Here is a 57,671-nt window from a genome sequence, read left to right as displayed (position 1 = left end):
AGAAATTCATCTTTACGACGATTGGCTCTTTTGAGCTCTTCTTGCACCATCTCTATTTCATGGATATCAGTATTGGTGCCGAGCCATTGCAATATATTACCGGCATCGTCTCGTAGCGGGGTGGCGCGGGTAAAGAAACTTCGATACTCACCCGTAGCTGAGCGCAACGGGAACGTCATCTCAAATGGCTCGCCAGACTGAAGAGAGCGCTTATAGTTTGACAGCACCATTGGCAAATGTTTAGGGTCGTGAAGTTCTTGCCATTTCCACCCACTGACTTGCTCTAACTCGGTACCCGTATATTCATACCAACGATCGTTAAACCAGGTAATCTGCCCATCGGGTTTCGCGAGCCAGGCAAGATGGGGAATAGTGTTGGCTAATTGCCGAAGGTGTTTTTCGCTTTCGCGCAAAGCTTGCGTAGCCTTAACTGCTTCGGTTACGTCACTGCCTTCAATAAATATACCCGATACCTCGCCATTTGTATCGCGTATTGGCTGGTAAACAAAGTCAACATAAAACTGTTCCAGTGTGTCGCTATCTGGCTGACGCAGTTTTACCGAAATTCCACGGCCGACATAGGGTTCCCCTGATTGATAAACCGAATCAAGCAACTCCAGGAAACCTTGCCCTTCGACTTCGGGCAACGCTTCTCGTACTGTCTTTCCCACTAACTCCCGATTACCTACCAGCTTCTGGTAAGCCTCGTTAGCTAATTCAAAAACGTGTTCTTTATCGCGTAGCACCGCCATGATACCTGGTGCTTGCTGAAACAATTGGAGAAGATGTTCATTTTCGTTTTTGCGCCGACGCGTGGCCAACACTTCTTGGGTGGTTTCGGTGCACGCGCAATACATACCACCGACGTTACCGATCTCATCATAGATTGGAGAATAGGAAAACGTAAACCATGTCGACTCTTCGTAGCCCTTGCGTGTCATCGTTAACGGCATATCTTTATGATAGGTAGACTGCCCTGCCATAGCCTGTTCGACAATGGGAGTAATATCCTCCCATATATCTGCCCAAACCTCGTGAAACGGACGGCCCAATGACGCAGGGTGCTTATTGGCCAAAAGGTTTACATAAGCGTCATTGTACAATAGCGCCAACTGCGGTCCCCACGCTAAAAACATCGGAAACTTTGAATTTAGTATTAGACTGGTTACAGTGCGTAAAACTTGTGGCCAAGTGTCCGGATGCCCTAATGGCGAAGTACTCCAGTCGTGAGTACGCATTAAAGCATCAACAGCATTATCGTTAAATTTGTCGGTAACTAAAAAGGGTGAGGTCGACATGTATTCTTACCATTAAGAATGTGTGAAACTGATGCAAGCATATTCGTTAGAAGGTTAAGCTTATCGTCTATAACTTGCGACTAAACGCTATATTTTAATGGCCGTCAATAGGGTGGGCGCACTAGACTAAAGTAGTAAAATAACACAAATAGGATCTACTTTGATATATAAACTGTTCAATATAAAAAGAACGATGGATCCGGTTTGTAACCTGTCCATTCCGAAACAAACCTATTTAGCCGGAAATACCTCTGGTACTACCGGGTGGCTATATGGCACGAAGTGCGCAGGGTGATATGAAGATGCTAAGGCATTGGCGACGGATTATCTAAAGTCATTCACGAGTGTCCCACACGTTAGTGGAAGTTCCCCATCCATAGTGGAGAGGGGGGAAAGATGAGCATAATTTTATTTAGCAGCATTTTGCAGTTCCAGTGTGTATGGTATGCGTTATCAAAGGGCTGCCATCACGTCATTGCTTAACTGACCAAAGACGTTAAGGTCTCGTTAGTTTACGTATAGATTCGCAATAGCCTTTGTCGCTGACTAAATGCCAAGAGACAAAGCAATTTAAAATTTACGTCCCTATTCTGAGTAGCGGCATTTACCCTCGTCTTTTGGAGTCAATCTGAACAATAACGAATACATTACAGGTACCACACCCAAAGTGAGTAGTGTTCCTATCGCTAATCCAAACGCTATGGCTGCCGCCATTCCATAAAACAGTACGTCACCGCTTAGCATGAGGGGGACAAGCCCTAATATTGTTGTGAAGGCCGACATAAGAATGGGTCGTAACCGTCTAACGCTCGCCGATACGATGGATTCCGACTCGGGAATTTTCTTATTTTCGGCCAAGAGAAATTCGTTTCTTTCCGTATCAATCCGTTCGATCAACACAATACCATTGTTAACGATAATTCCAGCCAGCGCGTATAAGCCTAAAATCACCATAAAACCTAAGTCGGCTTGCATCACCAGTAACCCAAGTGCCGCGCCAATAATAATGAGTGGAATGGTGAGTACAATGATCAAGGTTTTTCTATATGAACGAAATTGGGCGATTAACAACAAAACGATAAGCCCTAAACAAAGCGGCAAATATTTATTGAGTGATTCCTGGGAATTAATCGATTCTTCAATTACGCCGTCATATTCAATTTCATAGCCATACGGCAAACTGGCACGTAATTCATTGATTTGGTCAGACAAAATTGGTTTTAGCTCTTCGGCATTATGGACATGACTTTTTGCTTCCACCGTGATGGTGCGAAATAAATTCTCCCGCGCTATACGTGCAAAACCTGTTTCAAAGCGAATATCGGCTACCTGCGTTAGCGGTACACTCACTTTGCGTGACTGTGAGTAAACATTGACACTCTTTATCCGCGACAAATTATAGCGTTCATCATCAGCGGCCTGTACCACAATGGGCAATATGTCATCCCCTTCCAGATATTGCGTTATCATCCTCCCTGAGAAATAGGTGTTTAATGTTTGCGCTATATCACTTGAGCTGACGCCCGCCCGTCTGGCTTTTTGTTGGTTAATATCCAACTTGATTTGGGTAACCCGGTTTTCCCAGTCGTTTTTGATGTCATAAGACCCTGGCTGGCTTGCGAGCATCGCCTCAATTTTTTGAGCGGTTGCAAATAACAAATCTTTATCAGGACCTTTAACTTGGATATCGATTTTGCTGGAATCTGATGGGCCTAAAAACATTTTCGATACGCGAGCAAATATTCTCGGAAAATCATCCGCAAACATTCTGCGTAATTCATCAATGGTAGGGTCTGTATGTTCTCGATCCCCTACATCAATCATTAAAAAACCTTTCGATGGTTCAGGATCAACAGGGGTTAGCGACAACACAAAACGCGGCCCTCCGAAGCCTCCATAGCCAACATGCTTTTTTATGTGAGGAAACTGGTCTTTATCATCAAGCCGTTTAAAAATCCTTTGCATCGCGGCTTCAGTGTCGCGTATTGAACTGCCAGCAGGCATGTCCAGATAAATAAGAATTTGCGAGCGGTCAGAATCAGGAAAAAATTTCGTTGGAACCTGTGTCATTGCAAACACACCTAACGCGAAAAGGCCCATCATCCCAAACATAAATACGCCACGAATATGTAATACCTTGCGTAAAAACGATTCGTAAAAAGGGTTCAAGCGATTAAACATGCGGCTAAAATTAAATCGTTCTGTTTGTTCATCGTTTTTCACCGTGTCAGGGATAAAGTGGTAACAAAGAAACGGCGTGATTGTTTGGGAAAGTATCCATGAAATTATTAACGAGATAAGGATGATCAGTGAAACCGAGCGGGTGTATTCTCCTGATGGACTTTGTGCCAGCATAAGTGGCAAGAAAACCAAAATCGTTGTCAGCGAAGAGGTGAGAAGAGGGAACGCCAGTTCACGACTACAATCGTGCATGGCTTGATCACGGGTTTCACCCAATTCTAAACGACGTTTGAAGTCTTCCGCCACAACAATACCATTATCAACCAAAATACCCAGCGAAATAATCAGGGTTGCCAGTGACATTCTTTCTAATGCCATACCGGTAAGCGCCATTACCGCAATGGTGAGTAAAATCACGCCAGGTACTATCGCCCCCACAATTAGTCCAGCACGCACGCCTAAAAACAAAATAACGACAGTACAGACAATAGCCAGGGTTTCCAGTACGTTAATACTTACTCCGTTTACGGCTTGCTCAACCACATCTGCCTGTCGTGTCACCGTTTCAAGGGCAATGCCGGCGGGCAAGGTATCGTTAAGTTCTGCCATAGTTTGTTCCATGGCGGGCGTAAACTTAAGCACATCGGTATTATCGTTTTTCGCTATCGCAAAAATGATCGCACGTTCGCCTTTGTAGAATGCGGTACGACTGGGAGGGTCAACTAATTTTCGACTAATAGTGGCAATATCTTTTAGCGGGACGGTTTCTTCCTGACCTGGCACCGCTACCAGCGCGTCGGCTACAGCATCTACCGACTCAAAATATCCAGAAGGCTGAATGGTAAAATTCGTGCCATTGGCATCTACCGTGCCTCCTGGCTGGATGATATTTTGCTGTTGTAGGTTATCGACTATTTGTGCTGGCGATAACCCCATTTGCGCCAGCTTGCCACCATTGAATTCGATGGTGATCTGTTCGGGAATGACGCCGAGTAAATCGATGCGTTTAACGCCTTCTACCTTAAATAAGGTGTCACGAATATGTTGAGCGATGTCAAACCGTTCACCAAGTGGATAACTTTGGTCTGCCATCAGCGCTACGGTTAATACGGCAACGTCGCCAAAATTATCATTCACCAGCGGCGTGGAGGTTCCTTCAGGAAGTTGATTTCTAACTTGTTCTAATTCGTCCCTTAAGTCATCCCAAATTTGTTCCAACTCAAAAAACCTGTCCTGAATCTGTACATGCAATATAGATTGCCCGGTCATGGAAACGGACCTTATTTCTTTCACTTCCGGTAATTTTCGAGCCGCTTCCTCTAGGGTTTTGGTGATCAATAGTTCGACTTTATCGGCTGGCAAACCTGGATATTGCGTCGTTACCACGGCTTCGCGGATAGTGACACTGGGGTCTTCCTGGGCGGGTAAATTAAAGTAACTGAATAAGCCGAAAAACATCATGGATACAACCACTGCCAGCATTAATCGATTGTGAGTCAGGCTAAGCTCTGATAATGATTTCATCGCTTAGTTCCTTATTCGTTAAATAAACGTGGTTTGCCAGAGTCGACGTTAACCCTTTGGTTTTCTTTTAAAAATTCCACTCCTGCTCTTACCACTTCAAGGCCCGCTCGAAGGTCACCCTGGACAAGCGCTGTCGACTTGTTTAACTCAAGTAAGGTGACGTGCTTACGCTTTACAATTTGCTGATCATTACTGTTTTGAACGGTCCAAACAAAGTGGGTATCTTTATCTCCCGCACCTAAAGCTGTTAAGGGAATAAGGAAAGCGTTTTCAGGCGTGGTGTCATCACCGTAAGAAAAAGTAACTTCGGCGCTCATACCGGGTTGTAACGCATCATTCTGGCTATTTAACCTGACCGTCACAGGGAATGCATTTGCGCTTTGTGCCTGACTACCTATCTCAAATATGGTGCCGGTGATATCACTCTCTGTCGCCGCGAAAACTTTAACGCGGGTGGTGTCGCCAGTATGTAATTGATTCACCAGGTTTTCGGGTACCAAAACAGACACTTCTATACCCTCCGCCCCCTGTATCGTGAAAATAGGTTGGGATGGAGTAACCCGTTGAGACGGCTCGATATGGCGTTCGGCAATTTTTCCCGCGTAAGGGGCGATTAATTGCGTGTCGGCTAAATCTTCTTGAGCCAGCTCCAGTTGTGCCTTGGCAATTTCCACCTGATCCTTTAACGAGTTAACCTGAGTTTTTGCCACATCTAACGTGGCTTGCGAGACCGAACCAGACGATTTTAATTGTGTCTTTCGGCTAAGATCCGTCTGTGCCTCTTTTAAGCGCGCCTGTACTTCGGATAACTGACCCTTGCGTTGTTTCACGGCAAGCTGAAATACTTTAGGTTCAATCGTGGCTAAGACATCTCCTTTTTGGAAGCGGTCTCCTAAATTTACTTTAACGCTGTCAATTACTCCCGGAATTTCGAAACTCAATTGACTGGTTTCTGCTGCTTGCGTAACGCCAGATAAGACGTGCTGATAGGTTCCATCAAAGGGCTCTACCGGCGCGGTAACTACGGTTCTGATTAATTCAGGCTTTTGTACCTGCTTTTGGCAACCGAAGGTAAGAAGAAAAAAACAGCAAACAAGGCTGACAGCGCCGTAATTAGGCATACGTTTATTCATCCTGAAAAAAAGTGGTTTCAGTGCTGTTACGACTGTTGACCCTGTTTGGTTTGTTGAAAAGTGTTACTTATAGGACCGAGTAAAGTCACAAATTCGTCTTTCTTAGTCAATGGTAACGTAAGGGCTAAGGACACCGTATCGGAATATTCCACTTTGCTGATCAGACCTTTATTTTGCGTAAGCCAGTGGCGAATATATTGTTCATTCGCAAAATCGGTTGTTACGGTGAATTCACACATAGGAACTTCACGCTTAATTTCAAGCTCGTCTATTCCTGTTTGTGCAGCAGCAGAATAGGCTCTGACTAAGCCGCCAGCGCCTAGCTTAATACCGCCGAAATAGCGTATCACTATCAACATAATATTACCGATTTGCTTGTGTTGCAGTACATTCAATATTGGTTTTCCCGCCGTACCACTGGGTTCACCGTCATCTGACATAGCCGCGGTTTTTGGTGAATCTGGCGCACCGATCACGTAAGCCCAACAATGATGGCGTGCATCCGGATAATCCACTTTGGCCTGCTGTAGCATAGCCATCGCTGCTGTTCGAGAAGACACGAATCCAACTCGAGTAATAAATCTGCTTTTCTTTATTTCGATTTCGGTTTGAACAGAATTGGCTGGTATAGAAAACGTCATAATAACAAATGAAGGTTCGAACATTTATCCATGGTAACAGGCATAAATTTATTTCCCAAAGGATTGCACTTACGACTACGCCGTTTAAAAGTCAGTCAATAGAGGTGAATTTACCTGACATAAATAGTGACTTGCTGGTGGCGCGAACCTAACCAAAATAGGTTCTGACGGTAGATTTCGGTGGATTTAATTCTCTTACGTACTATAAAAGTACTACACGTTTCGGTAAACATTAAGCAGAAAACCGTCAAAGGTTTTGGTTCGTATTTTTATCTGTATGTATGCTAGTTTCGTTGCCCGCACACCAAACTAATCAGCATTTAGCCCATCACTTTAGGCAGTGAATAGTCAAAAAATAGTGCATAACAGCTACGGGGCTGAGACTTTATCGCGCACTCTGTCTACAACATAGCGGCGTGTTAGCTTATGGAAAAAGATAAGTAAGAATAAGTTAAAGAGTAATATAGTTTAACTATATGAGGTTGGTGGTGTAACGGGATACTTGACGCGAATCTAATGGAACATACAACTGAATTAACCCAAAGGTAGCGCAGAATAGGTCTGCGTAAGATGTATCAGGGGTAGGGAATGAAAACAAAAGAATGCTCAGCCTATTTGAAGGCCAATAAAGAAGCCATTTTTTCCGAATGGGAGAAAATTGCGAATGAGAAGGTGCATGCCGCATCACAAACGCCGGATCTGGTCGTAAGAAATTATTTGCCCTACTTTATGGATAATCTCATTAATACCCTGCATAACTATGAGGGACCGCAATCCGAGCAAGAATTTGTCGGTATGAATTTCAATGCAAAATATAGTCATGAACATGGCCGTTCCAGAGCATCAGTTAATCGCTATGACTTACGTCAAGTTATTCACGAATATTCATTACTTCGACAGGTACTACGTAATAGACTGCTGGAAAATAATATCTTGTGCTTTACCTCATTAGAAATCATTGACCGGTTCGTAGAAGCAAGCAGTAAGGAGGCAGGTCAGCACTTTATGGACTCTATCCAAGAGGTCCAAGATAAACTCACAGGCATAATCGCACATGATCTGCGTAATCCTATTTCCGTTTCGTTATCTTACATAGAAGTTGGTGAATTAGGCCTTCTCCCACCCGAAAGCGTCTACTCTGCGCTTAAGCGCAGCTTAAATCGCAGCCTATTTCTTATTCAGGACTTACTCGACACTGCGCAAGTCAAAGCAGGAAGTGGCATGACCTTCCGCTTTGAATGCACCGATATTATCAAACAAGTGCGTACGGCCGTGCGAGACGCTGGAGAGATTTATGAAAACCCTATTTCATTTAATGGCCGAATAAAAAATGCGGAAGGTATCTACGACCATACTGCTGTGCAGCGTGCAGTAGAAAATTTAATTTCTAATGCAATCAAATACGGAAAAGTAAAGGGGCCTATTACAGTAGGCATGAGAGGAAACAAAGAACGTGTCGTATTAAGTGTTCACAACGAAGGTTCGTTTGTAGAGAAGGAACAGCAGGAGTTAATTTTTAACTATCTAGCCCGTGACGCAGATAAAGCCAACAGACAAAAAGTCGGCTGGGGACTGGGTTTATATCTAGTTAAAATGGTAGCGAAAGCCCATAAGGGAAAAGCTTGGGTCGAGAGTGATAAAGAAAAGGGGACTACGTTTTTTATTGAGCTGAGCAGGTTTTCTCAGGATGAAAACACCTCATTTTCACAAATGATGTGGTAGCTGCGTTAGTGGCGTAAAATTGGCTAATTGCGCACATAAAAAATCATGTCGATTTTTATAGCAAGCGCTATTTTAACAGCCACTCGGTCAGGCAAAACGCGGTTACAATAAAAGTCATATTCACTACTGCCCAAGTCCCCCATGGTTTATTCGCGTAGTTAATTTGTAGAATTTCTGTCAGCACAACAAACGAGCCAATTACCATAAACCACGGTGTGAAAAAGAATAGTTATGTTTGTTGATATGCCGAGACAGCCAAGTCGCGCAATGCGCCGCTGACGGCAAATGTGGCCACAATAGCTAATCCAGCCGGTAACAACCTATTGGCAGGACGCATTACAAAACGCGCTAGCTAGTACCCCCTGATGGGATTCCAATAGCGCCAAAACTCAGCAAAAGTGTTAGCTCCTAGGGCGCGCGTGAGCATATTGCGCATGGAATGACTGGCGCCCAAAGGGACACCGTTTCTACTATAAACGTATTGTCTTAGTGCGACTTTCATTTTGAGTTATTTTTTTAGCATCAGTAACAGAGTACCTTTTTAACAGAAGCATTGTAACTGCCGGATTGTATTGAGCCAAATGGCACGGGGGTCAGCTATCAACTTTTCTAGCGAGTCTTTAAAATAATCATATTCGTACACCCATGTACAGGTAGCCGTGCCGCAGAGGCGCGCGGCTTAAAGAAATGTAGATATTGGTTATGCATATCAGGTATCTCTCAATAAACCTATAAATAAAAGAGAGTTTTTGGATGTCGGCGGCCCGACCGCAGAGATGATTATCCCCTTCTTATCTAGTGAAGGCCTGAATTCGAAGGTAATTAACATGGGGGATATGTCAGCCGTCGATTTTAACGTATATCAACATGCAAAACAGCTGCTGTTTAGTGTTGGATAGAATACCCCTAAGCCGTACAAACCTGAAAGAGACAGCACATGCACCACTATAGCCATTAATTACAAAAGACCTTATAAATTCGCACATTAATTTTATTGCTATTTAAATTAAATCGTATCGCTAGATTTGCGTTTTAAACGCAATATTCTATATTTTGGTGAAAAGTCATTGGACTTATATCTAAATGACTCCAGCCAAAAAAAGAGTTTCTTCAATAATTACACTAACCACACTCGTGTTGGTTTCGGCGGGGGTATTTTTTGCTTTTTACTATTTCCACGTAAACGAAAATAAAGATTATCAAAATAGACTCCATTTTAGAGAGTTAAACCGTGTATCTAATTCAATAAAAAATACTTTTGATCAAGTTACCGCGCTGTATAAAAACCCCATTCAAAATACCTATTCTTTAACAAAAGATCGTATGTCACAAGAATCTAAAATGTGTACTGACTTTTTGAGCCGCGCTAAAAAAACAGAACGCTTTAGCAAATTAAGTTTCATAGACACCTCGCGTGTTAATAAATCTGATAATCCACAAAGTAAAGAGGCGGAGAAAAGCGCTGATACCAAAGAAGATCCATTGAAATTCAGGTTCAATATAAATGGGTTTACCCAATTTAATTACCCTGAATGTAAAGAAAGATTTCAATTTCCAACGGCGGATATTTTACCCCAAAAACTCAATTTATTTCCGCTAATCTTTTTTACCAAAAAAAGTGGCGAAATATTAGCGAGAAAAAATTATACCAATAGCGAGGTTGATTTAACTGATATATCGGTAAGCTCGTTGGATTTTTTATTGTGCAAAGCAAAGCTAGCGCATAAAAAGGGTATCGTGGAAGAAGAGTTGGCTAACTGTTTGAAAGAAGACAACAAAGGGCCAGGAATTAGCTCAATGCTGACTACTGATATCAGAGGAAGCCTGTTTCAAGTTTATATCCAACCAATAAAAATCCTGACAGATAATGCTAACGAGGGGAAGTATGTTATTGGCATTATTCCGGCTGTAGAAGCCAATATGGATCGCTTAGCAGTTTCGCCGTCTTCGATCCGAATTCTGGTGATTATGTTTGTCATTCTCATTGCTCTGATTCCGCTTTTAAAAATAAGGTTTGTTAACAATCGTTACGGGTTTAGAACGCGCGATATCAGCCAAGTGGGTTTTGGGCTCTTGATTGCCGTAGGTATGATTACTATCGGTATTTATGATCAGTTGTTTTATAGCTATTTTTTGCAGGATAAGGCGAAACAGGCGAAGGCCATTCATACAGAAATTAAACAAGACTTTAATAGTGAAGTGGGTCAGCTTTTAAACACGGCCAAACGTTTTCAGCGCGCTATAATAGCGACGCCCGAGGAACAAAGCGAGCTTGAAGCGTTAATAGAGTGCCTAGATGGTAAAGATAAAAGAACCTTTAAATCGCTACACGAGGAAGCTGAGTTAATAGAAGAGGGCAGTAAAGCATCGGAACACGTTATTCCGTGTTTAATGAATCGCGACGCGTTATATCCTGCCACTAATAAACCTAAGCCAGCCTATATTGAAAGCTTTTCAGTATTAAATGAAAAGGGCCTTATTTCTACCCAATACCCATTAGTCTTTTTAACCAGCAGCAGCATCTACAACAAGCGTTTTGATTTGTCTCATCGAGAGTACTTTAAAGCGGCTATCGCTTGCCAGGTTTGGCACATGAAGAATGGCGATTGCTCCAGTGGGTTTTATATCCAAAGTATTCGAAATGTCGAAGATGGTATGAAGTCAACTCAGTTTTCGCTACCGTTGTTTAAGGATAAACATGGGTCGTTCACCCCTCCTTCATCTAAGGACAGGTCTACTGGAAAAAACATCCTTATATTCAATACATTGATGACCTCGCTGACCCATCAGATACTGCCTCGTAATTTCGGCTATGCGGTGATAAACCGAAACGGTGACGTACTTTATCACAGTAATAGCGATAAAAGTTTGGCGGAAAACTTTTTCGTCGAAACCGACGGGGTGAAAGACATTTTGCTACAAACCGAGTTTTCAGATATTAACCGAAAGCCGATTAAAATGCGCAGCAAATATGAGGGCACTAAATACACCATGCTTATAGGGCCAATCGGAGGAGAAACCTACCAAAATATACCCTGGAATTTGGTTGTGTTTTATGATGAACATGAAGCCGATATAAACAATATGCTGCTTATTTTCGTGGCGTCAATCATCTTTATCTTTTTTGTTGCACCGCTTTATCTCTTTGGTCGGTACGTTGTAAAACAGCGTTTTTGGGCTGAAATTTTATACTATGACGAGCAAAAACGGCACATGTATCCCTACTTAGCAGGGATAATGATTGTCACCTGTTTCTTGTCTTTGTTCAGTATCAACTTTCTGGAATACCTGTCTTTTCGGTTTGCTTTCTGGTTAGCTATTATGGCGTTTGTTTGTAGGTTAATACAGCGCTGTTTTGAAGTAGATACTTCCATGTATGCTAAATACAAAACGCCAGCCTATGCATGCATTGTATTTTCGGGTGTATCTTTACTTGTTGCTATTTTATCGCCTGATAAGTTTCAAATGCCTTTCTACCTTAACTACTTGTCATTTTCCGTTTTCCTGATGGCTTTCTTTATTATGGCAATAGTAACGCTTCGTAAAGTTCACATGCCACCGACTTTCGTGACGTTACCAGCAAAAGAATGTGACCATAAGCGATATCCATTCTCCTATGTACTTTACAGTTTTGGCACCCTGTGTGTGGTCGCCATTGGGTTGGCAGCGTTTGTTACCAATAGTGCTAACAGCTACTTACTTCAGCGGCATGCCGAGCTTGAATCTTATGCCTGGAATGATTCTCTACAAAGCATGAGAACGCAACAAGGTGCTTATCTTGCTAATGTGGGAGTGAATCCGCAGCAACAGCATTACAACCTTGATGTAAAAAAACTTATTGAGGAGCGCTTTCCGTCGGCAGAACTCTCCGGCAGGCCTCAGCAATGTGGTGACAATATATTTAAGTTTCTTATTGCGACTAAAGTTGAAAATACATCCCAAATTGGCGGAGCAACGCGTTTCACTGACGAAGTATTCGACCACATTTTTAGCGCGCTAAAATTAGACGAACCGTTTAGCGCGCGGCTTGGTTTTCTGGCAAGAATGGAACTAGAGAAAGAAGAGGATGATAATGTTTTAAACAAAGTTCAAACTCCTTCTAATAATGGAATATTTGATTTTCATTATCGGCCCGATAAATTCCTTTTTTCAGCAATAAAAAGCTTCTTTTGGGAGGTGGTTTTTGTACTGACTATTGCGGTCTTTCTGTTTTTACTCGCTTTCGAGCGGCTAGTTATTCAACGTCTATTGGGTGAACATATCATCGAACAATTTATGGGCTCTAAGATGGGGCAGCACCCCAGAGTAGAGACTGTCATGGCACCGTCAGATACTGCATTGGGGCGGCGAAAATTACTGATGAACTTTTCCCGAGAAGACATTAAGCAACACATTACGCAAAGTGAGCGCTGGTTTGCCAACCGCATTATTCACGTTCAAGAATGTATTGAAGAACGCGGAGACAAATTTTTACTTCCTATGTCGCTGTTGGAAGAGGAAAAAACCAGGGTTACAGCCATCGTTATTGAAGGGTTCGACGAAGTTTCAATGAACAAACTTCAGCGAGTAAAGGTCCTCAACGCAGTGCGACAATTGTGTAGCTTCAATTGGTTAGATATTTATATTTTGAGTGACACTGCACCGGTTTATCGCTTGATCAAGATGAATGAATATTCGCTTTCTTCCGAAGAACACATTGATACCGATGAACAAATTGGCTGGTCAAAATTATTTGCTCAATTCGAAAAGGTGTACGGTTGGAATAATGTCCAAAAAGAAGGGGTTCTCAACGCACGTGACATTGGTGAAGTAGTCAATTTTGAAGGCAGTGGATGGCGTGAATTGGAGAAAGTGAAAGCGCAATTTTACCGCTTTAATAACATCGATCCGAGTTCGTCTGAAGATAAATCACGTTTGGCCGCGGAATGGGAACCAGAACAGGTAGTAGAATTTTTCCTGGCGCAAGCGGGGGCGTTCTATCGTAAACAATGGGAGCTATGCACATTAGGAGAAAAGCTGGCGTTGTATCAATTAGCTGATGGCGCAAAAATCAATCCTGAACGAGATGATTTGATAGAACATCTTGAACGCCGTGGATATATTTATCGTGACAAAGGCTGGCACCTCGTCAATGATAGTTTTAAAAAATTCATTCTCCATGCCGAATCAGAAAAAGTATTTTCAGAGTGGACTCGCCAAGTCCAGTCCAGTGTATGGCAATACTTGCGAGTACCTCTGTTCACTGTGCTGTTTGTTCTTGGCGGTATTGTGATTTATTCGAGCGGACAAGCCATTGACTCGGTACTTGCAATTCTGACGGCGACGCTTAGCCTTATTCCCTTGTTATTGAAGAATCTTCATCTTTTCAAATCGGGTTACTCTGGCGGTACAGAATAACACTCATCCATAATAATATGTGGTCAGCTTAACGCTAAGACGCAACTCGCTAATTAGGAAATATTAGCAAAGAAGCAACATGGTTTAGCAGATGAATGCCACGTTACCTCGCTGTCATCTTCTTTCTGTCGTTCGGCGGGGCTTTGTAACTTTTCAGCAGCTTGAAAGTTGTAGGGTTTTGCCTACGTAGCCTTCGAGAAACCAGTCAATCTACACGCGGAATACTTACACAATGAGGGTTCACATTATAGCGAGCAGATGTGAACCCTGAGATATATCAATCAGTGACTAATGGTGAATAATCGCATTATTCATGGATGCATCAGTAACCGATTTGTTATTATCTGATGTATGTACTTCTGGTGGTAGCAACGTACTAAACTCATAGGCTCTACGTTCTTCCTCAGTAGGTAAACGTAAGACATGAATCGTTGATGTCTGGAAATCATCATTAATCAAGCCTAGGTCAGCGAAACGGGAAAGCACATCACGGCAAGGGTAGTGCCCCCACTTTTGATGGAATAGCTCCGCATTGCGGACAAAATCGACTAAGTGGTTAATCGGGCATTGGTAGTGTTCTCGGTTAGGAATAAATGTGATGGTATCCACTTTTTCCATAACTAAACCCGCTTTCAAACAGGTTTGGTAAAAATCCTCATCGTTGATCCCAAACCCGCTGTAGTTTTCGTCAAAGCCACCTATTGAATCGACGTCGCGTTTGGCAATAAAGAACATCGAAGGGTTGTTATTCACGCTAAACGTTTTGTGTTCACCGATACAGCCTACACGGTGGTAATTCGCCTCAATTTCTGCAAACGGAGAATCCAATAGCGTTTTTTCCACACAAAAAACTTTGGTTGTTAGCACACAACGCTCTGTCCAGGTTTTCGCGAATTGTTCAAGTAATAACGGGGAGATAACGCTTTCAACATTCAAATAGAGACAATGTGAACTGGTAGCAGCGGAAAGCCCTTTATTTCGTGCACGGGCTATTTCAAGCCCACCCGTAGACTCAAATTTATGCACAATGGGAAAATGCTCGCTCTTTAGCAATGAAAAATCGGAGGGAGAACTCATCCACACTACCACCAATTCATTGGGGGGGAGTGAACTCTCTTCAAATTGCTTAATTAACCTTACAAGCTGTTGCGTTCTGGTTTTAACTATCACCACTACACTGATAGATAGCTCGTTTTTCATCTACTCACTCCGGTACGCATATATTATCCTGATCACGAAATTGAAGAGCAAGAATAGATCCAATTTGATTGAACACTGAAATTCATTTTTTCACAAGATAATCAGCAGCTTAAATAACTCCCAATAATGTTGCGGATAGGTCGATGAGTAGGTTCTACACAACGAAGATAGAAAATACATTTAGCAATATTGAGGGGGAAGTTGCCATACGTTGAGGAACGCCCCCAAATAACATCTCAGTATTATTTACACTTTCCTCAGCGGAGTATCTTTAATTTTGAATAAGGCTTTGAATATATTGAAAAAAACAATTGATCAATAGTTGCCTGAGGCGTTAACAACAACATGCTCTTAAATAATCATCTTGGTACATAAATATTGAAAAATAAAGTAGCCCTCTTATTTATTGTCGCTATGACATTCTTTTCCGTGTCCTCCCATTCCGCGGTAATTAAGTGGTACTTAAATGCTGAGTTCAACGATGGTTCCTCTATATCAGGTTCCTATCAATATAATGCTGATTTAAATACATTTAGCAATATTGATGTGATGTCTTCTAATGGAAGTGCTTATACTCAGGTAAATCCAGATAGCTCTGGGAATGAAAGTTTTTTGGGATTTATTGGCGATATATTTGCAGTGAATGAGCCTTCTTTTACTGCACGGCTTGTTGAAAATGTGACCAATTCCGGCGGGGCGATTGATATCATGCCGGGGTATATTTTTTCAGGAGGTTCTGGATGTAGCTTCGAAGGGTTTTGCTACCGTGATGGAGGCCGCGATTGTGGAATGATTAGCGTTTATAGGGATATAACGAGAGGATACGTTACATCACAAGTTAATGAACCAAGCCTGCTGGCTATACTATTACTGGCTGGCATAGGGTTGGCATTATCGCGGAAGCAGCCCGCTACCACTCAAATAGTTTAAGTCCCTATAGAGAAAGGGGGTGAAGGCAAAGAAAATGGTAAAGTGGTGGTGTAATTTCATCTCAGGCTCACCACTATACCAGTGTCACGAATCTACATTCGTCATATAAATAACATTGATGGTTCAACGATATCCCAAGAACGCCGATTTGCTTTAATTGGATTTGTAGAAAGTGAGCTATGGTTGATTCTCTGCTAAAGTAGAAAAGTGCGTTTGCATTATCATATCAGCCAAAATAGAAGCCCCATGAACTGACGGGTGGTTATCATCTAAGTAAAGAGATTTGCCAGCGTCAACTGCATAGCAGTCTTCGCGGCTACAAAAAGCATCACGAGAATTAATAAACGCGACGTTGGCTGGATAATTCGCTTGCTCAAAATGCGCTAAAATCACTTTGTTTCGGCGCTGATAGTAATCGGTATCCGTGCCCTTGACCTGGGTAATTTCGGCGTTAGTGGCGTGAGCCTGGGTTATCAATGTGCGCAATTCCCTACGAATTTCTGGTACGGGCAGCATGACATAAACATTCTGCTTGTTCTTGGCAAGTTGGATAATAGCGGCGTCCAGTGAGTCGAGAATGCGCTGAACCCGCTCCATATTCTCTTGCGGCGGCACATCGGGGTAGGACTCGGCATGGTCGCCAAATAATGTCCATGAAAATCGATGACTAATAACGACGTGTTTAATCTTGTCATCCTGCTGGATATCTTCAAATGCTTCCTGATACCAGCGCGTACATTTACTCATGCCTATTTCCTGTAACAACGATGGCGGGCAACCTGAAAAACTATATTGACGTAAACCCTCATTTCGTTCCTTCAAGCGTCTGGCCAGCGCATAGGACAATTCCACCGAATGACTATCACCTAACACCGCCCACTTTGCGTTTTTATCCACATAATCACACGCTGAATTGGCGGGAGGTTTGTATTCATGTAAATGACATTGGTCTCTGAACGGGCTATGTTTCGCCGTTTTGAGGGTGTTAACCGTTGTCTCGTCAAAACGGTTCATTAGCCCATTTTGTGTCAACACTATTAGCCCCACCGCACACAGAGAGGCGGCAATCCATAGCGGTTTTGCTTTCCAGGCGTTTTTTAATTGACTGATGGAGGGCCAGTTAAATTGTTCTACATATCGATAGCTAAGCCAGCCCAAAATAATGGATAAAGGTATGCCTATCGCCCACCAATAGGCTATTTCGTATTGGTATCCTAAGACAGCAATCGGCCAGTGCCACAAGTAGATTGAGTAAGACCACCTACCTAACGCTTGAAACACACTATTATTGGTCACCATGTTAGACTGCACATTAGCCAGTATCACCATCAACGTCCCCCCCACTGGTAGCAACGCTGCATACCCGGGCCAGGGTGTTTTGTTATCGATGATGACATACGCAAGGGCAATGAACGCTAAACCGGTGAAATTGATTAATCGGGCAAAAGACTTTGACAAAGACATACTATAAAGGGCGGCCACTCCCCCGATAGTCAGTTCCCATGCCCTTGCCGAAAGTAAAAAATAGGAGGCATTAGGCCAATGGATAGACGAATAGACACTGAATGCAAAGAAGGCCGCGGTAAGCAGAATGATAACTTGTTTTAGCTGTGCAAAAGATGCAAGTGGCTTTAACCCTAATAAAATAAGCGGGTAAAGGATATAGAATTGCCATTCCACCGCCAAAGACCAAGTATGCAACAACCACTTTGAATGAGAAGCGCTATCGAAGTAGCCCGATTCAAGCCAATACATGAAATTCGATATAAAGGTCACGCTGCCAGCAGCGTGTTTACCTAATGCAGTGTAGGCAGTTGGCAACAAATAGAACCAACCAAAAATCATTACAACACCACACAGTAATGCCAGTGCAGGGATAATCCGGTTTGCTCTGGCAATGTAGAATTTGGTCAAGCTGAATGTATCTTTTTCCATTCCGCGAAAAATGATACTGGTCATTAAAAAGCCTGATATTACAAAGAACACATCGACGCCAGCAAAACCGCCGGGTAATAAAGACGGGGCGAAATGGAAGATTACTACGGCAATTACAGCGATGGCGCGTAAGCCGTTTATGTCATACCTGAAATTCACTGCATTCACTTTGCTCATTGAATCGCAATGATATAAGCAATAAGCGCACCCTTTGTAGTGAGGTTTACATTAATATTGATTCGCAACCAAGGGTGGCCAGCGTCTAGAAAAAGGAATGTCACTCAATTAGGTGCGTTGAGAAATGCATGTGGTGGCGGTAAAGAATGAAATGTGGGATGCACCTGAATAAGTAACATCCCAACCGTGGTAGTTAAAGCGCAGGGGAAGAAACAAACGGTGTTACACCAATTGCCTGGTAAATTTCTTCAGGCTTAAATACTTGTTCACCTTTGATAACCAAGGTAGCGTTACGCAAGGTACGGATATCGTCAAGCGGGTTTCCTTCGACCAAAACCAGATCAGCCACCTTACCTTCTTCAATTGAACCCGTTTTATGCGCCACGCCCATAAGCTTTGCACTATCAATTGAGGCCATGTTCAGAACATCTGCTGCAGGAATACCCGCATCGACGTAAAGTGCTAACTCTCTTATTAACGTAAAGCCAGCAATATTATCTGTTCCCGGAACAATCGGAACGCCAGCATCATATAATTTCTTGAGCATTTTCTGCATGGCTTCGCCTGATTTTTGATAGCTGGTTTTAAAGTTTTCTTCCACATGCATCTGAGCGCCTTTTAACCCCCGAGTAAAGTTAACCGGCATATTAGGTGCGATATCTTCAAATTCACGATCAACTTTTTGATTTTCTGCCATCAACAAGCTTCTAAATGTAGAAATTGTTGGGTCAACTACAATATTCTCATCGGCAAGAAGTTTGATGAATTCGTTCATTTCTGGACTGTCCATCGGCAAGGCTGCTGCTTGCTCACCCATTAATGAAAAACGCTGTTTAGTGCGGGTATCAACTTCTTCTCCGGCTAAGAAATTAAGAAAGAGCATGTTGATATGTTGGATTTCATCGTATCCATTTTTTACTGCTTGCTCAGCAGTCATGAAGGCTGGAACGTGACCACTTAAGCGCAACCCGCGACTGTGCGCACGTTCTGCAATCGGCTTTACCCATTTCGGATCGATAGAGGAGTAAAGCTTTACTTGGACATAGCCATTGTCGGCAAAAAAGTCCACCGTTTTTAAAGCTTCTTCCAGCGATTTGACACTTAAGCCCGCGGAGTTTTCACTGTATTGGTCCATAAAACCAGCTCGATAAACGCGCGTTCCCAGCACTTTGTTGGTATCATACAGCGTCTCAATTTCTAGAATATTCTCATGTTTATTGCCCATGTCGCGAACACTGGTTACCCCATTAGCGATATTTAAAATGCCATTGTTCTTGGACAGATGGCCGTGCATATCCCAGAGGCCAGGGATAAGCGTTTTATTTTTCCCATCGACTATTTTATGGCTGACTTTATTGTCAATTTGTTTGGCAACCTCGACAATTTTGCCATTCTTGATTAACACGTCATGATTTTCGAGCAACTTCTTGTTTTTACTGTCAAAAACGGCCACGTTTTGTATAAGGAGTGACTCGGGGGTATGTGTTAGCTTTTTCGCCAGGTTTTCCAGAAACGCTTGCTCAGCGTCTTCCTGTATCTTTTTAAGTTCGTCAAATTGCGCTTTGCTGAAACCATCTCTAATAACGTACATAGGGCCAAAGCTTTTGGCAAAAAAGTTACCTTTGTCATCATACCACGCAAAGTTGGGGGTTAATCCTAACCCGCTGGCTGCAACCAAATGAACAGTTTGATCGTTCAGTTGTCGCGTTGCCAACTTCTCAATTAACATTTTACCTTGCGGATAAACGTCGAGCTCGTATTGGTTATTTTCAAACGCATAACGCATGGTAGCGTTATCCATGGCCAGGTTGATGGAAGACGGAGAATAGAAATCGACAGTGTCATCCGCCTTTTTACCAGACTCGTTTAGGCTTTCCCACTTTGCCACACCATTATTGTATTTAAACATTTCGTCAATCGGTGCGCCAAAAGGGGAGGTTCCTTTAAGCGTCAGCTTTACAGGCACCCCATCGGCATTTAACGTAAGGTTTTCGTCAATTAAAACGCGCCGGTTGTTCCAACCAAACTCTATTTTGGCCGTGAAATTTTGCTCATCAACTTTTTCTTGTACGAGCGTACCAGCTAGTCCCTTTTCAGAATAAACGTTATTGGTAATTGTTTGAGCCCATAGGGTATAGGATTGTAAGCCGAACGCGCCCAATACCAGCGCCGACTTAATTACATTTTGCATTTTCATTATATAGTCTTCCATTTGTGCAAATTCAGTTTTGATATTACAGCAATTTACTTGTTTACGAAGTAACAGCCCTTGCTTTACAGGAATAACTTTGTTTCAAAGTGTGTGCTTTAAGATAATGTACGTATTAGACAAAAGTATAAGAAAAATATTCAGCCGCAGAAATAAGCAAGGTATACTAGACATTCTATTCATATGCGAAGTAACTATCAGTGAAGCTCGTAACGTTTTCAGTCATCTTGATTAGTCTGGTAACTGCACCCGCAGGAGCCGATGAATGCACAGCTATACTGGATATCTACATTGAAGAGCTGAAAGCAAGTCTTGATGAACGCGTTGATTATTCGCAGCCTCAAATTGTTTCGAATACTGTAATAGAGTTAGAGTTTATTCAGAGGAACCGCAACATCGTCCCCGATTGCGAATTGAGGGAGAGCATCCTTATCATTGATCCTTCCGATATTGACGACGAGAACTAAGCAAATCACTGACGTGGTGTACGAAACATTTCCTTTTTACTTTTTACTTTTTACTTTTCACTTTTCACTTCTCCTACTTACTCATCCATAGTTAACATATTCCGTACAAAAGGCTATGACTTTCCTTGTATTAATGGAGCTACGGAATGAATAGCAGAGGCGTCAGGCGTAATCGCACTGAGTACGATCAGGTAATCCAAGATATTGCAGACTATGTCGTCAATTACGAAGTAACCTCGCCAGAAGCGCTTGATACAGCGCGAAACTGCCTGATGGATACGATAGGTTGCGGTCTACTTGCACTTCGATTCCCCGAATGTACTAAACACCTCGGCCCGCTGGTAGCAGGAACAATAGTTCCGCACGGAGCACGAGTTCCAGGTACGCAATTTTGTCTCGATCCGGTTAAAGCTGCATGGGATATTGGCTGTATCATTCGCTGGTTAGATTTTAACGATACCTGGTTAGCGGCAGAGTGGGGCCATCCTTCTGATAACCTGGGTGGAATTCTAGCTGTGGCTGATCATCTTTCTCAATTGCGATTGTCAAAAACCGAACTTCCTTTGACCATGCATGATGTATTAGTGGCGATGGTTAAAGCGCATGAAATCCAAGGCGTAATTGCATTAGAAAATAGCTTTAACCGCGTAGGGTTATGCCACGTCTTACTTGTACGTATTGCATCCGCTGCGGTGGTAACACATATGATGGGGGGAAATCGTGAACAGATCATGGTGGCACTGTCCCATGCGTGGCTAGATGGCTCAGCGCTGAGAACCTATAGACATGCACCCAATACCGGTTCGCGTAAATCGTGGGCAGCGGGTGATGCGACTTCTCGGGCGGTGCGCTTAGCAGACATAGCAATGCGAGGCGAAATGGGCATTCCCAGTGTACTGACTACACCGCAATGGGGGTTTTACGACGTTGCGTTTAGCCATTCCAATAAGGACCTTACCGTTAAACCTGAAACCCAGCGTAAATTTTCGTTTAAGCAGGATTACGGCACCTATGTGATGGAAAATATCCTATTCAAATTAAGCTTTCCTGCAGAATTTCACGCTCAAACAGCCTGCGAAGCGGCAGTGAAACTGCATCCTCAGGTAAAAAATCGTATTGATGACATTGAGCGAATTGAAATTACTACACATGAGTCAGCGATTCGAATTATTTCTAAACAGGGTGAACTGGTGAATCCCGCGGACCGCGATCATTGCTTGCAATATATGATTGCTGTCCCTTTGTTGTTAGGTAAACTTGAAGCAGAACATTACGAGGATAGTTTCCATGCAAGCCATCCTCAAATCGACGTTTTGCGCCAAAAAATGGAGGTAATGGAAGATAAGTGCTACAGCGCAGAGTATCTTGAACCGGACAAGCGTTCCATCGCCAACGCTGTGCAGGTGTTTTTCAGTGATGGCACACGTACCGATAAAGTCGAGATAAAGTATCCCATTGGCCACCGACGTCGGCGCAAAGAAGGGATACCACTTCTAGAACAAAAATTTAAACGCAACCTAGAGACGCGTTTTCCTGCCAGTAGATGCCAGCGGATACTTGAATTGTGTAGTGATCAAAAAGCGCTTGAGGCTACGCCTGTTAATAAATTTATGGATCTATTAACAATCTGAGTAAGTACACTCACGCCATTTTTTCATGAAACACCTTATGAAAGTCAATGCTTAACTGACTATCTTTAACCTGGCGAACAATTTTAATACTTTCAGATTTTGCTAGGTCAATTTCTTTCACCGCTAAGTAATGTTTCGATTTTATGGAGTAGAAGGGTTTTACTACCGGACGTAGAGGTGCATCCTTGTTTTCCTTAAACACCATAGCAACATGACCGTTAGATAACTCTACTAATGTGCCCTCAGGAAATATTCCATTGCATTTAATAAAGTGCTGCACCAAGGTGGTATCAAGTCTTGTCTGACTTTCAGAAAGTAAGATTTTAAGTGCTTGTTGGTGGGTCATCCCTGCTCTATAAGGTCGGTCAGCTGTTACGGCATCATAAACGTCGGCAATGGCAATCATACGGCCGAATTGACATATTTCATCGCCAGAAAGTTTCTTAGGGTAGCCTGAGCCATCCAGTCTTTCATGATGCTGGCCTACAATTTTAATAATTTTTTCCGGATAACCTTGCTGTTGCAAGTATTCCTCGCCTAGCTTGACATGACCCTTTATGACCTCCATTTCTTTTTTTGTTACCTTGCCTGGCTTAAAAAGTATCTCATCGGGTATGCGAATTTTTCCTACATCAATTAGAAAACCAGCAAGGCCCACATCTTGGACATCGCTAGCGGAGAGTTTCATGTGTTGGGCTAATTGAATTAGATGAACGGAAACATTTAGTGAGTGTTCCAGCAAATAGCTATCTTTTTTTCGTATACGCGTAGCACATCCCATCGCTGTGGGGTTAGACTCTATAAAGTCGACTACTAAATCTGTAAATTCCGCGGCGTAGGTGGCACTAAATGGTCTATTTTTCTTAATACTTTCATGAATAAGTTTTTGCAGCGACACACCTCTACTGTGTAGTCGCAGGGCTTTAGATACATCATTGCCAGAGGGTTTTGTTACTTTTGCAGAAGCGTTGACCGTTTCTAACGTGGTGCCTTCTTTTTCTGTTTTAGATTTCGACCGACTGGGATCGATAATTATCCGTTTTACGCCATTTTTGTTCAATAACTCAATCGTCGCCGCGGAATGGATGAAGCCACTATTTTTAATCGCAAGGTCGCCGTCCTGACGCACAAATTCGATAACGTACATGCCTACCTGTAAGTCATCAATATCAATTGTTTGGAACTGAGTCATACTGATTTCCGTATTTCACGAGTTTAGATCCTACAAATATGCGCGCTTGTGTCGAGTATTTCTGACCAAAAAAATATACTTTTAGGGAGGCAGAAATCACGAAGCAATATTTTCTAAAATCTCGCAGTTAATGGGTTTGTTTTTTTTAACATTGTTTGACTTTACAACAGAATATGCCGTTAGCCTGCAATCAAATCCATTTGCGCTTTAACAATAGTATAGTCGTCAGCTTTACTAGTGGGTTGAAGTACTGAAAGTTTACCTGCTAAGTTCAGTGTAACCTTCATAAAAATATTGAAGGTCGTACTGATAAAATATTCTGGAATGCTAAAGTGCTTTAAAGTAAAGACCGCATCTCCATGTCATTCAGGTAGGAAACTTTCGTTAAGATAAACACGCTTGAAGGTATCTTTGCTACAGGGGGTGAGCAATAAATCATGCTTCTTAACAGTATCTTCAACGATTTCCAGCATCATCTTATTCTAGTAAGAATGAAGAAGGTTACTTCTGCCGAAGTCGATTCCCTCATTATATTCCAATGTGCAGCCCGAGGATAGGAACTCTTGAGTTTAGGGTTGATTGAAGCGATAGATACCTGAAACTTGTTAGCGTCTAAAGTCGATAACTTGCAAAGATTAACTTGGTACCCATACGAAGGCTGTACTACTGGGGGGGCATTTTTGCTTTAGCCTTTATATTCCTAAGGTGTTTTGCTTCTTGATGCCAGAGCCGCCCGCTATTGCTAGGGTTATGGGCTCACTTCAATACGCGCAAGCTTTGGGTGCCTCGCCCTTGAGTAACAGGTATTTGGCAACTAGGAATAAGCATTTCTTATTTCCAAACGGGTCTAAGTAAGTAAAAGTCGAGGTTACGCCGCTCAGCGTAACTAAAAAAGTAATTGGATAAACGATGAAATAAAAAGGCTAGTTCGCATTTTAAGTGTAGACAATATCATCTGATTAAGGAATCTGATTTAATTAGGTGTTATAGATGAGTCGTTGCTGATGCAGATGATACGAAGAGGTTTATGGAAACATGTTCCGTATTTTAAAACACAAACTTGTTGCAAGTAAATTTAAACGGCATGGGTTAGGTATAATTGAGGATATTGCTGCTGAAAATTTTACCCGAATCGTTGAGTATCATAAATCGCGGGGATGGGAATTCTGTGGTTCTCCAAACCAGTTTAATTGGTCTAAAACGTGGACGGTGAAATTAAGAAAAGGAACCAGTGAGCTGAAACTTACGTGGCAGCCCCAATTTCAAGGCAATATTATCGGAATTAAGCGTATTTTAAATGGGGTAGCATCCCACTTCGGCTTGCATGTTCTCGATTGTCCAACTCATCGTTAAACCATGCGCCACCCATTCATATGAGAGGATTAATCTTTAACTGTGGTCAGGTTACGATTTACCATCGGCACTAATGCGTACTCGCTGGTGACGAAAAATTGCAGCATTATTCATAAGTTAGTTTGGGAGGGCTCCAATTAATAACAATTGAAGCCGTTCTAATCGTCACAATACCTAGTCTGCATGGGTTAATGAAATGTGCCTATTTCACTTCTCAATTGAGTTGATTACTCATAATGGCTCACGGGTATTCTCTGACAGAGAATGTTTAGCGTGGTAGAGTTTAAAAAGTAACGCTATAGACTCTTCGCGCGCTTTCCAAAAGTCTTTCGGGTCAGTGTTGGTTGCGTAGGCTAGTGCCGCGCGGTATTCGGGGATAATTACAATAAACGCTGTCGACGCTTTATGAGTAATACCGCCATGATGTATGACAGTAACTTTTTTGTTTTCAATGATTGGATCTTCAATCTGCTTAACCCGCCAACCTATGCTATACCCTTGCGGATTAATCTCACCATTATTCATTTTCACTGGTGTAAGGAGTAAAGACTGGGTATCTTCCGATATAAAATGGCTACCTGAAAACGCTTTCGCCATTTTCACTAAGTCACTTGGTGAAGAAATATAACCACCCCCGCCGAACAAGAAGCTACGATCACGCTTTGACACGGCAAGTTCAAACGTGCTCTCATCAATTTTTTTACTGTAATAAGTTGCCTCGCTTTGTTTCCCTGCCGAAGAGTCGTCCAATACTGTTGAGTGCATGCCCAACGGCGCGAAAACCTGTTTGGTCATATAATCGGTATAGGGTTGTTGGGCGGTTGTTTCAATCACTGCTGACAAAACCACATAACCCATCGACGTATACTGAAAACTAGTACCCGGAGTAAATTTAAGTGGCTTATCACTCACCAGTCCAATAGATTCAAATGGGCTGGCATGATCTCGCGGAGATTCGAACTCTCTATTATTACGTTCTTCCCAAGGACGCGAGATCCCAGCTGTATGGGATGCAAGTTGCTTAATACTTATCTGGTTATATTGGGGATAGTCGGTAAGGTAGTCAGCAACACTGTTATCTATGTGGAGTTTGTTGCTGTCTATCAAACGTGCCACGGCAAGGCCTGTCATAGGTTTAGCAAGACTACCAACCGAGTATTGCGTCTGAACTGACGCTTTCTTTTTCGATTCGATATCAGCAAAACCTACGGCGTCGGCAAATACTACTTTATCATCCAGTGATATTGCTAACGATAAGGAAGGAAGCTGGTATTGCTGTTGCCATTGTTTCATTTGGGATTTAATTTCGCTCGCAGCAGGTTGCGCTAATGAACCAGCCTGTAGCGGTGAAATAAATGCGGTCAGGCATAATAGCGCCCATAATGCGAAGGTGGGATGTATGAAAGATGTTTTTTTCATTATGTCTTTGCTCCTTGACGGATAAGATAGCTTTTGATCTCTTGTGTGTTTGCTTTACTTAAAGGGGAACGCCACTCTCTCTGTGTAAATTTGTTAGCAAAAACGCCTAAATTGACATCGGCACCGTGTTCAACAAGAAGCTTCACCATTTCTTCATGACCCTTCCACGAGGCTTGTATTAAGGGTGTTTCATCTCCCTTTACTAAGGCATTCACGTTTGCGCCATTGTTTAACAGTAGTTTTGCGATTTGCTGGTGATTACGTTTTGCAGCGATAATAAGTGGGTTGCCATCACCATAAGAGGGCTGGTCTACGTCCGCTCCCATGCGAATGAGTGCTTTAACCATATTGATATTATTTTGACGTGTGGCAATCATCAGCGCGGTGCCATCACCCGTTAGCGGTACGTTAATATCGGTTCCACGGTTAATTAGAAATTCCACCAGTTCCTCATCATTTTGGGCCACTGCATGAATGAGCGTTTGACTTTCCCCGTTATCCAGTCTCGCGAATTGCTTGGCATCTCGCGCAACGTCGGCGGCATTGACTTCTGGTATCAGGTTAATAACAGCTAGACCGGTGGTAACACATAATGTTAAACAGCCTGCGACAATTGAATACAATCGGGTCTGTTTCGCAGCTTTATGTTCAAGTACGCTAGTCACGCGGTAGGCTAAGTCTTTTTTCTTACTAAAAAGTCCCATAGACAAAATATTCTCCTGAGTCGAAAGCATCAATTTGGCGCTGTCTACTAAAGACTGAGCATAATGCTTTGAATTTTTTAAATTGCGAACTGCTCGAATGTCGCATGACAGTTCACGGTAGATGTGAATCTTATGGTTGAGGGAGCGTACAACCGGGCTCCACCAAAAAATGAGGGCTAGTACTTCCTGCAGCGCACCCACCCACAAATCGCCGCGTTGGATATGCGCTTTTTCATGCAACAGGATGGGCATCAACTGCTGTGAAACCATGTGTTTTATAAATTTATCTGGCAATACGATTACTGGGTTGAATATCCCAATTGCCATCGGGGAAGACGCGTTGGGGGAGCACACCACCGGGATATCGTTAAATTTTTCTATCGACGTGGGTGAAGCTGACTTTTTGAGTCTGATTGCGCGAACATAAGCCCGACCAACCTGGCAAGCCCTCCATAAAATACCGACTAGCCATAGTGCGCCCAGCAGCAAAATTGCATTCGAAAGGGAGTAAGCTAATTCAGCCGGTAAATGCCAATTTGTATCATCACTAAGTTGAGGTAGGCCAGCTGAAAACGCACCAGGGTCAGCTTCTAACTTACTTTCGTAACCTTGTAAGGTTGGATTTTGTTGTGGTTTGCTCGATATAGATAAGGATGTAAAAGGTAACAGTATCGCCAGTAGAAAGGCGGTTAACCATAACCAACTTTTTGTCTCAGCTGAGAGCTCAAATAGTTTTGAGACTAATAGCAATAGTACTATCAGAACGGATCCAATTCCTAAATGATATACCCCTAAGGTAAGTAGAACGGTCGATTCAGCAATCATACACCCACCTAATCTTTCGATTTATCAATTTGCGTTTGAAGCGACTCCAGATCTTCTAATTTAATATCGGTGTCTTTAATCAGGTGCTGGGCTAGGAGTTCGGGTGAATTGCCAAAAAACTTAGAAAGAAGCGTGCTAAGCGCACCTTTGCGCGCATCGGACTGCGAAATTTTTGCCTTGTACAAAAACGCCCGACCTTCTTTACGAAATTCTGCATAATCTTTATCGACCAATATCCTACAGAGAGTTTGGGCGGTGGTGTAAGCTGTAGGACGCTTTTCGGATAAACAGGCTGCGATTTCTTTAACCGACATTTCGTTATGTTCCCACAATAATTGCATTATTTCTTGTTCTGCGTCGGTGAGTTGCTGTGATTTTTTTCTGGCCATGACCCATTCCTACTAATTAATTAGTATTTAATCTAGTAACAATTCAGGAAATTATCAACTAATTAATTAGTTTTTTAGCAAAAAAACACCTTATGGTGTGAGGGTAATCCTATGTTGTTGAATCTAAGGCTAAAATTTCTGTGTTTAGAGGGGGGGAGCAAAAGGCTTGAGGACATGCCCAAGCCTTTTAAGTTAATGCCGACCACCGTCGGCATAATGGAATCCTTAATTTACTTAAGGTTGATAAGACGTATTTAACGTTAGTCCTGAGAACGAACTGTAAGCACGAATACCTATGTGCCATGTACCCGCTTGCGGGTTGTTAAACGAACACGTTTCTTCGTTTCCTGTTTCAAAAGGACGGCAATCATAGGTAGATGTTGTGGGTTGGCTGCCGCGACGAATGTATAAGTCTGCGTCACCTGAACCACCTGTAATTGAAAAGTCTAACGTGGCCATACCAGTGGGCACTTCTAACGTGTAGTACTTCCAGTTATTTGTGGTAGCTGAAATATTGGTCACTTGCCCAGTTGCACCTTGATTTCCAGTGCCAGCAGTATCGTAATCAGCCACTAACTGAGCGCCAGAAAATGCCGAATATCCGATAACTTTTACATAGTAAGTGCCGGTAGAGGGTGAGGTGAAATTACAGTTTTCTGTATTACCAGACTCCCAAGAACGACAGTTATAGGAAGACGTAGTTGGGGCGCTGCCAAATCTTACATACAAATCGGCATCTCCAGAACCGCCAGACATCGCAAAGGAAAGGTTAGAGGCACCCGAGGGCACAGAAATGGTAAACTCTAGTTCCTGGTCTTTCGAACCAGAAAGGTTAGTTTTCGCTACACCTTTTACTAACGTTTCGGGGCCAGAACCACAATTTGTAGCCATGTAGTCAGAGGCCGCTTTAGTTTGCACCATGCCGTAACCGGTGCGGTTGTCACGCCCAGCCACGTCTAAGTCATCGGCAGTAGCAGAAAGCGCGGTGCGCACTTCTGCTGCGGTACAACTTGGGTTTTTACTCCACGCTAGCGCCGCTACGCCTGCGACGTGGGGAGTAGCCATTGATGTACCGTTGTAATACGCATAATCGGTATTACCTGCTACTTGCAACGTTGCCGTGGTCCCCGCTGCAGCTGTGAGTTGCTGACCTAACGTACGGTTAACCGACACGGTAGGCATGTCCACCATGCCCGTGTCATCCACTAAGAATGGGTTTTGTAACCCGGGACGCGCAGCGTTACTATAAACTACCACACCTGCCGCGCCAGCATCAGCACACGCTTTTGCAGGATCAACTTCTGGATAGGAGCTTCCTACCTGATTAGCGTGACGTTCAGCTACACAGATTTTACCACTCATATTGCCACAGCTATAGCTGGTACCAGAGCGAGAACAGGCACCGATAACACCGGAAACCGTACCGTTGACGTTAGTTACTGTATAATCCGGACCACTTTGAATATAGCGGGTCTGCGGTAAGACACGATCGTCACCAGTGGTGCTGCCACTAAAAGTGATAAAACCCTGTCTGCCGTCGTTTACGCCGACTGGGGAAAGAATTGCTTCACCAGGACCTGCTACTTCAACTTGGTTAGTAAACTGAGAAAATTCTGCATGCTGACCCGATTCATCAACCGCCGCAACCGAAATAACTGAGTCATACGATGCTGGATAGGAGTGAGTCGAGTCTCCTGCGTTCCCCGCAGCGGCGACAAGTAAAATGCCATTGTCGTAGAAGTTTTGCAGTGCGTTTTGTTCAGTGGTAGAAGAATTTGGACCACCTAACGACATATTCACTACTTTGGCGCCCGCGTTATCGCACTTCTGAATAGCCGAAACTAAGTCACTACTATAGCCCCAACCCGATTCGTTAAACACTTTGATGATATGAAGATTAACTGTCTGGTTCGGTAGTACCCCAACAACACCCTGGGTGTTGTTGATTGCAGCGATGGTTCCAGCAACGTGAGTACCATGAGAGCCGCCTGGAGTTGACCATGCTCCCGTGCCACTGTCACTCGTGCCGCTTACCATGTTTCCACTTAAATCAGGGTTGTTTATGTCATAGCCTGAGTCAATGATACAAACCGTCATATTTGATGCTTCATTGTCTGAAACCTGATCAGCCTGTACGGCGCTAATGCCCCACGGTTGAGTTTCAGCCATTAAATAGCGAAGAGGATCGATTTCAGCAAACTTAACTTTTTTGTTCTTACGCAGTTTTGCCACAATAGCTTTGGCAGCTTTGTGATCCATCTTTCTATCAAGCTTTAAGGTTAGCTTTGTTTTGCCAAGCGCTTTGCCCACGCGAAGTTTTTTACCTGAGCTCATTTCTAATTCAGCAAGGACTGAACGGGACTTGCCAAGTCTTCTTTTAGCTGGATCCGCTCCATTTGTTTCTGCCTTTAAATTGCCAGCATCTACCGAGGCGCGAAGTGCCTCAGTAGCTATTGATTCATTAGCAAACTCTACGATGATTTGATCGGTTACAGCAGCATGCGCACGTTGTTTTTTCGATTTATACCACGTGGCGAAATCAGGGCTAACATTACTGGCTTTTTGCGATTTTTGAGCCTTCACTTCTTTGATTTGTGAAGTCTCTGCAGAAGAGACACTGGACAAACAGGCGAGTGCAATCGCACTGGCACATGCAGTGAATTTGAATTTCATATTATTTTATTCCTTCTAAAACAACTACCTTCGTTGGATTTATATCCAATCTTTTTAGGTGATAGTCTTGTTTATTTACACTTGTTGAGTTGAGTGCTGAGCTCGTATGAACTCCATACTACGGAGCGGAGTGTCATTAACGATTAACAACGGAAAAAGTTGCTTACACAGTACCGATTAATATTAGAAAAACCTTATCTGACATCTTATCCTTGAGGAGAGAAAAACATTTTTCAGGACGATTTTTAACCGTCGCTTCATACTATTGCGTGAATGAAATTAAAATGCAATATTATTTAACGTTATAGTGATAGTTGTAATTTTCGCTCAATTTATAGACGAAATACTTCAGCGGCAACCTCAGAGGCAACAAAAATATCTCTGCCTTAAGCGTGTAAAGGATGAAAGTGGAAAAACTAAGCGCGCGTTGGCGGGTTAAACTAACTTCAAACTACGTAAATATTTTTTGCGGTTAGGCTACCCCGCTAATAGAGGTAACATGATGTAAAAAATATTCATTAATATTTATGTATTTTTTTATCACTATTATGCGGTAGTCGCGATAAGAAAAATCAACGTAGCGTTGAGTGCGAGCAAAGATGTGGTGTATTAACCTGCTAAGCACTCAAGCCATGCAAAATTAACATTCCGTCAATCGAGACGTGCTAGTTATTTTATTATTCTTTTCTCCATTTAAAATCTTTGAAAGCGTCATCTAACGGTGTTTGTGCGAGATTATTGATGTAATTGCTCATGATTTTCTGACACATTACACACACAATTTCTAACAGATGTTGATGTGTATAGCCTGCTAGATAAAAACGTTCGCGTTCATTATCAGAAATATTTGAACGGTTACGCAGTATTGAAAGCGTGGTATCGCGTAGTGTTTCTAACTTGTTGTCCGGAAGGGGCTTCTCTTCACGCAAAGCTGAGATAATTTTATCATCCACTTCCATTTTCTTCCCGATAGCAGTATGGGCTGGCACGCAGTATCCACAGCCATGTTCAACGCTAACACTTAGCCAAACTACCGTCAGCTCGTCTTTGGTAAAAGATGTTTGCTGGGCAAGATTGTGCAGTGTTTGATAGGCTTCGAGTGTTGCCGGTGACTCGGCCATAATGCCGTGAAGATTAGGTACCATACCCATTTCTTGTTCTGACTTTTTAAGCAAAGGCTGAGAATCCGCGGGTGCTGAATCCTTAGTATGTATGGTGAAAGTAGTCATAGATACACCTTTTATGTTTACGTTAAAAATGTTGTTAAGTGTAGACATAAACTGAGCCTTCGCAATGACCCGGTCTGGAATATTAACGCTATGAGGGTATTGGCAAACTCTGTGTCCGCCCTATTAAGAGCTGTCCGGGAGCATACGTTTAGGCAAAATAAAGCTTAAAGGGGCGCGTGTAACGAGGCGAAGATTACGCTTTTGTAAAGTTCCTCTTCGCCAATAAATCACCATCTCTTCTGAACGTTACTCTGCTCCCCACGCGGCTGGTGGTGTCTCAGTGGGTTTCGTTAAGTCAAAGTCTACACGAAACTCTCGGCCTTCCCGTACGAGTTGATAGCTAAAAATATCTGGGTAAACAAACATCTTCCAAATGTTATGAATAGATTGTGGTAACCCTTTTTCAGCGAACATCCATTTCGTATAAGCATCAGCAGGGAAGGCCTGTACCTGGTTAAAGCCAGGTTCAGTTGTTACGCCGCCATACATTGTTAGTGGATCCTCGCTACCATCTTCGTGACGGTGGTCATGCTTTAAACGTAAACCACTACCGGTACGGGTAATAATCCAGGTGCGGGAATGGTCTTCGCCGACATGAAAGGGAATATTAATTTGTTTGTCATCGCACTTACTTACGTGCATAACAAGCGACTTATTTTTGAATGTATCTGAATTAGTGGTATCGGCTACCACTTTACCGGTGAAGGCCTGCCCACATAAGGCGGTTAAAGCATCAAAAAATGCTTGATGAGACGGATGTGAAGTTAGTGAGGGTTTGGTAGCCGATGCTTGTAACGATGCAAGGGTTAAAATAGTCAGTAGTACAGCGCTTTTCATTTCTGTTCGCCTTTGTTATTAGATTTGCGCGTTACTATAGCGTAAACCGGCGACGATATCGGCTGCTTTCTTCTGATAGAAGTGTACCGATTTAAACGGGGGAAGTACGCCGTGTCCATTAAGCCTCACTAGGCTTCTGTATAAACGCTTAAATTCATATTTGAGCATTTTGTATGACTGGCTAGATGGCTGAAAACTATCGGCTACGTTCTTATAGTTTATTTAATAATGTTCAACACATCTCTAAAATATTCGTTTTTACTACTTTTCATGACTTCAAACATCGCCATTTCTAAAGTCGTAATATTAGCGCCAACTCGTCGCATATTTTCGATGGCTAACTGGATACATGGCTGGTGCCTTGAGGAAATACAATCGGCGACTACCTCAACACTGAAACCTTCACCTAGTAACCCTTTAACCGTTTGATACACACATATATGCGCTTCGATGCCCGCTACCAACCAGTTTTGCTTATTAAGCGTCTGAATACGAGACTTTATGTGTTCTTCGTCTAGCGCATTAAAGCTATGTTTCTCGATAGGGTTGAAAGACTGTACGCTATTTTTTATCGCAGGTGCGGTTGGACCTAAGCCATGCGGATTTTGTTCAAGTATGACTATCGGGATAGACAAAATCTCACAACTTTTTACCAACTTAGAGATATTCGTCATCATGCTTTGGCTATTGGACACCAGTTCAGCCAGTTTGCCTTGAACATCTATTATCAGTAAGCCGCTGGTTTCAGCAGTAATCACTTTTGACACTCCTATCGAATCGCAAATATCGCCCAATTTTTTCTTGCTGCCTTATATGTATATTTCTATAGTCTAGACGTTTTGGGGTGTTCGTTATTTGGTTTTTACCATTAAAAGACTCCCACATACAGCGCGCACGCCTTGCATCTACTCTACGATTGTCGGCAACTATAATATCGTTGTTGATAATTGGGTCATTAATGGGGACGTGGACACTTTCGCAGTTAGTAAAATGGAGCTATCTAATCAGGAAAAAGAGAGGAATTTATTCAAACAAGCGCTGCCATCGGCTTAACTGGCAGTGATACGTACCACAGTTTCGTATGTTGCTTTAACCAACATTAACATAGATAGCATTCGCGTATCAGTTGGGGATAGAACTAAAGCAATGACATCAGGAACTACTTTTTGGCAGTAGCGCGATTACAGAAGTAATAGATGTGTCCTCAGCAGAGGCGTTCGGGTTTCATGTACACGCTTCGCATAAACCCTTTAAACGTCCAAAGGTTTACTGCACCTTTAGACGTAACCTCTAGTGGTAATTAGCTTTTCGCTTGAGGCCCTTTAGATTCGTCATCCCCCGAGCTTTCGCCTATGTACTCCCCTGGATAAAACTTATACAACCAGGCTTCAGCGAGCTGCCGCGACGTAAGAGGTTTTAAAAAGAAGTTTATTGGTACTCCGCAATCTCCTTCTATAGCTTTTGTGACATAGTCATCTAAAGCGGTCATCATCGAATTCGTGTCTATAACCTTGTTGTTGTCATTATCGTACTCGCCTAAACTCGATACCACACTCGTGATATAGGAGTTGTCGAGTTGCATAAATGATTCACCCGTTTTCGCTTGTGAAGCTTGCGACCCCATCGTATTTACCGAACCATCATTTGATCCCTGAATAGCCGAAAGTTGATTCATCACGTCTGTGGGATCGGGTTTAAGCGTCTGCACCGTGGTTTTAATGGTGTTAGACTTTATAGAGGGGATAATTCCCATCGTCACAAAACTGGCATGGGACTGTAAGTTTGACGTACTCAACAGATTTTTTAGACTGTTCGCAAACGAAGAGTCTAAGCCAAATTTTCCGGAGCTATTTGCCAAAAATAAATGCTCCTCAATTGAAGCGGACATTGACCCTGCAACAGAAGAAGAACTTTGTGATGAATCGCTTTTTTCATCCTGAAGAATGTGCACCATCCCTACAAAACTTGACCCATAGGTTGCCCCCGACAATAAATACATGCCTGCAGAATCCGAACCTTTACCGGCAATGACTTTTTGCATTGATTTAGGATCAGTTGTATCAATTTTTTTTCCTGGTACATACACGTTCCAGGCTCGAATCGCCTTTTCAGGATCCAATACAAACGGCGCAAACACGTCTGCTACTTTGTGGGTGCAGTTGGCGGTTATTACCAGCGTCCCCTCAATCTTATGACTAGAGTGCTGTGATTCCATCACCTTTTTAGCAGAAGCGCCTACCTGGGCTGCATAGGTTGGTGATAGAAAGGAAGACACCTGCGATGACACATAGCTTGCAACCGAACTGGAGTGGGCATCGGTGGAATCGGAATTAGATTCAAAACGAAAATATTGAGCGTCCATTACCATCGAGTCAGATGAAATGGGCATTTTTTTGATAGCCGATTTGTTGTAGTCCATGGGGCTTTCAACAGAAGAGCTTATTTGTTTTTGGGACATAGATTCACGCGCTGCTCGAATTTCAGGTAGCGCCTTAACAGTCTCCTGGGCGAGTGTGATCGCTGCTTTAGACATTTCTGATTTAACCGAATCAATCTCTTTTACAAGATTGTTCAGGTCGTCTTGGGCAACGTTCATATTGATCATTTCCTGCAATGTCATGTCCAAACTTCGTTTCGACAGAATGTAGGAATTTAATGCCTGCTGGGCTGCATCAACAGGTTTTTGAAGCTCTGCTATTTTAGTTAAATCATCGATTTTTGATTGGTCCACTACATTACCAAGAACCAGCGACGGATCGAACGGAATTGTCGATGGCATCGTTATTTTCTCCATTATTTGATTGGGGTAAATGTTTCCTAACAGCTTACAAAGCGTAGTAGAATTTTTTTAAAGGAAAGGTGAAACTTTTAAAGTCGGGTATAGTGCAGAATCTGGCTGGTCGCTAAGGCATTAAAACTAAATAGTATTTCAGACAATTAAAATTATATCGTGACGGGATAAAACAAACCTCTCCAATTTCGAAGAACGAAGAACAATGTAAAGCAACAAAGCGTGTCGCTTGATGCATCGGGTCACTATTGGGGTCGGTGTTATAATGCCATTAGTCTTTCCATAATTTTTAGTTTAAAACGCAGAACGTTGTGGGTAGAGAATATCGGCAAACCCATTTGCAGGGAATGCTATTGCCGACTATTCTTCGGGTTAATTACGCCAAGGAGGTAGCAGGGATGGCCCGGGAACAATACTTCAATTATTTATTTGTGCTGTCTGTATCGTTATCAGTGACTGGATGTACAACAATTGATCAAAGCCTTGAGGGGTTGGAGACGCTTTGCGCGCAATCGTCATTAAAGGTTACCACCGACAGGGTTTACGGCACGAGACACGATTTATGTGAACCTGAAACAGGGGACTGCACGAGTCTGGCGCAAGCACTCACTACCGCAACGCTTTGCGAGAGTGATCAACCTGTCCTCTTACTCGCGAATGCAACGTATCTAATGGATCGTCCTATGCCAATGCACCCAAGCATTCGGCGTCGACAAGTTAATTCTGAGAACGAATTTGGTGCCACCGGTCTTCCGGTAGTGGCAAACAATATAATTATTGAAGGTAACGGTGCGAGTATACGACGAGAAGTGGACGAATCCCCTGAGCTTGGCGCCCTCGCGAACCCTTTTAGATTCTTTCATGTCATGGATGGAGGCTTTTTAAGTATTCGTGATCTTACTTTAGAGAATGGGCTTTTTTATAAGGTTATTCCTAGCGCGGGTGAGGATATAAGGCAGTTAGGGGGAGGAGCTATTTTTAATCAAGGCACCTTGCGCTTATTCAATACCCACTTTGTAGGTAATAGCACGCGTCGCCCACCTTCTCACCATCCAGAACCAGGCTTACAATACGTTACTTTTCGGGGAGCTGCTTTGTTTAATCTAGGTGATCTGCGAATGGTCGGAGGGAGAATAGATAAAAGCTTTGCTGCGGGGCCGTTGCGTTCCGGGGTATGGAATGAAAGGTTAGCCACGTTTGATTATGTATTATTTGAAGGTAGTGTATCTCCTTACGCAATTATAGTTAATGCTGGCGGCGAGATGCGGATTACACGAAGTAGTGTTCACGCAACTAATTTGATAGATAATTATTCGGGTGACCTTGACATATCGCAGAGTCAAAGTGATGGGTTTGTTACTGGGGCCGGTGGCTCAGTAACCATTACAAATTCAACGCTTGGGGGGGCAGGACACGAAGGAGTCATTTGCGGCCCTGCTGATTCGTCTGGCTCGCCAACACTGTATATGGAAAACGTTACCATTGCTCGCGCTCGAGTAAGCCCGCGCTTCCCTGAGAGCACAGGATTTGGCCTAGTAGTTAGAGCAACTTGCAGCGCAGAGGTGAAAAACAGCGTCATAGCGGAAAATGGAAGACAAGATTGTGTTGTGTATGCCGGCGGGTCGCTAATTTCTTCAGGCGTCAACATGGACTCGGACAACAGCTGCACTGGTTTCATTACAGTATCTCCTCGCATTGGCGAGCTTCGTGACAATGGAGGCCCCACACGAACCTATATGCCCCTGTCTGGAAGCCCGCTCATTGATGCTGGTGGAACCTCATGCCCGCCAATTGATCAAAGAGGTTTTCCCAGAGATGATGGCGCTTGCGATGTGGGAGCAACAGAACGATGATGGCAGTATAACGAAAGCTACCCAGTGCTGGTATCCAAAACGCGCTTACCCTAAGCGCGCGTAATCGCTATGACCTATCATTCTTACGCGGATGTTAATAGTACCTGTTCAGTAAATGGTGATAAAAAGAGATAGACCATACTTATGCATCAATAGCAATGAAAACGAGCTTTATAGTACAACGCATTGTCAACAAACTTTACACGAGAAAATTGGGCATAAGGAACACATATTTTTAACGTGTATTTCGCCGCCGACTTATTGATACGCCTTTGCTCAGCCACAAAATACGGGACAGCCTCAAGCGAAGACTATGTGCAGGCGATTCGCTGTTCTCCCTCTCAGGTTGGTTAAAAATTGTCCGGTATTTTTACAGTATATTTAGAATACTGTCATTGGCGCTTTATAACCCACTGATTAATAATCTGAATTTTATAATGGTTCGAATAATGCTTAGATTTGCTCGAAAAATAAACAGCTCAGCTAAGGAACAAACAATGAAACCATGGTTGTCACGCAAGCTCCCTTTGCCTTTCATAGGGCTACTCACCTTTTTTACCGCTAACGCGATATCAGCACCCATACCAACGGATCTTACGATTGATGGCACCGTTGCATTTAATACCTCACTATCTTTACCTGCCTCGGGAAGCGCCACTCAAGGCGGGGATATGACAGCCTACATCGGAGGAGTCAATACAATTAGTGTTGTAGATAATGTTACAGTTACCGGAGATAACCCTCTAGGGGGCGTATTTGTCGATTTTGACGATGGCGTTGAAATAAACGCTGGCGGTTCCGGCGATGCAAATTCAGCGGTAGGAGATTTAATTTTTGATATTGCATTCGATTTGACAAATTCATCGCTTACCAGTGACTATCAAATTTTCTTTGAAGTGGAATACTTTAATTTTGTTAACGCTGATGGTACAGACGCCTATATTGATGCGGAAATTAACTTATTCGATAATGGTTTAAACGAGTTTTTCGCATCTGATCTTACGTCAGATACTGTCTTCGGCGACAGTGTAAATGGAACGGATCTGCCTACAAGTGGTGATTCTCAATTAGATGCGGGAATCTTTGAGTTTGACATTACGCTGACAGCGGGTACATCAGACTTTTTTACCGGCTTAGTAAAAATTGACGGTGAAGATTTTGGGGGGGACGGTTCCTTCTTCGGGAACGCTGAAGTGTGGATTACGGTGGTTGATGCGGTAGAGCTTAACGCAGATGTTCCCGAACCTTCTGTATTCACTATTTTATTAAGTGGGTTGTTACTATTGTCATTCCGCCACCGTTTAACTTCATTCACTAACGCCAAGGACTAATCTCATGCGAACTTCAATTAAAATGATGTTATGTGGCTTATTCGCTACTGTAACCAGCACGCTTTTCTCCGGCGTGGCAATGGCGTGTAGTTCATCACCCTATGTTGGCGGCATGTGTTTGTTTGCAGGAAATTTTGCCATAAGAGACTGGGCCAGGGCGGAAGGACAACTACTCCCAATTGATGATAACACAGCATTGTTTTCGCTTGTAGGAACCACCTATGGGGGAGATGGTCGTACAACTTTCGGATTGCCAGATTTAAGAGGGAGAACGCCGATTGGTGTGGGGAGTGGTCCAGGATTGAATAATATTACTTGGGGCCAGAAAGGGGGGCAAGAGGCCATAACGTTAACCCTATCCAATCTGCCGTCTCACACTCATGGCGCAACTACGACAGTTGCTATCGAGAACGATACCAGCACGAGTAATGCCGTGTTAAAAGCGCTCGCGGCACCCGCAGACACCAATGACCCTACAGGCAACGTACTTGCCGATAGTCCAGCGCGTGAAAATATTTATAACACGGGTTTACCTACCGTGGATATGAGTCCCAACGCCATTGTTCTGGATGTGCAGGTTACATCCACTGCTACTGCAACCACTACCGTCACAAATACAGGCGGAAGTTCTGAATTTAATATTCGTAATCCCTATTTGGGCATGACATGGCTGATTGCGTTGACTGGCGTGTACCCTTCTCGTTCTTAATGAAGATGTGGAATAAATACAGCCTCGTAATGGGGCTGCTTTCTATAATTATATACTTTCAGCGCCCTGTTTTTGCCTCCGATTGGGAGCAAACGCTGGAGCCTGCATTGGCGCATATGGGAGCAGGGGCTTTCGATAAAGCATTACCATTACTCGAAGAACAGGCTAACAATGGAAACGGATTGGCACAGTTCAACCTAGCGCTATTTTTTAAATTGGGTTGGGTCGGGGAGCCTGATCATAACAAAGCTTGCGTATGGTTTGAAAAAGCGGCACACAATGATATACCGGTCGCGCAATATGAATATGCGCAATGTTTAAGTAATAATGAGAGTAAAGTTAAGGTAGCCATCAAGTGGTATAAACGCGCTTATGAGAGGCAGGTGATTAATGCCGGTTGTGAAGCTGGACAGCTGTTAATTAAGCACAGCACGGATGAAGCCGAATTGAGGCAAGGTGTTACGTTATGCATCGAGGCTGCGGAAAGAGGGAGTATTGAAGCTGCTTTAAAGGTAGCGGGTTGGTACCAGAATGGAAAATATTTACAACAAAATTATACCAGCGCAATGCGGTATTATACGTTGGCAGCCCCCGATAAACAGCCACTAGCCGCTTTCGAGCTAGGTAAACTTTTGGATGCTGGGTTGGGAGTTCAGGCAGATAGTCGTCAAGCCGCGTATTGGTACGAAGTGGCAGCAAGTCAAGGGTATGCAGCTGCCTATTTACCGGTCGCCGCGTTGTATTGGAAGTTAGCCCAAGAAGCCCAGACTAATCAGCCGCATCTTTTAGCCAAAGCATATCTTTGGGGAAGCACCGCAAAACGCCAACGTTTATCCGCTACGCCTGAGGTTGTCGAACAGTTACACGAACGTATAAGCGCAACTGTGCCCGATACGTGGAAAGAAAATTTAGATAAAAAGATTCTAGATCACATTCGACGTTTCCATTAGCTTTTTACTTAGCCAAAGATTCTATCCTGTGTTTTTGGTAAGTCGCGGGTTGCCAGCTTCCCTGTAGCTGATTATCATCGGCGTTACTCAAATCAATCCAGCTCGCGTTATCAGCGCAAAATAGATACACGACTTTATTAGCACCATCGTTGTACCAGTCAGCATCGTCAACATCAGCAATCTAAGACGAACTTATTGCGGTCGTTTCTAGTGTATTTCGTTTAGGAGCAGCTGTTACTACGCCCACATTATTCACCACAAATTTGCCAATGCTAAACGATAACTTAGTAGAGCGGATAACCCAAACACGCGTTCTTCAATTCGATACTCTACAAAGCTGCTGCTGTTCTACACTGGGTCGTTCAAAGAGAAGCTAACATTATCAAGCGTGAATATAACCGAAACATCTTCACCTATAAATACACTGGGTGCCTAATCTTTTAAACCTGCAAACGTTGTGGACCAGGTCATTTCGACTATTCATAATGACGCTTACTAGGTTTTTCCAGGCGCGGATTACTCGACGATTGGATTGCACCGACTTCACCCAGTTTGGCTCCCCATTCTTTCCAGCATCCGCCAATAAACGGCGAAAAAGCATCTCCCGCGGCTCAGGTACATAAAATTGTAGATGCGAGTAAAGCGATAGTGGGCTGGCGGGTTGGTAGTATTTCATCGCATACCGAATGCCCGAGCAAACCAATAAATCGTAGGAGCGTAGGTTGATTAAGTAGAATTTCAAAACTACGATTTAACCAACATCAAGGAGATACCTTTGCGAAGTAGGAACGTATATTAAATTAAGTTAATATATGTAGGCGAGTGATCTTATAGCGGTTCTAAAGCATTTATTAGTACTGTCAGATAGGATTCTTACGATTATAAAAACAAAAACGGGAATATTCTCGTAGGTTTTACAAAATGATTTGGGAGAGAAAAATGGAAAACTGGACTACCACCCCTTTTGACCCTTGGGCGGGCTTAACGGGGGGCATATTTATAGGTTTAGCAGTGGTTCTGTTGCTACTCACTCTTGGGCGTATCGCAGGCATATCGGGTATCTCTGCTGGTGCGATGATGAAACGCGGTTTTGAGCAACATTGGCGTTTAGCGTTTTTAGCAGGAATAATTTTATCTGCAATACTGTACATACTGTTTGCGGGAGGTTTTCCGGTGCAAACCCAAGTTGGCTCAGGCTGGATGATAATCGCAGGCTTGATGGTGGGGTTCGGCACGCGACTGGGTAGCGGTTGTACTTCAGGCCACGGCGTCGCTGGAATTTCTCGCTTATCCCGGCGTTCGGTGGTAGCGACTTTGATTTTTATGGGCGCCGCGGTGATCACCACTAATCTTATAAGACACCTTTAAAACTTACTGAGGAAAAATTAATGAAAGCACTTGTCGCCTCATTGTTTTGTGGGCTTTTATTTGGTCTAGGTTTGATTATATCGGGAATGAGTAATCCGGCTCGCGTATTGAACTTTCTCGATTGGAGCGCTAATTGGGATCCCACTCTGGCTTTTGTCATGGGAGGAGCTATTGCTATTGCAGGCCCCGGTATCTATTGGGTTCGTAAGCAAGGAAGTCCGCTTTTTTCAGATAAATTCGACATCCCCACAACCACTAAAATTGATGTAAAGCTCATTTTGGGAGCCACGATTTTTGGCATAGGTTGGGGCATTGGGGGGTTTTGTCCAGGACCGGGCGTGGTTGCCGTGGCTACACTACAATCAGATGTAATTTTATTTGTCGTTGCGATGCTTGCGGGCATGCTGGCGCAACACTGGTGGAAGTTAAAGACGTCTAACTCTGACGACTAAAGCTTATTCCGTTAAACAGCATAGGAGACAAAAACGATGGAACTCAAGCGTATTGAAACACCTGGAATCGCGCACTATGCATGGCTACTATCCGAAGGGGGCGAAGCCATGCTCGTCGATCCAGCTCGTCATGTGCAAAACTATATTGAGGCAGCGCGTTCATTAGGCACGCGGATAACCCATATTGTCGAAACCCATCGTCAGGAAGACTTCGTAATGGGGTCGGCGTGGTTAGCTAAGCGAACTGGCGCAAAAGTGTATAATGGTAATTTTGAAACCTTCGGGCATGGCGACGTGCGACTCGAAGATGGCGATACTTTTCGGGTAGGCAAACTACTTATCCGAGCCCTCCATACCCCTGGCCACACCCCTGAAAGTATGTGCTATGCAGTATATGAAGACGAAGACGCTGAAACGGCTTGGGCGATTTTTACTGGCGACACACTGTTTTTCGGCGATACGGGCCGCTCTGATCTTCCAGATGAAGACAAATCAGTAGAAAACGCAGGTAAAATTTATGACTCGGTGCATGAAAAGCTGGCAGGTCTTGGCGATACCGCGTTAGTTTTACCTGCGCACGGCCCAGGATCAGTATGCGGCAGTGGAATGGCCGAGCGATCATGGTCTACATTAGGTGATGAGAAAACCTACAATGATGTATTTACCCTTTCCCGTGATGAATTTGCACAGAAAAAAGGAGGAGAACGCATTCCTCGACCACCCTATTTCCGCAATATGGAAAAAGTCAATTTGGAAGGCGGCTTGCCTCCCACGATAAGAGATGGCGATGTGGCTCTGCATACAGTCGAAGATTTTGCCAAGGCGAGCGAGGGTGAACGAATTTACGACACACGCTTACCTGAAGGGTTCGCAGGCGGGCACATTCCCGATAGTTATAGTATTTGGAAAGGCGGGTTACCGGTTTTCGGGGGGTGGCTGGCCGAATCAGACAGTCCCATTTACCTGGTTACAGATCGGGATGAGGACGTTGACCCCGCAGCGCGTCATTTAAGCAATATCGGGCTGGATAACGTTCGTGGTGCGCTGGCTGGTGGTTTTGAAGCATGGCGTGATGCCGGACAAGAGTGGCAAGCCAGCGGGACTATTTCTCCGCGCGAGCTAAAAGAGATGCAAAACCCGCAAGTTTTAGATGTACGGGAAATTGATGAGTTCGAAAGCGGACACATTCCTGATGCTAAACATTGCTACGTAGGCTATCTGGAAGATAAGCTAGACGAGCTTTCTTTTGATAAAGACCAACCGGTAATTGTAACCTGTGGGGTCGGTCACCGCGCTGGAGTCGGCGTAAGTATTTTGCTTAAGGCAGGCTTTAGGGATGTACGTAATTTACTAGGGGGTATGAAAGCTTGGAAAGCACTGGATTTTCCAACTGAATAATCCTATTTTGCCTGCTATCTGTGAAGACAAACTCGGTAACCGTCGGGTAGATAATTGTCTATTTAACAGATTGCAGGCGACTGGATAAGGAGGTCCCGTTACCTCCATAATCCATCCCTATGGTAGCCTTTTGGAATTATGTGTTTGTAATACCCTAGAAGCGGGCCGAAGCGGGGAGGCGATACGTAGTTGAATTTTATTGCATGTTGTCGCCAATATTCCGCCGGATTTCTTTCATTACCCCCTTCATATTTTAAAAACTCCTTTATGGCCACTTTTTGACGGTGAGACTTTGTTCATCGTTTCCTTGGATGGATATCCCTAAATTAATTAATAACCAAGTAGCCTTGAGTTATTCCAAAATGGTATATATTATTCCTTATATTAACAGGAGGGGTGTTTTGTGGAATATCTTGGTTTTATAGCCGCTATTGTGATGGGGATGGTATTAGGCGCAATCGGTGGCGGTGGTTCAATTCTTACTGTTCCCATTTTAGTTTATTTTTTTGGCCAGGACGCCTCGACAGCAACAGGTTACTCTCTTCTAATAGTGGGCCTTACTGCCACTTATGGCGCAATAAACTACTATCGAAAGGGGTTAATTGAAGTTAAGGCCGCTTTAACTTTTGCTGTGCCATCAATAATAGCGGTTTATCTTACCCGTGCTTATTTGATGCCAGCTATCCCCGAGGTCATCTTCTCTACGCCATTCGTGCTTGAAAAAGATGTGCTGATAATGGTGAGTTTCGCGTTTTTAATGATGCTATCCGCTTATATGATGCTGACTAAAAATACGTCGCAGTCAAAGCAAACAAAAGGAAACCACAACCCGCTCTATATTGTAGTAGAGGGCGCGGTAGTGGGTGTGGCCACCGGCATGCTTGGGGCTGGCGGGGGCTTTTTGATCATACCCGCACTGGTATTGTTAATGGGTATGGAAATGAAAAAAGCCGTTGGCGCTTCGTTACTTATCATTTCCTTGAAGTCTTTAATCGGGTTTACGGGCGACCTTCAGGCGGGCGTTTCCGTAGATTGGTTACTAATCGGTAAGCTAATTATTTTTACAATTTTCGGCATGTGGTTCGGAACGCGAATGGCAAGCAAAATAGACGGTAATAAGCTGCAAAAAGGCTTTGGCGTTTTCACCTTGTTCATCGCTATTTTTATATTGGTAAAAGAGTTAATTTAAAGAAGAGGATTTATGAAAGTAAAAACGTTTTTCGATAATTCAAGCTCCACTTTTACGTATATCGTCATTGATGAAGCCACCAAAAAATGTGCCGTTATCGATTCGGTATTAGACTATGACCATTCGTCAGGACAGGTGAAAACTGATAGTGCAAACCAAGTTATTAACTATGTAAAAGATAATAATCTGTCTAACGAATGGATATTAGAAACTCATATTCACGCTGACCATATAACGGCGTCTAAATATTTACAGACCCATATCGGCGGGAAAACTGCAATTGGGGCGCGCATCAAAGAGGTACTAAAAATTTGGGTACCCATGTTTGACGATACTAACGTTACTCCAATTACGGGTGAACAGTTTGATACCTTATTGAATGAAGGCGATACGATCTCCATCGGTAATATCACGCTGGTCACCTGGTTCACCCCAGGCCACACACCCGCTTGTGCGAGTTATTATTGTGAAGAATTCGATGCAATTTTTGTAGGCGATACCATTTTTTCTCCTAGCATTGGAACCGCTCGTGCTGATTTCCCAGGTGGCTCTGCAACCAGTTTATTTAATTCTATTCAGCGCATCTACACTTTGCCAGATAAGACGACTATTTACCTTTGTCATGACTATCCGGCCGAGGGCAACGAGCCGTTGTCAGCTGTTTCGGTAGGTGAACAAAAAAAGACAAATGTACAAATTCGCCCCGACACTACGCTTGAAGAGTTTGTGGAAAAGCGTAAGGCCAGAGATGCCAGCTTATCAGTGCCTAAATTATTGTTTCCTTCGCTACAAACAAATCTTCGGCTTGGTGACTTCGGCGTAAAATCTGAGTCGGGCTTGCAATACATTAAAATTCCAATCAATGCATTGTGAGGTGACTTGTGAAGCTTAAGAAATTAAGTCCAGATGTGGCAGTATCGCCACAAATCTCTGTCAACGATATCGCCGCCATTAAGAAGCTAGGCTACCGAGTTATCGTGTGTAATCGGCCTGATAATGAAGGCGAGGGGCAAACTAACTTTCAAGAGATAAACAACGCAGCTTGTGCAGTAAACCTTAGCGCAATTTATCAACCAGTGGTCCCCGGAAAAATAGGCCTTAATGATGTTGCGACGTTTAAATCAATACTACGTGAGGCCACAGGCCCTGTCTTAGCTTATTGTCGAACGGGCAATCGAAGTGAAACGTTATGGTCGCAAGCTACGTCCGATGGCAATTTGGCTATATAAATTGAGTGGCTTACTTCCAGCCAAGTAAGCCTCACCGATACTATTGTTGAGTAAAAGACAATCACTGTTTGATACGTTTCATAGGCGTTGTCTTAAAATTTAGTTGTTTATAAACGGCCGTAAGCAGAGCAACTTTATGTATCTTGGCGATCGGTGTGAACGCTTATTACATTGAAGGCGAAGGCGTTTTATCAACAGGAAATAGGATACATACGCTTAACACGTTCTTATTTTCATAAGAGATATCAATTGTTCCGTCTAGTGCGTCTACTAACGCTTTCACTATAGCTAACCCGAGCCCCGTGCCTCGTGCAGAACAAGCTCTCCAAAACCGTTGCGTCATTTTCTCAAGTGTATCATCTGAAACAGTGGCGTAATTTGAAACTTTTATAAAGAACCCATGCGTCTTTTCCTGAATATCTAAAGAAATAGAGGAATCGGTTTCACCGTGCTGAAGCGCGTTTTCTACTAAATTTTTAATAATGATATTAAATGCGAAAGCTGGGATGTGGTTGATTTTCTGTTTGGTATCTACATGCACATCAATTTTGTCACTGCCCACACCTAGCTCCTGCAACACATTGGTTAATTCGTTGTTTACATTCCAGCTTTCAATATTTTGAGAAGCGTATTTGTGGTCTATTCTGGCAAGTAACAGCAAGTTTTCTACTAGGCTCTGAAGGCGAATTGCACTATACAAACTTTGTTTGATCGCATTCTCACGAACCTCGCCATCTGTTACTTTTGCCACTTGCAACTGACTTATTATACCCGTCAACGGTGTTCTTAATTCGTGTGCTGCATTGTCTGTAAAGGATTTTTCGCGTTCGATGACGCTTTCAAGTTTTTTGAAAAGTGTATTTTGACTGTCGATCAGGGGGGTTAATTCGACCAGTTTATGTTTAAGTTGAATAGGCTTTAAATCGTGCGGCGACCTGTCGCTTACCGCCTTTCTAAGCAGTTGAAGCGGTCGAAGTTCCCTGCCTAATGCAAACCAAATGATTATAAAGGATACGAGAATGGCAACGAGAGTGGGTAATGCATTTACCAACACAATTTCGATAAAGATTGAGTGGCGTTCAGATAGCCGTTCAGCGATCGAGATCGCATGGAATTGGGTGTTTAACGTGTAAACACGCCATCTTGTTTCGTCTATAACCACAGAGTCAAAACCAGACGGCAGCAAAGATGTTAATTTCAGCTCATCAGGGTGACTGTTAGCAATAATCTCACCGTTTAACGAGCTGATTTTACAGGCAAGGCCTTTAGTCGATCCGCTATCATTGAAGGGAGTGCCCGCCTTCAGCCCAAAGGTAGTGTTGGGCTGCTCGCTAGACAGAACTAAGTTATTGACCATTCTTGCCGTTGCGAGCAAGCGGTTATCCATAGTCTGGTTAATTTCGTCTTTCAGTTGAGTAATAGAGAAGTAACTGGCAATTAACCACAGTAAAGTAAAAACAGGCGCAATGATTGACAGAAGCTTTACACGAAGGCTCATCATTTTGATTCTTCAAGTGAAGCAAGCCGAAAACCCAGACCCCGTTCTGTTACAATAATATTTTTACCTACCTTTTTTCTTAAATTGAACAAATGAACGTTAAGCGCATTGCTGCTAACGTCTTCATTAATACCATACAAACAGTCTTTCAATTGGCTCTCATCTAGAATACGATTTGGATTGGATAGGAATGCGACAAGAAGTTTTAGTTCTGAAGCAGATAAAGCCAGGCGCTTGTTGCCTATTGTGGCAAGCTTGCTTTTTGCGTCATATTTTAGTTCACCATGTTGCAAGTAACTATTTTGCTGGTGAGTAAATCTCCTGTAGACACTGTTAATTCTTGCCATTAACTCTTCAAAATCGAAGGGTTTGGTTATGTAGTCATCAGCACCATCATTTAACGCTTTTACTTTATCCTCAATAGCATCTTTTGCGGTTAACAAAACTATCGGAAGCGCCAGGTTTTTCTTCTTCACAACTTTTATTAATTCCAGTCCGCTTCCGTCGGGCAAAGCGATGTCCAATAGGCAAATGTCGAACGCGCAGGTAGTCACATAATGTTTGGCTTCACTTAACGTGCTGGCATGTGTAACCTGCATAATCGCGTTTCCCAGATAAACGCATATTGCATCAGCAATAACAGGATCGTCTTCGACAAGTAGTATATTCATAAGCGCTTGCGGTGCTCGGAATTAATTTATTTGTAAGATACCTATTCAATATTAATTTTAAATTAATCTGGGTCAGTTAGATTATTCACAGAATCCACCCAAGAGGCATGAGTGTTGACCAGCATATCGTTAGGCCCATTTGCGTTAATGACCAGTACAGCTTTGCTATTTGCCAGTATATTGCTGTTTTGGTTCTTAGTCAGTTTTTTTACCAAATCGAGTGAATACCAAAAGATTGCGACTGACACGGTGTTTTTTTGTTTGGTCTCGGGCTTTGTGGTCGCCCGGGTAACCTTTGTTATAACAATGTGGGAAATCTATCAAAAAGACTGGATCGCCGCATTCGATATCAGAGACGGTGGTTTCAATCATTATCTAGGTTGGTTCACTGGAATTATGTTGCTGGTTTTTAAAACCCGTCGTCAGCACAAGGTAGCATCTGTTTATTTCAAATCAGCTGTGATTACCGGGTTAGTTATTTTTCCCCTTTTCGTTGTAAACACGTTAATGAAACAACAAATTGCCTTTAATGATATAGAGGTTGCAAATGCTAAAGGTGAATCCCAGTCATTGAGCCTACAGACTGGAAAACCGTTAATCATAAATTTCTGGGCCTCGTGGTGTCCTCCTTGTCGTCGAGAAATGCCCATTCTGGAAAGTGCCCAGCAACAATACAAAAACGTAACGTTTATTTTTGTCAATCAAGGGGAAGCGCCCACGCAAGCACATCAATTTCTCGAGGTGAATAGCATTGAGCTGGACAACGCGTACTTCGACTTTACAGGCAAAACCGCCAAGGAGCTCGGAGCCTATGGTCTTCCCACCACATTGTTTTTTAACTCAGAAGGCAAACTTATAGACAGCCATATGGGCGAGCTTTCAGAGGCAAGTTTGCAGCACTATATGCAGCCCCTTATTGATGACAGTAATCAGATTTAGCAGAGGAAAGTTAATGTTAAAACGAGCGTTTCTATTTTTAGTTTTTTCACATTCAATTCTTGCCGCTGACGGCAAATTACCACAACCACTTCAACTTATAGAGAAGCAGGGAGGGGAAGTGGTGGATTCATTTGACGCACCCTCCGGTATGACAGGTTATATCGTGGACTTCAGGGGCAATGCGCTCACGGTTTATCTTTCTAAAAATAAACACTATTTATTTACCGGGAAAATGCTCGATTCAACAGGACGCGATATGGGCAAAGAAGCGCTCGAGGGATACATCAGCGGCCCACAGAGCGAGAAAAAATGGCAGACCTTGTTATCCTCAAACTGGGTCCTTGATGGTAGTGAAGACGCTGAAAAGGTGATCTATACCTTCACTGATCCTAACTGTCCTTATTGCAAACGATTCTGGGAGGACGCAAGGCCTTGGGTTGAATCCGGTAAGGTGCAAATTAGGCATATACTGGTGGGTATACTAAAAGCGGATAGTTATGGAAAATCAGCAGCTATTTTAAGTGCGAAAGACCCAGCTGAAGCATTACACCAGCATGAAGCGAGTAGTAGCAGACCAATTCGCCCACTGGAATCACCGTCTGAGAAGGTTCGTACACAGCTAAAAGAAAACCATCTTTTGATGCAGTCACTAGGCGTTAGCGCTACCCCCGCCATTTATTACAAAGATAAAACTAACGCAGTACAGCTTCATATGGGGCTTCCTCCCACATCGCAACTAGAACAAATATTGGGCTCGAAGGGAGACTAACTCGAATTCGGATAGTGCGGCTCGCTGTACGCTAGCGAGATACGCTTGGTGCACTCGTATTGTTACTGTGAAGTTTAACGATAAAAGTTATAACCAGCAGCTGAATACTTCGGTTGATCTGATTTCTAAACATATAGACGAATCATTTGGCAGCGTACTGATGGAATCGTGGATTAATAACGAAAATTTAAACCTACCCACTGGATTAAGAGGGGAAGTGCAAATTAGACTTACTTAGTAGTATTTGCGTATTTCTAAGCTTTGTAAATAGTGCGTGATGCTGAATTTCGACGGAAACTAATTATGAAATAATGCAATATATTAAACCAAATTATGGGACCCTCTCGCCTCGCCATTAGATAAATGACTGTTCTGTTCGAATTTCATCGAAATTTCATGCCACCTGAGTATGCGAGCAATTCTAAATTGATTTATGATGCGCATCTCTTGTCGCGCTTACATGCGCTTATTTAAATAACTTCGGTTTTAACATGCCAACACCCTTTAGCTACACGACCAAATACAAGTTAGACCGCAGCCACTTTGCTGAAACCTTCGACGAGTCTTTCGTTGAACAAAATTTTATGCAGCGTTATTTCAAAGCTATCGTATTGCTTTTGATAGGCGCAGCTATGCTTTTATTTACGGAAATCACTGCCTATCTCAGCTGGTTTTTTGTCGCGCTAGGCGCGCTGGAAGCGGTGAGCGTACGGTTCAGAAGACCCTGGTGGTTGACCCGTCAAATGATGAGTAGAGCAGCGAATAGCGAATTGTCCCTGACTATTGATGAAGAAGGTTTGAAAACCACTTCTGCTTACGTTGAATACGTTATTCACTGGCCGGACGTAACTCGTATCGACTCAACCACAAAAGGGTTTGTAATACATCACCAAAAAGGACGCACTTATCTGTCGAACCGTTGCCTGTCAGCCGCAGCACAACAGTTTATATCGAATTTGGCGGTTACGCAGTAGTGCTATCATATTTCAGGCATAGGAAAGCGACAACCGTTGGTTCTATTTCTTTAATAAAAGAAGATCGTACCAGAGGGTGGACGCTTAATAAGGAATGAGACAGGCGCTTTACTACCTTAATTTTTACAGGGGGGCTCATTAAATGGGTTCTCCTTCTAATGGAAGAAAATACGTAAAGAAAGCTTGCTATCATGAGTAGATGTGTAGAGGGTTCAGGTACGAAATGCCCATTAAGAATTGTTCCTCTGCCAGTCCATTAACCGGCGGGCTTAACAGTTCCCAGACACCAACAGTTCCCAACAGTTCCCACAGTTCCCAGACACCCACATTCCACAGTTCCCAGACACCCACATTCTAACCAAAGGTACAGTATCAAGTTAAAATGCTTTGATGCAAAGTTTTAGCATGTACCAACTAATGTGTAATTCCACATGCCAAGGCCTCGTAAAGCGCTAATCTCATTGTCTGAGACACCTTACTACCATTGCGTTTCCCGCTGTGTGCGCAGGGCGTTTTTATGTGGTAAAGACAAATTTACGGGACAAAGCTATGAGCATCGCCGCCAGTGGGTAGAAGACCGATTGCTGAGTCTGGCAGCAGTATTCGCAATAGATGTGTGCGCCTTTGCAGTGATGAGTAATCACACTCACGTTGTACCACAGTTCCCAGACACCCACATTCTAACCAAAGGTACAGTATCAAGTTAAAATGCTTTGATGCAAAGTTTTAGCATGTACCAACTAATGTGTAATTCCACATGCCAAGGCCTCGTAAAGCGCTAATCTCATTGTCTGAGACACCTTACTACCATTGCGTTTCCCGCTGTGTGCGCAGGGCGTTTTTATGTGGTAAAGACAAATTTACCGGACAAAGCTATGAGCATCGCCGCCAGTGGGTAGAAGACCGATTGCTGAGTCTGGCAGCAGTATTCGCAATAGATGTGTGCGCCTTTGCAGTGATGAGTAATCACACTCACGTTGTACTGCATGTAAATAAAGCCGAAGCATTGGCTTGGTCAACTACAGAGGTACTGATACGTTGGCATAGATTACATCAAGGTACGGTATTGACTCGTCGATTTGTTAATGAAGCAGAAAGAGCTGCAATGTCTAACATTGAGCTGAATGCAGTTGAGAAAACAGCAGAAGTTTATCGCGAGCGCCTGCACGATATCAGTTGGTTTATGCGTTCATTGAATGAGCATATAGCGCGGCAAGCCAACAAAGAGGATAAATGCACAGGTCGCTTCTGGGAAGGGCGCTTTAAGTCACAGGCCCTTCTAGACGAAACCTCGCTGGCTGCGTGCATGGCCTACGTGGATTTAAATCCCGTTCGCGCCCACATGGCTAGCACCCCTGAACATTCAAACCATACCAGTATTCAAAAGCGAATCAACGCGGTTAAAAATAACCGCCAGCCCTCCACTCTCTATCCCTTTGCTGGAAACCCAAGCAACAACTTACTTACAGGGTTGCCCTTCAGGCTGGAAGACTACATTCAACTTGTAGAGGAAACGGGGCGGAACTTGCATCCGAAAAAGCGAGGCACGATTATTAGTAATCAGTCGATTCTCGAACGCGCTGGCATAAACTCAGCCGACTGGAGCTGGCTGGTTTCCAGCATTGAAACTGAATTTTCTAACACACTTTGCGTATCGACAATTAAACGAAAGTTGTATAAACGAGATTTTCGAAAAACGGTTAATCTCGGCTAGCTGCTTGAATGTTTCAAAACCTCTAACCATCAATTTAACGCTTTTCAGTGTGAGCACCTGTACCTGAAAAACACCTTTGTAATCCAATCATTCTAAGTATTATTCAAAATGATAAAATCATCACGCACTTAGCGAATAGATTAACAAAATTACCATCGCCTGAGTGCGAAGAATGTATTGGAGATAGCCTACCTTTGGTTTGGTGGGTGTCTTATTTCGATTTTATTTCGATTATTTCGATAAGCTCAGTGAGTACATTGGGGTCGAGATAAGGCAGCGTAAGGAATAGAAGGTGTAGACGGACTATTGTTCCTTTTTCAAACGCGTTGAGCCGCTAGAAATACTTGCAGCTACGGTTCAAGCTAGTCAATCACAGCCGCATTAAGATGAACAACTGTAATGTGAAATCCCCCCAGCATGCATAAACTCATCGGGCCTAAGACGATAATACTTATCTTCAATATCCGAAGACTGCTCATCATACGGACGTGTTAGTACCTGTTGTAGTTCATTAATCAGTGAGGCATCACCTTGCGCAGCTTGCTGGTAGGCAGGCACAATTAACCATTCACGCCACGTGTATTTCGGGTTAACTTGTTTCATTTGTGCTGACACAAATTCAACATCAGCATAGTCCAACGCCTTGCTGCGCCAGGTTGCTAACCACCTATTCCAGTCATTGGAAAGCGGTTCGTCTACTGGCTTATAAAAGCTTTGACTGATGTCGGCGACGCTTTCGGGTATGGAAGATAACTCACGGAAGAACATAGTGTAATCCACCTGCGTTCGCACCATCAGCTGTAGTAATGACACCAATAGCTCACTATCGTAGGTGTCCATTCCAAGTTTCGCAGCCCACATCACATTGACCTCGGCTTCCACTTGTTGTGGAAAGTTGTTGAGGATTGTTTCAAGCGCACTAAGCTGGTCGGGCTCATCGGCCAACAGCGGTGCCAACGCGCGGCAAAACATTTCATAATTTTTAAACGCCGCAGCAGGTTGATTGAAAAACGAAAAATGCTGGCCGCCCCCAGTCCAGGGCTGAAACGCCGGATCAAACTTTTCGCAAAAGCCAAATGGACCGTAATCCAGCGTGAAGCCTCCAGCTGCGCAATTATCACTGTTAAAGTTACCCTGACAATAGCCCACACGGAGCCAGTCAGCTGTCAGCGAAGTCAGTCGCTGACAAAAAGCTTCAGCTAGTTGAAGGATCTGATTGGCAAAAGGTTGTGTGGTATCTACGTCGTTGGGATATTCGCGTTTAATCAGGTGCTGTACAATTGCTGTTAGCTCCGGCATTGCTTCATCGTGCTCGTCACTGCGAGCGCGCCGTCCAAATAACTCCAGTTGTCCCACCCGTAAAAAAGATGATGCAACCCGCGTAGTGATGGCCACCGGATTGGCCATCATAACTTCAGGATTTTCAGACGTTGACCCCTCCAGGTACCAAGGGCGGTCAACCGTATCAGTCTGCGACATAATCAAGCTGAGTGAACGCGATGTGGGCACACCTAGTGCGTGCATATGTTCTTGTGCCAAAAACTCTCTGACACTAGAACGCAAAACCGCCCGGCCATCAGCACCACGACAATACGGCGTGCGACCGCCGCCTTTCAATTGCATTTCCCAGCGTTTGCGATTAGCGACAAGTTCAACCACAGACATAGCCCTGCCATCGCCATATCCGTTGCCCGTCTGGAACGGACATTGCTGTATATACTCAGTGCCGTAAATTGACAGCGCATAGCCAGTCGCCCACCCAACTTTTTTCATCGGTTCGGGCACCCATGACATATCCCCAGAAAACATCTGAATAAATTCATCGGTATGCGCCAGCTCATCGGCAAACCCTAGTTCTTCGAACAGCGTTTTACTGTGTGCAAGGTACACCGGATTATTCAGCGGTGTCGTCTTAATCGGCACATAATGACCAGAGAATACTTGCCTGGGGTTATAGTCCTCTCCAGTGGGTGTGGACTGCGGATCACAAGACAATGAACTGAGCAAAGAGTAGTCTGTGAGTTTGGCAAAATCGACAAGATTGGTTACCTTGGGTGACTTCATTAATGTGTCAGTCATGATTGTCGTAACAGCAAAGCGGTAAATTACTCAACCATAATAAAAAGTACATTTGCTATCAATCTTTCCTGTCAAATATCACACATTATTTAATCTATGCGCGAGCGCTAAAGCTAATATTGTTAGCCGCAAATGCAATTGAATTAGGTAAGCGGAAGTAAATAGAATAAAAAATTTATAAATTAATAACTTAATGAGGCCGCATCGTTCTGCCTCCCACTACGGCTAGTATATTTGTACTAGTTGTAATATTTGACAACCTCAAACTATTCACTACATATCTTGTTGATTTAAGGTCATTTGTGGGTACGAAGTGAAGCTTTGCTAATTCTTTGCATTACTTAGATGCCTTGCCTGGCGAAAAACCCTATAAAATGTTTTGTTTTTCTTTTTTAATTAGATTATTGACAACAATCCTAAGTGAGCTCGTTTATTGCACAACCTTTATGCGACGACAGGCGTGGGCAAGTATTAAATCATCACAAAATGAATTGGCTTCATTCAATAGGAATACTGGACGGCTGTGATTTGGTTAGTCGTGAAGAGACTCACTGGAAATTAAGAAACGAATGCCTGAAACAGCGTTGGGTCAGAGTAATGGGCGAGACAAGATTTGAAGTAGGCCTTCGAGAGCATTTCAATAACAATCGTCCCCATAGTTTATTCAATTATAAAGCTATAACGTGTCTAGTGCGCTAGGTTACTACCAAAAACAAATGCCCCCTTTTTTACTTCCTCAAGACTTTCTCATTTCCTTGGGTGAAAGGCGCGACACGAATTTAGTACGGCGACTTCCTTACCTTAATAAAGCATTCGCCGAGCAGTAATTGTCAAATTTGCACCAGCAAAAAATGCTCAATTTAAAAATCTGTGTTATTTTTCTTACGCGCATCAGTAGCGCGCCACCACACTGCCTATACTGCTTCGTAATTAGGACAGTGTTGCTAAACATCTACGTAAATAGGAGTTCGATGAGTAATGGCGGACATCCAAGTTCCATTTAATGAAGATACTGCACTTGACCACTTGGTTAATATTTGTATTCGCATCAGCTCTGAGTCTAATTCGCACAAACTGCTAGAAGAAATTCTTATCAACAGTATTAAAGTGGCGAGTGCCGATGCCGGTAGTATTTATTCGGTAACCCCTGAAAAAAATTTGCGCTTTGACACCGTTATCAACAAAACGCTAGGTCTACATATGGGCGGCAGCTCGGGAGAAGAAGTCAGCTTTCCTGAAATCCCTATCTACAAAGGTGGTAAACCCAATAAGAAGGCAGTGGTAGCCGATGCTGTGGTGACGGGCAACGTAATAAACATTCGTAATGTCTACGACGAGCTACCATATGACATGAGTGCCGCGCGCAAAATGGATGAGCACACGGGTTACCACACCCAGTCGATGCTAACCATTCCTCTTAAAGATCACACTGGTGACATTATCGGTGTATTGCAGTTGATCAATGCTCAGGAAGATGGTTGCAACGTCCCCTTTACTCGTCCGATTGAAAAGCTGGTACGCTCATTTGCCTCGTTAGGCGCAATTGCTTTAACCAACAAATCACTGGTTTTGGAAATGGAAGCGTTATTTGAGTCGTTTGCCAGAACTATCGCCAAAGCCATCGATGAAAAATCACCACATACGGGCGGACATTGCAAGCGGGTGCCTGAATTGACCCTGATGATAGCCGATGCGGTGCACGAGGCTGATACTGGGCCTTTGGCCGACTTTAAGCTCACTGGTAATGAACGTCACCAATTGATGGTCGCTGGCTGGCTCCACGATTGTGGCAAAGTGGCGACGCCTGAACGAGTGATTGAAAAAGCCACTAAGTTACACACCATCTTCGACCGTATTGCCTATGTCGATGCCAAACTGGAAATTGTCAGTCGCGACATTGATTTAGACATAATGCAGCGCAAATTGGCGATGGTGCAAAACGATGATCTCTCGGCGCTAGCAGCCCTTGAACAGGAGCGCGCCCAACGCCATGCAGAGCTCAATAACGAGCGCGAGATCATCAAAGCCTCAAACATGGGGAGTGAGTATCTGTCAGACGAGGCTGTGGATGTAATCAAAACCGTGGCTAGCAAATATAAAATTAGCGTGAATAATCGCGTACAAGCGGTACTCAGTGATGACGAAGTGAAAAATTTGTGCGTGCGCGCGGGCACGCTAACCTTCGAAGAGCGAGAAATTATTAAGCGGCATATGGAAGTGACAATGGACATTCTAGATTCTTTGCCTTTTCCAAAGCACCTTGATCAAGTAAGTGAATATGCCCTATGTCATCATGAAACACTGGATGGCAAAGGATATCCACGCGGTCTGACTAAAGCTGAAATGTCAGTGCCAGCAAGGGTGATGGCAGTAGCAGATATCTTCGAAGCGCTATCGGCCTCAGACCGCCCATACAAAAAAGCCAAGCCTGTTAGTGAATGTCTGTTTATCATGGGGAAGATGGTCGAAAGTAAAAAAATCGACCCTGATATTTTCCGTATTTTTGTCGAGGCCAAAGTCTACGAAGACTATATTCGCCAGCACGCAGACCCATCACAATTAGATGAAATCGACTTTAGCGCCATACCCGGCCTGAACTAGAGTAAAGAGTAAAGGGGTCAGAGTCTGAGGTATCCCCACAAATAATTACGGTAAATCAGTGAGATAAAAAATAAGGGAACATTCATGACG

At 43.4% G+C, this 57,671-nt stretch carries 41 protein-coding genes and 2 pseudogenes (1 of these 43 running past the window's edge); 22 read left to right on the top strand and 21 right to left on the bottom strand.

What is annotated here, in order from left to right; translation table 11 throughout:
• The 4 genes from OPS28_RS13115 to OPS28_RS13100 form a co-directional block, all read right to left on the bottom strand.
• Window positions 1-1,298: the 5' portion of a hybrid sensor histidine kinase/response regulator gene (locus OPS28_RS13115; protein WP_265609919.1), read on the bottom strand. Its footprint begins 1,078 nt before the window's first position; 1,298 of the gene's 2,376 nt are visible here — the first part of the coding sequence; the start codon lies at window positions 1,296-1,298; its stop codon lies off the left edge, out of view.
• Between the two features lie 585 nt (window positions 1,299-1,883).
• A complete protein-coding gene (locus OPS28_RS13110; protein WP_265609918.1) occupies window positions 1,884-5,003 on the bottom strand; it encodes an efflux RND transporter permease subunit in 3,120 nt (1,039 codons plus the stop codon).
• A gap of 11 nt (window positions 5,004-5,014) precedes the next feature.
• Entirely contained in the window at window positions 5,015-6,124 is a 1,110-nt protein-coding gene (locus tag OPS28_RS13105; RefSeq protein WP_265609917.1) for an efflux RND transporter periplasmic adaptor subunit, read from the bottom strand.
• A 38-nt stretch (window positions 6,125-6,162) separates the two neighbouring features.
• On the bottom strand, window positions 6,163-6,777 hold the full coding sequence (locus OPS28_RS13100) for a YigZ family protein (RefSeq protein WP_265609938.1): 615 nt from the start codon (window positions 6,775-6,777) through the stop codon (window positions 6,163-6,165).
• Window positions 6,778-7,365: 588 nt separating this feature from the next.
• On the opposite strand from OPS28_RS13100, the gene OPS28_RS13095 reads away from it, so the two are divergent.
• Entirely contained in the window at window positions 7,366-8,499 is a 1,134-nt protein-coding gene (locus tag OPS28_RS13095; protein WP_265609916.1) for a sensor histidine kinase, read from the top strand.
• Window positions 8,500-9,582: 1,083 nt separating this feature from the next.
• Window positions 9,583-13,896: a hypothetical protein gene (locus OPS28_RS13090; protein ID WP_265609915.1), complete on the top strand. Its 4,314-nt coding sequence runs from the start codon at window positions 9,583-9,585 to the stop codon at window positions 13,894-13,896.
• Window positions 13,897-14,184: 288 nt separating this feature from the next.
• Here the strand turns inward: OPS28_RS13090 and OPS28_RS13085 are convergent, their stop codons facing one another.
• On the bottom strand, window positions 14,185-15,096 hold the full coding sequence (locus OPS28_RS13085) for a glycosyltransferase family 2 protein (protein WP_265609914.1): 912 nt from the start codon (window positions 15,094-15,096) through the stop codon (window positions 14,185-14,187).
• A gap of 378 nt (window positions 15,097-15,474) precedes the next feature.
• On the opposite strand from OPS28_RS13085, the gene OPS28_RS13080 reads away from it, so the two are divergent.
• Window positions 15,475-16,026, top strand: a complete 552-nt coding sequence (locus tag OPS28_RS13080; RefSeq protein ID WP_265609913.1) for a hypothetical protein — start codon at window positions 15,475-15,477, stop codon at window positions 16,024-16,026.
• Between the two features lie 177 nt (window positions 16,027-16,203).
• Here the strand turns inward: OPS28_RS13080 and OPS28_RS13075 are convergent, their stop codons facing one another.
• Window positions 16,204-18,138, bottom strand: coding sequence for an acyltransferase family protein (locus OPS28_RS13075; protein ID WP_265609912.1), 1,935 nt, complete (start codon window positions 18,136-18,138; stop codon window positions 16,204-16,206).
• Between the two features lie 193 nt (window positions 18,139-18,331).
• Window positions 18,332-20,335: an amidohydrolase family protein gene (locus OPS28_RS13070; RefSeq protein WP_265609911.1), complete on the bottom strand. Its 2,004-nt coding sequence runs from the start codon at window positions 20,333-20,335 to the stop codon at window positions 18,332-18,334.
• A 212-nt stretch (window positions 20,336-20,547) separates the two neighbouring features.
• Between OPS28_RS13070 and OPS28_RS13065 the strand changes: the two genes are divergently transcribed.
• Window positions 20,548-20,814, top strand: a complete 267-nt coding sequence (locus OPS28_RS13065; RefSeq protein ID WP_265609910.1) for a hypothetical protein — start codon at window positions 20,548-20,550, stop codon at window positions 20,812-20,814.
• Window positions 20,815-20,960: 146 nt separating this feature from the next.
• On the top strand, window positions 20,961-22,445 hold the full coding sequence (locus OPS28_RS13060; RefSeq protein ID WP_265609909.1) for a bifunctional 2-methylcitrate dehydratase/aconitate hydratase: 1,485 nt from the start codon (window positions 20,961-20,963) through the stop codon (window positions 22,443-22,445).
• A gap of 10 nt (window positions 22,446-22,455) precedes the next feature.
• Here OPS28_RS13060 and OPS28_RS13055 read toward each other — a convergent pair whose 3' ends face one another.
• Both OPS28_RS13055 and OPS28_RS13050 read right to left on the bottom strand, forming a co-directional pair.
• Complete coding sequence (locus OPS28_RS13055; RefSeq protein WP_265609908.1) at window positions 22,456-23,637, bottom strand: HD-GYP domain-containing protein; 1,182 nt, start codon at window positions 23,635-23,637, stop codon at window positions 22,456-22,458.
• A gap of 179 nt (window positions 23,638-23,816) precedes the next feature.
• Window positions 23,817-24,110 (bottom strand): annotated as a pseudogene (locus OPS28_RS13050) (DUF1989 domain-containing protein).
• 562 nt (window positions 24,111-24,672) lie between these two features.
• On the opposite strand from OPS28_RS13050, the gene OPS28_RS13045 reads away from it, so the two are divergent.
• Entirely contained in the window at window positions 24,673-24,990 is a 318-nt protein-coding gene (locus OPS28_RS13045; RefSeq protein WP_265609907.1) for a hypothetical protein, read from the top strand.
• Between the two features lie 231 nt (window positions 24,991-25,221).
• On the opposite strand, the gene OPS28_RS13040 is transcribed toward OPS28_RS13045, so the two are convergent.
• The 8 genes from OPS28_RS13040 to OPS28_RS12995 all read right to left on the bottom strand — a co-directional run bounded on the left by OPS28_RS13040 (window position 25,222) and on the right by OPS28_RS12995 (window position 35,845).
• Window positions 25,222-26,409: a serine hydrolase domain-containing protein gene (locus OPS28_RS13040; protein WP_265609906.1), complete on the bottom strand. Its 1,188-nt coding sequence runs from the start codon at window positions 26,407-26,409 to the stop codon at window positions 25,222-25,224.
• Window positions 26,409-27,938, bottom strand: coding sequence for a M56 family metallopeptidase (locus tag OPS28_RS13035; RefSeq protein ID WP_265609905.1), 1,530 nt, complete (start codon window positions 27,936-27,938; stop codon window positions 26,409-26,411). The genes OPS28_RS13040 and OPS28_RS13035 overlap by 1 nt, the downstream gene beginning before the upstream one ends.
• A gap of 8 nt (window positions 27,939-27,946) precedes the next feature.
• Window positions 27,947-28,327, bottom strand: a complete 381-nt coding sequence (locus tag OPS28_RS13030) for a BlaI/MecI/CopY family transcriptional regulator (protein ID WP_265609904.1) — start codon at window positions 28,325-28,327, stop codon at window positions 27,947-27,949.
• Between the two features lie 234 nt (window positions 28,328-28,561).
• Window positions 28,562-31,000, bottom strand: a complete 2,439-nt coding sequence (locus OPS28_RS17005) for a S8 family serine peptidase (RefSeq protein ID WP_269468692.1) — start codon at window positions 30,998-31,000, stop codon at window positions 28,562-28,564.
• 677 nt (window positions 31,001-31,677) lie between these two features.
• A complete protein-coding gene (locus OPS28_RS13010; protein WP_265609903.1) occupies window positions 31,678-32,229 on the bottom strand; it encodes a carboxymuconolactone decarboxylase family protein in 552 nt (183 codons plus the stop codon).
• A 246-nt stretch (window positions 32,230-32,475) separates the two neighbouring features.
• Window positions 32,476-33,066 (bottom strand): hypothetical protein, encoded by a 591-nt coding sequence (locus tag OPS28_RS13005; protein WP_265609902.1) that lies wholly within the window; start codon window positions 33,064-33,066, stop codon window positions 32,476-32,478.
• A 218-nt stretch (window positions 33,067-33,284) separates the two neighbouring features.
• Window positions 33,285-33,824, bottom strand: coding sequence for an isochorismatase family protein (locus tag OPS28_RS13000; RefSeq protein WP_265609901.1), 540 nt, complete (start codon window positions 33,822-33,824; stop codon window positions 33,285-33,287).
• 542 nt (window positions 33,825-34,366) lie between these two features.
• A complete protein-coding gene (locus tag OPS28_RS12995) occupies window positions 34,367-35,845 on the bottom strand; it encodes a hypothetical protein (RefSeq protein ID WP_265609900.1) in 1,479 nt (492 codons plus the stop codon).
• A 323-nt stretch (window positions 35,846-36,168) separates the two neighbouring features.
• Between OPS28_RS12995 and OPS28_RS12990 the strand changes: the two genes are divergently transcribed.
• The 10 genes from OPS28_RS12990 to OPS28_RS12945 all read left to right on the top strand — a co-directional run bounded on the left by OPS28_RS12990 (window position 36,169) and on the right by OPS28_RS12945 (window position 46,336).
• On the top strand, window positions 36,169-37,710 hold the full coding sequence (locus tag OPS28_RS12990) for a choice-of-anchor Q domain-containing protein (protein ID WP_265609899.1): 1,542 nt from the start codon (window positions 36,169-36,171) through the stop codon (window positions 37,708-37,710).
• 497 nt (window positions 37,711-38,207) lie between these two features.
• Window positions 38,208-39,041: a hypothetical protein gene (locus OPS28_RS12985; RefSeq protein ID WP_265609898.1), complete on the top strand. Its 834-nt coding sequence runs from the start codon at window positions 38,208-38,210 to the stop codon at window positions 39,039-39,041.
• A gap of 4 nt (window positions 39,042-39,045) precedes the next feature.
• A complete protein-coding gene (locus tag OPS28_RS12980; RefSeq protein ID WP_265609897.1) occupies window positions 39,046-39,750 on the top strand; it encodes a phage tail protein in 705 nt (234 codons plus the stop codon).
• Window positions 39,708-40,700 (top strand): tetratricopeptide repeat protein, encoded by a 993-nt coding sequence (locus OPS28_RS12975; protein WP_265609896.1) that lies wholly within the window; start codon window positions 39,708-39,710, stop codon window positions 40,698-40,700. The genes OPS28_RS12980 and OPS28_RS12975 overlap by 43 nt, the downstream gene beginning before the upstream one ends.
• Window positions 40,701-41,639: 939 nt before the next feature.
• The gene (locus tag OPS28_RS12970) at window positions 41,640-42,068 is read left to right on the top strand and encodes a YeeE/YedE family protein (protein ID WP_265609895.1); all 429 of its coding nucleotides are present in this window, start codon (window positions 41,640-41,642) and stop codon (window positions 42,066-42,068) included.
• A gap of 20 nt (window positions 42,069-42,088) precedes the next feature.
• Window positions 42,089-42,520 (top strand): DUF6691 family protein, encoded by a 432-nt coding sequence (locus OPS28_RS12965; protein ID WP_265609894.1) that lies wholly within the window; start codon window positions 42,089-42,091, stop codon window positions 42,518-42,520.
• A gap of 36 nt (window positions 42,521-42,556) precedes the next feature.
• Entirely contained in the window at window positions 42,557-43,918 is a 1,362-nt protein-coding gene (locus OPS28_RS12960) for an MBL fold metallo-hydrolase (RefSeq protein ID WP_265609893.1), read from the top strand.
• A 403-nt stretch (window positions 43,919-44,321) separates the two neighbouring features.
• Window positions 44,322-45,107 (top strand): sulfite exporter TauE/SafE family protein, encoded by a 786-nt coding sequence (locus OPS28_RS12955; RefSeq protein ID WP_265609892.1) that lies wholly within the window; start codon window positions 44,322-44,324, stop codon window positions 45,105-45,107.
• Between the two features lie 12 nt (window positions 45,108-45,119).
• Window positions 45,120-45,980, top strand: coding sequence for an MBL fold metallo-hydrolase (locus tag OPS28_RS12950; protein WP_265609891.1), 861 nt, complete (start codon window positions 45,120-45,122; stop codon window positions 45,978-45,980).
• An 8-nt stretch (window positions 45,981-45,988) separates the two neighbouring features.
• Window positions 45,989-46,336 carry a TIGR01244 family sulfur transferase gene (locus OPS28_RS12945; protein ID WP_265609890.1) on the top strand — a complete coding sequence of 116 codons (348 nt, stop codon included), beginning with the start codon at window positions 45,989-45,991 and terminating at the stop codon, window positions 46,334-46,336.
• Between the two features lie 166 nt (window positions 46,337-46,502).
• On the opposite strand, the gene OPS28_RS12940 is transcribed toward OPS28_RS12945, so the two are convergent.
• Together OPS28_RS12940 and OPS28_RS12935 are read right to left on the bottom strand one after the other, a co-directional pair.
• Entirely contained in the window at window positions 46,503-47,837 is a 1,335-nt protein-coding gene (locus OPS28_RS12940; RefSeq protein ID WP_265609889.1) for a histidine kinase dimerization/phospho-acceptor domain-containing protein, read from the bottom strand.
• Complete coding sequence (locus tag OPS28_RS12935; protein WP_265609888.1) at window positions 47,834-48,505, bottom strand: response regulator transcription factor; 672 nt, start codon at window positions 48,503-48,505, stop codon at window positions 47,834-47,836. The genes OPS28_RS12940 and OPS28_RS12935 overlap by 4 nt, the downstream gene beginning before the upstream one ends.
• A gap of 111 nt (window positions 48,506-48,616) precedes the next feature.
• Between OPS28_RS12935 and OPS28_RS12930 the strand changes: the two genes are divergently transcribed.
• The 3 genes from OPS28_RS12930 (at window position 48,617) to OPS28_RS12920 (ending at window position 51,187) form a co-directional block, all read left to right on the top strand.
• Entirely contained in the window at window positions 48,617-49,444 is an 828-nt protein-coding gene (locus OPS28_RS12930; RefSeq protein WP_265609887.1) for a TlpA disulfide reductase family protein, read from the top strand.
• Between the two features lie 13 nt (window positions 49,445-49,457).
• On the top strand, window positions 49,458-50,213 hold the full coding sequence (gene dsbG, locus OPS28_RS12925) for a thiol:disulfide interchange protein DsbG (protein WP_265609886.1): 756 nt from the start codon (window positions 49,458-49,460) through the stop codon (window positions 50,211-50,213).
• A gap of 491 nt (window positions 50,214-50,704) precedes the next feature.
• On the top strand, window positions 50,705-51,187 hold the full coding sequence (locus OPS28_RS12920) for a YcxB family protein (RefSeq protein WP_265609885.1): 483 nt from the start codon (window positions 50,705-50,707) through the stop codon (window positions 51,185-51,187).
• Here the strand turns inward: OPS28_RS12920 and OPS28_RS17185 are convergent.
• On the bottom strand, window positions 51,177-51,425 hold the full coding sequence (locus tag OPS28_RS17185; protein ID WP_442863998.1) for a PEP-CTERM sorting domain-containing protein: 249 nt from the start codon (window positions 51,423-51,425) through the stop codon (window positions 51,177-51,179). The two genes, OPS28_RS12920 and OPS28_RS17185, sit on opposite strands and share 11 nt — an antisense overlap.
• Window positions 51,426-51,618: 193 nt before the next feature.
• Between OPS28_RS17185 and OPS28_RS12915 the strand changes: the two are divergent.
• Window positions 51,619-51,843: pseudogene (locus OPS28_RS12915) on the top strand (transposase); the annotation flags it as partial.
• A gap of 101 nt (window positions 51,844-51,944) precedes the next feature.
• Entirely contained in the window at window positions 51,945-52,901 is a 957-nt protein-coding gene (locus OPS28_RS12910) for a transposase (protein WP_265609884.1), read from the top strand.
• 381 nt (window positions 52,902-53,282) lie between these two features.
• Here the strand turns inward: OPS28_RS12910 and OPS28_RS12905 are convergent, their stop codons facing one another.
• Complete coding sequence (locus OPS28_RS12905) at window positions 53,283-54,980, bottom strand: protein adenylyltransferase SelO (RefSeq protein ID WP_265609883.1); 1,698 nt, start codon at window positions 54,978-54,980, stop codon at window positions 53,283-53,285.
• Between the two features lie 978 nt (window positions 54,981-55,958).
• On the opposite strand from OPS28_RS12905, the gene OPS28_RS12900 reads away from it, so the two are divergent.
• Window positions 55,959-57,581 (top strand): HD domain-containing phosphohydrolase, encoded by a 1,623-nt coding sequence (locus OPS28_RS12900; RefSeq protein ID WP_265609882.1) that lies wholly within the window; start codon window positions 55,959-55,961, stop codon window positions 57,579-57,581.
• Window positions 57,582-57,671 lie beyond the last annotated feature (90 nt).

It is taken from the genome of Alteromonas sp. ASW11-130, from assembly GCF_026183735.1.
Taxonomy (GTDB): Bacteria; Pseudomonadota; Gammaproteobacteria; order Enterobacterales; family Alteromonadaceae; genus Alteromonas.
Note: the sequence above shows the minus strand (reverse complement) of the source record. Positions and strands in the feature narration are given on the sequence as shown.

What these genes read in the sequence shown, in the direction of transcription:
- OPS28_RS13110 (WP_265609918.1), bottom strand. Translation starts at nt 5,003, where the DNA reads ATGAAATCATTATCAGAGCTTAGCCTGACTCACAATCGATTAATGCTG.
- OPS28_RS13105 (WP_265609917.1), bottom strand. Translation starts at nt 6,124, where the DNA reads ATGCCTAATTACGGCGCTGTCAGCCTTGTTTGCTGTTTTTTTCTTCTT.
- OPS28_RS13100 (WP_265609938.1), bottom strand. Translation starts at nt 6,777, where the DNA reads ATGACGTTTTCTATACCAGCCAATTCTGTTCAAACCGAAATCGAAATA.
- OPS28_RS13095 (WP_265609916.1), top strand. Translation starts at nt 7,366, where the DNA reads ATGAAAACAAAAGAATGCTCAGCCTATTTGAAGGCCAATAAAGAAGCC.
- OPS28_RS13090 (WP_265609915.1), top strand. Translation starts at nt 9,583, where the DNA reads ATGACTCCAGCCAAAAAAAGAGTTTCTTCAATAATTACACTAACCACA.
- OPS28_RS13085 (WP_265609914.1), bottom strand. Translation starts at nt 15,096, where the DNA reads ATGAAAAACGAGCTATCTATCAGTGTAGTGGTGATAGTTAAAACCAGA.
- OPS28_RS13075 (WP_265609912.1), bottom strand. Translation starts at nt 18,138, where the DNA reads ATGAGCAAAGTGAATGCAGTGAATTTCAGGTATGACATAAACGGCTTA.
- OPS28_RS13070 (WP_265609911.1), bottom strand. Translation starts at nt 20,335, where the DNA reads ATGAAAATGCAAAATGTAATTAAGTCGGCGCTGGTATTGGGCGCGTTC.
- OPS28_RS13060 (WP_265609909.1), top strand. Translation starts at nt 20,961, where the DNA reads ATGAATAGCAGAGGCGTCAGGCGTAATCGCACTGAGTACGATCAGGTA.
- OPS28_RS13055 (WP_265609908.1), bottom strand. Translation starts at nt 23,637, where the DNA reads ATGACTCAGTTCCAAACAATTGATATTGATGACTTACAGGTAGGCATG.
- OPS28_RS13045 (WP_265609907.1), top strand. Translation starts at nt 24,673, where the DNA reads ATGTTCCGTATTTTAAAACACAAACTTGTTGCAAGTAAATTTAAACGG.
- OPS28_RS13040 (WP_265609906.1), bottom strand. Translation starts at nt 26,409, where the DNA reads ATGAAAAAAACATCTTTCATACATCCCACCTTCGCATTATGGGCGCTA.
- OPS28_RS13035 (WP_265609905.1), bottom strand. Translation starts at nt 27,938, where the DNA reads ATGATTGCTGAATCGACCGTTCTACTTACCTTAGGGGTATATCATTTA.
- OPS28_RS13030 (WP_265609904.1), bottom strand. Translation starts at nt 28,327, where the DNA reads ATGGCCAGAAAAAAATCACAGCAACTCACCGACGCAGAACAAGAAATA.
- OPS28_RS17005 (WP_269468692.1), bottom strand. Translation starts at nt 31,000, where the DNA reads ATGAAATTCAAATTCACTGCATGTGCCAGTGCGATTGCACTCGCCTGT.
- OPS28_RS13010 (WP_265609903.1), bottom strand. Translation starts at nt 32,229, where the DNA reads ATGACTACTTTCACCATACATACTAAGGATTCAGCACCCGCGGATTCT.
- OPS28_RS13005 (WP_265609902.1), bottom strand. Translation starts at nt 33,066, where the DNA reads ATGAAAAGCGCTGTACTACTGACTATTTTAACCCTTGCATCGTTACAA.
- OPS28_RS12995 (WP_265609900.1), bottom strand. Translation starts at nt 35,845, where the DNA reads ATGCCATCGACAATTCCGTTCGATCCGTCGCTGGTTCTTGGTAATGTA.
- OPS28_RS12985 (WP_265609898.1), top strand. Translation starts at nt 38,208, where the DNA reads ATGAAACCATGGTTGTCACGCAAGCTCCCTTTGCCTTTCATAGGGCTA.
- OPS28_RS12980 (WP_265609897.1), top strand. Translation starts at nt 39,046, where the DNA reads ATGCGAACTTCAATTAAAATGATGTTATGTGGCTTATTCGCTACTGTA.
- OPS28_RS12975 (WP_265609896.1), top strand. Translation starts at nt 39,708, where the DNA reads ATGGCTGATTGCGTTGACTGGCGTGTACCCTTCTCGTTCTTAATGAAG.
- OPS28_RS12970 (WP_265609895.1), top strand. Translation starts at nt 41,640, where the DNA reads ATGGAAAACTGGACTACCACCCCTTTTGACCCTTGGGCGGGCTTAACG.
- OPS28_RS12965 (WP_265609894.1), top strand. Translation starts at nt 42,089, where the DNA reads ATGAAAGCACTTGTCGCCTCATTGTTTTGTGGGCTTTTATTTGGTCTA.
- OPS28_RS12960 (WP_265609893.1), top strand. Translation starts at nt 42,557, where the DNA reads ATGGAACTCAAGCGTATTGAAACACCTGGAATCGCGCACTATGCATGG.
- OPS28_RS12950 (WP_265609891.1), top strand. Translation starts at nt 45,120, where the DNA reads ATGAAAGTAAAAACGTTTTTCGATAATTCAAGCTCCACTTTTACGTAT.
- OPS28_RS12940 (WP_265609889.1), bottom strand. Translation starts at nt 47,837, where the DNA reads ATGATGAGCCTTCGTGTAAAGCTTCTGTCAATCATTGCGCCTGTTTTT.
- OPS28_RS12935 (WP_265609888.1), bottom strand. Translation starts at nt 48,505, where the DNA reads ATGAATATACTACTTGTCGAAGACGATCCTGTTATTGCTGATGCAATA.
- dsbG (WP_265609886.1), top strand. Translation starts at nt 49,458, where the DNA reads ATGTTAAAACGAGCGTTTCTATTTTTAGTTTTTTCACATTCAATTCTT.
- OPS28_RS12920 (WP_265609885.1), top strand. Translation starts at nt 50,705, where the DNA reads ATGCCAACACCCTTTAGCTACACGACCAAATACAAGTTAGACCGCAGC.
- OPS28_RS12910 (WP_265609884.1), top strand. Translation starts at nt 51,945, where the DNA reads ATGCCAAGGCCTCGTAAAGCGCTAATCTCATTGTCTGAGACACCTTAC.
- OPS28_RS12905 (WP_265609883.1), bottom strand. Translation starts at nt 54,980, where the DNA reads ATGACTGACACATTAATGAAGTCACCCAAGGTAACCAATCTTGTCGAT.
- OPS28_RS12900 (WP_265609882.1), top strand. Translation starts at nt 55,959, where the DNA reads ATGGCGGACATCCAAGTTCCATTTAATGAAGATACTGCACTTGACCAC.